The following is a 55,265-nucleotide window of genomic DNA, read 5'->3' as shown; positions in this document are numbered from 1 at the left end:
CGCGGCGGCCTGGTCCTGCTTCTGGGGTTACCCCGTGCCCGCCATCGTCGGCGCCGGATTCGTGATCGCCGGTTTCAGCGGATGGGGACCGGCAGCGATTGCGGCCAGCATCCTTGTCCTGGCGGCATCCATGCTCTTCCTCCGGAACGTGGCGGGATTCCTTGTCACCGCCCTTGCCATTGCCTGTGCGCTGGCCCTCATCCTGCTGGTGCCGGACGCTTTCGTGGGCCATGTCGCCGTCGTCCTGGGCGTGGCCATGCTGGTGGCAGCCGTCAGGGACCTTTTCAAACTGGCAAACGTCCACCTCCGCCGCAGGGACCGGCTGGGGACGTCCGACGCCTACCTCCTGTACCGCGCCACCGCCGTGCCGTCCGCTGTATGGATTGCCCTGTTCGCCGTTCTTGTGGCCGTCTCCTGGTTGGCCGCCTGGCAGCCCATCTCCCTGATCCTTGCCCGGGGCGCCTAGGCTAGTGCCATGAGCCAGGAAACGGACAGCATCCAGCAGGCCGCCAGCGGCACGACGGCGGACCACAGCACCCGCGGCGCGTACGTGACCGGGGGTGCCGAATTCACCCGGGATACCAACTACATCGAGGACCGGATCACCCGGGACGCCAGGCCCGGGGACAACGGAGAGCCGGGCTGGCCGGTGGAAGCGGGGCGTTACCGCCTCATTGCAGCGCGGGCATGCCCCTGGGCCAACAGGACTGTGATCGTCCGGCGCTTGCTGGGCCTGGAGGACGCCATTTCCCTGGGACAGCCTGGCCCCACCCATGACGCACGTTCCTGGACGTTCGACCTCGACCCGGGCGGCGTGGATCCTGTCCTGGGGATCGAACGGCTCCAGGAAGCATATGTCAAGCGTTTCCCGGGATATCCCCGCGGCATCACGGTCCCCGTGATCGTGGACGTCGCGAGTGGAGAGGTGGTCACGAACAATTTCCCACAGATCACCCTCGATTTTTCCACTGAGTGGACCGAATTCCACCGGCCAGGGGCGCCAAGGCTCTACCCGCAAAATTTGCGCGAAGAGATCGACCAGGTCAATAAGAGGGTGTTCACCGAGGTGAACAACGGGGTCTACCGGTGTGGCTTTGCCGGGTCCCAGGAGGCCTACGACTCAGCCTATGAGCGTTTGTGGGCCGCCCTGGACTGGCTGGAGGACCGGTTGTCCCGCCAGCGCTACCTGGTGGGAGACACCATCACGGAAGCAGACGTCCGGCTTTTCACCACGCTGGCGCGCTTCGACGCCGTCTATCACGGCCACTTCAAATGCAACCGCCAGAAGCTCACCGAGATGCCGGCCCTCTGGGCTTACGCAAGGGATCTGTTCCAGACGCCTGGCTTCGGGGACACCACGGACTTCGTGCAGATCAAGCAGCACTATTACATCGTCCATGAAGACATCAACCCCACCGGGATCGTCCCTGCCGGCCCCGACCTTGGCGGCTGGCTCGAAAAGCACGGCCGCGAGGCGCTGGGCGGGCGGCCTTTCGGGGACGGGACTCCCCCGGGCCCCGTCAGGAAGGGTGAGGAAGTGGCAGCAGGACACGGAGCCGGCCACTAGAAGGAAAGCGTTTTCTGGATAGACTGTCCCGGTGCAGACACCCCACGGCTTCGTAGCGCCCGGTTTTGACAACGTCCTGGACCTGTTCGAGTCCTTCCTCGCCGAGAATCCCGGCTACAGCGCCCAAGTGGCTGCCTATCATCACGGGACACGCGTTGTAGACATCACGGGCGGCCCCGACATTAGCCCGGATACCCTCACCGGGGCGTACTCCTGTTCCAAAGGCGTGGCAGCGATGGTCGTGGCCCTGCTGGTACAGGACGGACTCCTTGACCTGGACAACACCGTGGCCAGCTACTGGCCCGAGTTCGCTGCACATGGCAAGGACCGGCTGCTGGTCCGCGAGGCCCTGTCCCACCAGGCGGGGCTGATGGGCCTTGAGGGAGGGTTCGGCCTGGACGAGTTCACCACGCCTGCTGCTGCGGCACGGCTGGCTGCGGCCAAACCCACCTGGCAGCCGGGACGCCAGTTCGGCTACCACGCCCTGACCATCGGGATCCTCATGGAGGAGCTCTGCCGGCGTGCGGCGGGCGAATCGCTGCAAAGCGTCTATGAGCGCCGGATCCGCAAGCCGGAGAACGTCGACTTCTTCCTGGGCCTGCCGGTAGACCTGGAACCGCGCTACCGTAACGTCCTCTACCAGGAACCGGCCGGGCAGCCCTGGCTCGATCCACTCAGTTTGGATGGCCTGAACAGCAACGCTCCGGTCAGCACCATCATGGAGCTCCCCAACATCCGCAGCGTCCGCGCGGCAGGAATGTCAGCAGCCGGCGGCGTAGGATCGGCCGAAGGCCTCGCCAGGCTCTATGCTGCCGCCACCACCGGCGCGGAGGGCGAATCGCCGTTCCTCACTTCCGAAACAATTGACCTGATGGCGGAGGAACAGGTGTGGGGGCTCGATCGGTCCTCAGGGCTGGACAACGCCTTCGCCGTCGTCTTCATGAAGCCGCACCCCTCCCGGAACTTCGGCAGCCACCGCGCTTTCGGCCATGAAGGGGCCAGCGCCGCGTTGGGTTTTGCCGACCCGGCCTACTCCTTGTCCTTCGGCTACATCCCCCGCCGGCAGGAGGACGGACGCACCCCTGGAAAGGCCCACCGGCTCGCTGCAGAGGTACGCCGTTCGGCGGCTGCATTGTCCTAGGAGTACCTCGGCAGCCCACTTTTCGCGTGCTTTTCCCGGCCTGACCAGCGGCTTTGGACGCTCCCGGAATGCGCCATAGTGTGGAACGGATGGGTAATACTCAAGTACGGCAGCAAGTCCGGTGGGCCAGGGGAACCCGTCTTCTGAAGCAGTCGTTGGAAGGACTGTCGGCGGCATTCGCCGCCCAGCGGCTTCAACTGGCGGCGAAGGCCGCCGTTGCGGCCGGACTGGCTTTCGCCATCGCGCCGTTCATGCCGGGAGCCGCCGCCAACTATCCCTACTACGCACCGCTGGGCGCTTTGGTGGCGATGTACCACAACGTTGCCGGCTCCGTAAGGCAGGGCCTGCAGGCCCTGGTCGGGCTCGCCCTGGGCATCGGCATCGCCATCGTCCTGGTCACCATCACCGACCCGTCCCCGCTCGCCGTCGCAGCGCTAATGGGGATTGGTGTGCTGCTGGGTGGACTCCCCCGCATCGGGTCAGGCAGCGATTGGATTCCGACGGCGGCCCTGCTGGTCCTGCTGGTGGGCGGTAGCAATGCGGACGACTTTTCGTTCGGCTACCTGCTCCAGATGGGCGTGGGCGTTTCGGTGGGCATCGCCGTGAACTTCCTGCTTTGGCCGCCGCTGCACTTCAAGGCAGCAGCAGCCAGCCTGGACGATCTCCGGCGTGCCCTCGGCCGGCAACTGACCGATATGGGAACGGCCTTGAAGGAGGAGTGGCCTCCGGAGCATGAAGACTGGTCCCGCCGATCGGACGAACTTGCGGAGGCTGCCCGTTCCGTCCGGCACCTGGTCAACGAAGCGGACGCAAGCCGCCGGGCGAATCCCCGCCGGAAACGCCACCCGCGGGACGTGGACCTTGACTACCGGACCCTTCGTGAGCTTGAACGCGTGACTTTCTACATCCAGGACATGACCGATGTGCTCTCGGACGTGATCTGGGTCAGCGACGTGCCTTACGCGGTGCCGGTGCAGGACAGCGGCCCGCTTGCTGATGCCTTGACGGCGACCGGTGAGCTGCTGCACTCGTACAGCGACAGCGATGAGCCGACGCAGTGCGAGCGGTTCCAGGCAGCGAGGGATGCGGTGGAGGCCAGTATGGCCGCCACCGCATCCCGGAAAACAACGGGCGGCACGGTTCCGGCGTCGGAATCGATCCTGCTGAGCCTCCACCGCATCCTGCGGGCCGTCCGGCCAGCCGACTAAAGCGCGCTGACGGAACCGCTGAAATGGCGTCGGCCGGACCGGGGGTTCCAGGCGACAAAGCCCGAACGCCGCCAGGCCCCCGAATCGGTCTGCTCGCTTCCGATCTCCAGGGCCACCCTGCACGGGAGGAACACCGGCGCGTCGAAATCGACCTCCCAGGTGAAGGAATCGCCGCGGACGGAACCGACGTCGGCGAGCGCCCGTGAGGCCAGGTACATGCCATGGGCGATGGAACGCCGCATACCCAGGGCTTTCGCCGACAGGACGCTGAGGTGGATCGGGTTGAAGTCGCCGGACACGGCGGCGTACGCCCGTCCTGCGTCCACACCCAGTTGCCACAGCGCGGTCGGATCCGGCGCCTTGAAGTCGCCCTTCGGCGGTGCCGCCGAGGGCTTATCGACTCCGGGCAGGAACACCCCCTTGGCCAAATATGTGGAGGTTCCCCGCCAGGAGATGTCCTCTTTTCCTGCGAGGCGCACCTCCGCGACGACGTCCACTTGCGTACCTGCGCGGTGACCCCGGAGGTTCTCCACCCTGGCCGTGATGTCCAAGGCGTCCGTGAACAGGACGGGCGAGCGCTGTTCCACGCTGTTGTGCAGGTGGATCATGCCCAGCAGGGGCAGCGGGAAGTCATCCCTGTTCATCACGCTCATGGCCACCGGGAAGGACAGGGCGTGGATGAACCCGGCGGGCAGGACGTCACTGGCCGTCTCTCCCAGCAGGTGCTGGTAGGCGGTCAGGTTGGCCACATCCACGGTCACGCCACGGACTTCATGGCTCTCCGACGGAAGGGCCGCCTGGTCGTGGGTCCCCAGCAGCCGGCGCCTGGCCGCTTGGGCGGCCGCGTTGACATACAGCTTTGACAGCGACGGCATGTCGCCGAGGATGACCGGCTGCGCGGGCGTCATGCCCCCACCATGTTCTGCCCGCAGACCCGCAACACCTCACCGTTGATGCCCCCGGCGGCGTCACTGGCGAGGAACGCTATGGTTTCGGCGACGTCGGACGGCTTGCCGCCCTGCTGCAGGGAGTTGGCCCGGCGCGCCACTTCCCGCAGGGCGAACGGAATCCGGTCGGTCATTTCGGTCTCGATGAACCCCGGCGCGACGGCGTTAATGGTGCCACCGGCAGTCACCAGCAGTGGTGCCGTTGCGCGGACCATCCCCATCACTCCCCCCTTGGACGCGGCGTAGTTGGTTTGCCCCCGGTTGCCGGCAATGCCGCTGGTGGAGGCAACAGAAACAATACGTGGTGCCGGCCCGAACTGTTCAGATGCGAGCAGTGCCTCGTTGATCCGCAACTGGGCGGAGATGTTGATGTTGATCACCGAACTCCAGCGCCCGTGGTCCATGTTGGCCAGCAGCTTGTCCCGGGTGATGCCTGCGTTATGGACCATGATGTCCAGCCGCCCATGCCGCTGCACGGCATGTTCCAGGATCTTCTGGCCGGCGTCTTCCCGGGTGATATCCAGCTGGAGGGCGGTCCCCTTCACCGCATTGGCCACAGCAGCCAAAGAGTCTCCTGCCGAGGGCAGGTCCACCAGCACCAGCGTTGCGCCGTCGCGGTGCAGCGTGCGGGCAATCTGGGCGCCAATACCCCTGGCGGCCCCGGTTACCACGGCCACCTTGCATGCCAGCGGCCTCTCGACGTCGTCCGGAAGGCTTCCGGCGGCGCTGGATACGGTCAGGAACTGGCCGTCCACATAGGCCGAACGGCCGGAAAGGAAGAACCGCAGCGCAGCCAGAACAGAAGGACTGGCTGCCTCCACTCCCCCGGCGAGGAGGATACCGTTCCCGGTGGCACCGGCACGGAGCTCCTTTGCCAGGGAGCGGAGGAACCCGTCGACGCCCTGCCGGGCAGCGGCCGCCGCCGGCGTGTCTGCCTCCCGGGACGGGCGCGAAACGGTCACCACGCGGGCAGAGGGGCCGAGGTCCCGGAGGGAGCCCGCTGCGGCAAGGACCGGCTTCTCAAGATCCTGGGGATGTGCCACCTCGTCCAAGACCAGAATGATGGCGCCAAGCTTTTCCCGCGGTACGGCATGCCGCCGGACATCGAGGTCCCATGACAAAAGTTCTGCGGCCAGTTTGTCGGCCGCTGCCGATTCACCCAGGACTACAACAGGTCCGGTAACCAGCGGTTGCCCGGGTTCATACCTGCGCAGGACTGCCGGCTGCGGCAGTCCCAGCTTCCTGGCCACATTCTTGCCGAGCCCCTGGTTCACCAGCTGGGCGTACTTGTCCGTCATCAGGTTCCCCCTACAGCGATTCGAGAAGAGCGACGACGCCCTGTCCACCGGCCGCGCAAACAGAGACCAGTCCCCGGGCCGGGCGGCCGTCGACGCTGCCCTTTTCGTGCAGCTGTTTGGCGAGTGAGGCCACAATCCTGCCTCCGGTAGCGGCGAAGGGGTGCCCGGCTGCCAGCGACGATCCGTTGACATTGAGGCGTGCCCGGTCGATCTTGCCGTATGCCCCGTCCAGGCCGAGCCGGGTCCGGCCAAATTCCTCGTCCTCCCAGGCGGCAAGCGTGCTGAGAACAGTGGCGGCGAACGCCTCATGGATCTCGAAGTAGTCGATGTCCGCCAGGGTGAGGTTGTGCCGGGCCAGCAGCCGGGGCACAGCGAAGACCGGCGCCATTAGCAGCCCGTCCTTGCCGTGCACAAAGTCCACCGCAGCGGCCTCGGCGTCCACCACCGCGGCGAGCTTGGGAAGGTCACGGGCGTCGGCCCACTCGTCCGAGGCCAGCAGGACGGTGGAGGCGCCGTCGGTCAGAGGGGTGGAGTTGCCGGCCGTCATGGTCGCATCGGAGCCCAGGCTCCTGCCGAATACCGGCTTCAGGGACGCCAGCTTTTCCCTCGAGGTATCAGCCCGGAGGTTGCCGTCCCGCGTGAGCCCGCGGTATGGCGTGATGAGGTCGTCGAAGAATCCCGAGTCGTATGCCGCGGCAAGGTTCCGGTGGCTGTTCAGGGCCACCTCGTCCTGCGCCTCACGGGAGATCTTCCACTGCGCCGTGGTGAGCGCCTGGTGTTCCCCCATTGAAAGGCCCGTCCGCGGTTCAGCGGTACCCGGCGCCAGCGGGGCCAGGTCCTTGGGCCGAAGGCGGCTGAGGATCTGCAGCCGCTGGGGAAGGGTCTTGGCGCGGTTAAGGTCCAGGATCACTTCCCGGAGCCCCTCGCTCACCACCACCGGCGCATCGGAGGCGGAGTCCACGCCGCCGGCAATTGCCGAGTCGAGCTGTCCCAGCTTGATCTTGTTCGAAAGCCCCACCACGGTTTCCAGTCCCGTGGCGCAGGCCTGCTGCAGGTCATAGGCCGGTGTCTCCGGGGACAGGGCCGAACCCAGGACTGCCTCGCGGGTGAGGTTGAAGTCCCTGGAGTGCTTCAGAACCGCACCGGCCGCCACCTCGCCCAGCCGTTCATCCTGGAGCCCGAACCGTGCGATTAGGCCGTCAAGGGCCGCCGTCAGCATGTCCTGGTTGGAGGACTTGGCGTAGGCGGCACCGGCACGGGCAAACGGAATCCTGTTTCCTCCCACAACCACCGCCCTGCGGAGGGCGGGGGTTGAACCGGCTGCGGGGCCGTTGATGGACTGTCCGTCATTGGACATGGCTGTCTCCTCTGGTCACAAGCAATTACCGATACCCAGCGTACCTGATACGCTGAGTATCGTGAATATTTCAGAACCCTTCCCTGACGCGTCACCTGCCGGGGCAACCGCCGACGGCAGATCGTCACGCTGGCAGACCCACCGGGAGGAGCGGCGGCGCGAACTGATCAAGCAGGCGCGGCGCGCGGTCCACGCGCTGGGCAGCGACGCCTCCATGGAAGACATCGCCGCGGCTGCTGGAACATCCAAGTCGGTTTTCTACCGCTACTTCGGAGACAAGGCCGGCCTGCAGCAGGCCGTGGGTGAGGTAGTCCTCGACCAGATGCAGCGCCGCATCCGGGAGGCTGCCCAGAGCGCACTGACGCCTCGGGAGGGGTTGCTGGCGATGGTGGCGGCCTACTTGCAGATGGCCGACACGAGCCCGAATGTCTATACCTTCGTAACCCGTTCCGCTGCCGCGGAGTCTGCCGACGCTGCCCCGGGAGGGCCGGTGTCCGGCGCCTTGGGACACTTCTTTGACGCCGTGGCGGAGATGATCGCAACGCCCATGCGCTCGCATCTGGGCGACGGCAAGGAATCCGTTATCGGTTACTGGCCCAAGGCAGCCATCGGCCTGGTCCGCAATGCGGGCGAACAGTGGCTGAGCACGCCTGATTCCCCCGCAAAGCCGGGCCAGGAAGCCATGGCACGGCAGATCACCGCCTGGCTGTGCGTTGGCATTGCCCCCGAACTGACCCCTTCAAGCACCACCAAACCGCCTGTCAGCACCAGCAAAGGATATTGACATGACCGAAGTAGTGGACCGCCCCGCCGGCAAGGGCCACAAGCCTGCCACCACGGCCCACCCCGTAACCGACCACGCCCAGCCTGCGGTCAACGTTGACGCGCTGGGCAAGCAGCTCCTCGGCAAGTGGGCGGCCGTCCGCCTGCAGTCAAGGGACCTGGCAGGGCGCCCCGAACTCTACAAGATCGAGGGGCTTCCGTTTACGGAGCACCGCGAACGGGTGTCCGGGCAGCTGCAGTACCTTGTGGATAACAGCGCCGTCCACCGCGCCTTCCCCTCCGCATTGGGCGGCTCGGACGACCACGGCGGCAACATCGCCGGGTTCGAGGAACTTGTCGTGGCCGACCCGTCCCTGCAGATCAAGGCAGGTGTGCAGTGGGGACTCTTTGGTTCGGCCGTCATGCACCTGGGCACGGAAGAACACCACGCCAAATGGCTTCCCGGCATCATGAGCCTGGAAATCCCTGGCTGCTTCGCCATGACCGAAACCGGCCACGGCTCCGATGTGGCCAGCATTGCCACCACCGCCACCTACCACCCGGAAACCGAAGAGTTTGTGGTGCACACTCCCTTCCGCGCCGCATGGAAGGACTACATCGGAAACGCCGCCATCGACGGGCTGGGAGCAGTGGTGTTTGCCCAGCTCATCACCCGGGGGGTCAACCATGGCGTCCACGCTTTCTACGTCGACCTTCGCGATCCCCGGACGAGGGAATTCCTTCCGGGCATAGGCGGTGAGGATGACGGCGTCAAGGGCGGGCTCAACGGCATCGACAACGGCCGGCTGCACTTCACGAACGTCCGCATCCCCCGGGCCAACCTCCTGAACCGCTACGGTGACGTGGCCGCCGACGGCACCTACTCGTCCCCCATCGCGAGCCCGGGCCGCCGTTTCTTCACCATGCTCGGCACCCTGGTCCAGGGGCGGGTTTCCCTGGACGGGGCGGCAGTGGCTGCCTCCAAGGTAGCCCTCAAGGCAGCCGTCCACTACGCCGCCGAGCGCCGCCAGTTCAACGCGTCCAGCCACACGGACGAAGAAGTCCTGCTCGACTACCAGCGCCACCAGCGGCGGCTGTTCACCCGGCTCGCCACCACATACGCCGCCGGTTTCGCCCACGAACAGCTCCTGCAGAAGTTCGACGACGTCTTCTCCGGCGCCACCGACACAGACGCGGACCGCCAGGACCTGGAAACCCTCGCCGCGGCACTGAAACCGCTCAGCACCTGGCACGCCCTGGATACGCTGCAGGAATGCCGGGAAGCCTGCGGCGGCGCCGGCTTCCTGATCGAGAACCGGTTCGCATCGCTCCGGGCGGACCTGGACGTCTATGCCACTTTCGAGGGGGACAACACCGTCCTGCTGCAACTGGTGGCCAAACGCCTACTGGCCGACTACGCGAAGGAATTCCGCAGCGTGGACTTCGGCGTCCTGGCCCGCTACGTGGTGGGCCAGGCCACCGGCGCTGCCATCCACCGCACAGGGCTGCGGCAGGTGGCCCAGTTCATGGCGGACACGGGTTCGGTGCAGAAGGCGGCGATTGCCCTGCGTGACGAGGAAGGCCAGCGCGCCCTCCTCACCGACCGGGTACAGACCATGGTGGCCGAGGCGGCCGCGGCGCTGAAAGGCAGCAACAGGCTCTCGCAGGAACAGGGCGCCGCTCTGTTCAACCGGCATCAGAACGAGCTGATCGACGCAGCGCAGGCCCATGCCGAGCTGCTGCAGTGGGAGGCCTTCACGGAGGCGCTCCGCGACGTCACCGATCCCGGCACGAAAACAGTGCTGACCTGGCTTCGGGACCTCTTCGGACTCAGCCTGATCGAAAAGAACCTGTCGTGGTACCTCATGAACGGCCGCCTCTCCATGCAGCGCGGCCGTACCGTGGGTGAATACATCAACCGGCTGCTGGTGAAGATCCGCCCGCACGCCCTGGACCTGGTTGATGCTTTCGGCTACGGCGACGAGCACGTCCGGGCAGCCATTGCCACCGGCGCCGAGAAGACCCGCCAGGACGAAGCCCGGGCGCACTTCCGGACCCAGCGGGCCAGCGGCAAGGCACCTGTCGACGAAAAGGTGCTGCTGGCCAGGACCGCGGCCGGGCGCCACAGCTGACCCAGGCCCGGCTGCTGACTGAGGACATGACGACGGCGCCGCCTCCCCGCGAGGGAAGCGGCGCCGTCGTCGTTCTGTTGTAAGGAACGGTCAGCGTGCCGCGGGCAGCACCGAGCGGTACACCTCAAGCGTGGTTTCGGTGATGGACTCCCAGGAGAAGTGCTTCTCGGCGCGGAGCCGGCCCGCCTGTCCCATGGCGCGGGCGCGTTCGGGGTCCGACACCACCTCGGTCAGGGCCGCGGCGAACTCGCTGACGAACTTGTCCGGGTCCAGCGGCGTGCCGGTGCCGTCCGTGACCTGCTCCAGGTCCACCAGCAGGCCGGTCTGGCCGTGCTCGACTACTTCGGGGATGCCGCCCGTGGCGCTGGCAACGACGGCGGCGCCGCAGGCCATCGCCTCGAGGTTCACGATGCCCAGCGGCTCGTAGATGGAGGGGCAGGCGAAGGCGGTGGCGTGGCTGAGCACCTGGATCAGTTCATGCCGGGGCAGCATACGTTCGATCAGCACAACGCCGGTCCGCTGGCTCTGCAGGTCCTCGATCAGCCGGGCGGTCTCGGCGGCCAGTTCCGGGGTGTCTGCCGCGCCGAGGCACAGGACCAACTGGACGTCATCGGGCAGCTTCGCTGCGGCCCGGAGGAGGTAGGGCACACCCTTCTGGCGGGTGTTCCTGCCCACAAACACGACGCTCGGCTTGGCGGGGTCGATGCCCAGGGTACGGACGGCGTCGTCGTTTTCGTCCCGGTTCCACAGCTCGACGTCGATGCCGTTGTGCACCACGCGGACCTTGGCCGGATCCACGCTTGGGTAGCTGCGCAGGATGTCCTGGCGCATGCCTTCGGACACCGCGATGATTGCCGCTGCTGCCTCGTAAGCGGTCTTCTCGACCCAGGATGAGAGCGCGTACCCGCCGCCGAGTTGCTCGGCCTTCCACGGACGCAGCGGCTCCAGGCTGTGGGCGCTCAGGACGTGCGGGATGCCGTGGAGCAGCGAGGCCAGGTGGCCTGCCATGTTGGCGTACCAGGTGTGCGAATGGACCAGGTCCGCGCCCTCGACGTCCGGAACGATCCGCAGGTCCACGCCGAGCGTCTGGACGGCGGCATTGGCCGAGCCCAGATCCTCCGGCACGGAGTAGGACGTCACATGGGCGCCATGGTAATCGGCGTCGCGGGGAGCCCCAAAAGCACGAACCTGCAGGTCAACGTGCTTACTAAGCACCCTGCTCAATTCGGCCACATGCACCCCGGCGCCGCCGTAGATCTCCGGCGGGAACTCTTTAGTCACAATGTCTATTCGCACAAGACCCAAGGTAGTCCTTCACGCATAACTGTTCTAGTGTGAAGGAGTCCGGGCATGCCGGACTGTTTGGGGAGATACGAAGGCGTACAGGAGCGACCACTATGCCGTTGAACAAAAAAGTCCTGGCCATTGTCCTCGCAGGCGGCGAGGGAAACAGACTGATGCCACTGACGGCAGACCGCGCGAAACCGGCAGTGCCCTTCGCGGGCAGCTACCGCCTTATCGACTTTGCCCTGTCCAACCTGGTGAATTCCCGCTACCTGCAGATCGTCGTCCTGACCCAGTACAAGTCGCATAGCCTGGACCGACATATCTCCGAGACCTGGCGGATGTCCACGCAGCTGGGCAACTACGTTGCCTCGGTGCCGGCGCAGCAGCGCGTTGGCAAGAGCTGGTTCCTGGGCAGCGCCAACGCCATTTACCAGTCCCTGAACCTCATCCACGACGCCAACCCGGACATTGTGGTGGTGGTCGGCGCCGACCACGTGTACCGCATGGACTTCGCCCAGATGGTGGCGCAGCACGTCAGCAGCGGTGCCAAGGCGACCGTGGCCGCCGTCCGCCAGCCCCTCAACATGGCCAACCAGTTCGGCGTCATCGAGGTGGACCAGAACGATCCCCAGAAGATTGCCGCGTTTGTGGAGAAGCCCGCCTCCACGCCCGGCCTGGCAGCCGATCCCACCCAGTTCCTCGCCTCCATGGGCAACTACGTATTCGACGCCGACGCCCTGGTGGACGCCCTGCACGTGGACGCCGAGCGGCTGGACACCAAGCACGACATGGGCGGGGACATCATCCCCTACTTCGTCAACCAGGGCGAGGCCGGCGTCTACGACTTCACGCTCAACGAGATTCCCGGATCCACCGAGCGGGACCGCACCTACTGGCGTGACGTTGGAACGATCGACTCCTTCTACGACGCGCACATGGACCTGATCTCCCCGCTGCCGGTCTTCAACCTCTACAACTCCGAATGGCCCATCTACACCCGGCAGAGCATCTCCCCGCCGGCCAAGTTCGTCCGCGGCCAGAACAACACCGTGGGCACGGCGCTGGACTCCATCGTCTCCAGCGGCGTGGTCATCTCGGGTGGCGTGGTGGAGGGTTCTGTCCTGTCCAACGACGTCTACGTGGCAACCAGCAGCCGCGTCATCGACTCCGTCCTGATGGACAAGGTGCAGGTGGGTGCGGGCTCCGTCATCAACAGGGCCATCATCGACAAGAACGTCAAGGTTCCCGCCGGGGCAGCCATCGGACTCGACGCCGACCTGGACCGGGCGCGCGGCTACAAGGTCACCGAATCCGGCATCACCGTCCTCGCCAAAGGCCAGAAAGTTCCCGAGCCCGGGGAAGAGGAGAGGCAGCTGGCAGCCAGGAACCTGCACCTCGTCCCCAACGCGGTCAAGGCCGCCGCGGCACAGTACCCGGATGTCCGGGAGTCCGTGGACAAGGTGGCCCAGACCCACGCCGCTGCCGCGGCTGACGCCGGACCCCGGGCCCGGCTCTCCTAGCTGCTAACTGGCTTTTCCACGGTGGGCGGCACCCGTTGGGGTGCCGCCGGCCGCGTTTAAGCTGCCGCTCCGGGCTGTAAAATTAGCTCAATGAGCTCCCCCGACCTGACCCCTGAGGAAATCCAGGCCTGCCTCAAGGTCCTGAACACCATCCACGCCTATGACGAGGAGCACCCGGACTACGTCTCGGTGCGCCGCGCCACCGGGAAGATGTTCAAGGCCGTCAAGCGGCACCGCCGGGTCACCAAGCGGGACCTCATCGCCGAAGCCGACCGCGCCGTCCTCGCCCAGACGGCAACCGCCGCGCCAGACAGGATCGACGACGAAACACGCGGCAACAAGCTCGCTCCCTCCGCCACCGGGAAAGTGGCCGGGCACCTCATCCGGTCCCGGCCGTGCTACATCTGCAAGCAGCACTACACACAGGTGGACGCCTTCTACCACCAGCTGTGCCCGGAGTGCGCTGCCTTCAGCCACAGCAAGCGCGACGCCCGGACTGACCTGACCGGCCGCCGTGCTCTGCTCACCGGAGGCCGGGCAAAGATCGGGATGTACATTGCGCTGCGGCTTCTGCGCGACGGCGCCCACACCACCATCACCACGCGTTTCCCCAAGGATGCCGCCCGCCGCTTCGCTGCCATGGAGGACAGCGGTGACTGGCTGCACCGGCTCCGCATCGTGGGCATCGACCTCCGGGACCCCGCACAGGTTATGGCCCTTACCGACTCCCTCAACGAGGCAGGTCCGCTGGACATCATCATCAACAACGCGGCGCAAACCGTCCGGCGCTCCGGCAATGCCTACAAGCCGCTGGTGGATGCCGAGGACGAGCCCCTCCCCGCCGCGCTGGAGCGGGCCAACGGCGGTCCGGAGCTGCTGACGTTCGGCCACGCGCACGACAAACACCCTTTGGCACTGGCCGGCAGCGTCACGGAGCATCCCGTCCTGGCCGGTGATGCCATCACGTCACTGGCGCTGTCCACGGGCTCGGCTTCACTGGAACGCATTGCGTCCGGGACGGCAATCGACGCCGGCGGACTGGTGCCGGACCTCGCCACGATCAACAGCTGGACCCAGGTGGTGGACGAGGTGGACCCGCTGGAGATGCTGGAAGTGCAGCTCTGCAACGTCACGGCCCCGTTCCTGCTGGTCAGCCGGCTGCGGGAAGCCATGAAACGGTCCACCGCCCGGCGCAAGTACATCGTCAACGTCTCCGCCATGGAGGGGCAGTTCTCGCGCGCCTACAAGGGCCCGGGCCACCCGCACACCAACATGGCCAAAGCCGCGCTGAACATGATGACGCGGACCAGTGCGCAGGAAATGCTGGAGACGGACGGGATCCTGATGACCGCCGTGGATACCGGGTGGATCACCGACGAACGCCCGCACTACACCAAGGTCCGGCTCATGGAGGAAGGCTTCCACGCCCCGCTGGACCTGGTGGACGGCGCCGCCCGGGTCTACGATCCCATCGTCATGGGTGAGGCCGGAGAGGACCAGTACGGCGTGTTCCTGAAGGACTACAAACCCAGCCCCTGGTAGCGGTAAGCTCGCGGCATGAACGCCGAGCCAGCCTCCACTGAACAGCCGGCGTCCGCCGTGCAGAACCTCGAACACCATGAATGCTGGGCCATGCTCCGGACGGTATCCGTCGGCAGGCTCGCTATTGTGGCTGACGGGCGCCCGGACATCTTCCCCATCAACTACGCCGTGGACGGCGGCACGGTGGTGTTCCGAACCGGCGAAGGCACCAAGTTGTCCGGTGCCTCGGGCGACTCTGCCGTTGCGCTTGAGGCCGACGGCGTGGATCCCTCGACGGGCATGGCGTGGAGCGTGGTGGTCAAGGGCACCTCTGCAGTGGTCAGGGGCACCGAGGACGTCCTGGACACCGCCCGGCTGTACCTCTTTCCCTGGCAGGCCGGGCACAAGGACGCCTTCGTCCGGATCACGCCGGACAGCGTGACCGGCCGCCGGTTCAAGGTGACCGAACCCCTGACGTGGTGGACCCAGCACAGCAGCGCTGCAAAGTCCTCGCCGGAATAATCCGGCCAGGGACCCTGAGCCGGGCCCCGGGCGTGGTCAGGCGAGCTGGGTGATCTCCACGCTCACGCTCAGGGCCGAACCGCCGCCGCCGGACAGGATGCCCTTGAGCGGGGAGACGTCGCGGTAGTCCCGTCCCCGTGCCACGGTGACGTGGAAATCGCCGGCGGGCTTGTGGTTGGTGGGGTCCCAGCTCCGCCACTCCCCGTCCCACCACTCCAGCCAGGCGTGTGACTGTCCGGCGACCGTTTCCCCGATGCCGGCGCTGGAGCGTGGGTGGAGGTAGCCGGAGACGTAGCGGGCCGGTATGCCGCAGCTGCGCAGCGCCCCGATCGCAAGGTGGGCCAGGTCCTGGCAGACGCCTTGGCGCTGGCCCCAGGCCTCTTCTGCGTTGGTGGTGACGCCGGTGGAGCCGGACATGTAGGTCATCTCGCCGCGCATCCACGCGAAGATCGCCATGGCGGCCTCGTGGGGGTTCTTGCCGGCAACCACCTGCGGGATGATTCCCAGGACCTCCCCGCCGGGGCCGCTGAGCCGGGACTGCGGCAGCCAGTCGCTGAACGTGTTCAGGGTTTCCGGCGACGCGAGGACGTCCCAGCCCACGATGTCCGCCTCGGACGGGATCTTCTCGGCCCGGTGCACCTCGACGGTGATGTTGGAGACCACCTCCAGGTGCTCATGCGGCATCTGCATGTCGAAGGCGGTGACCCTGGTGCCCCAGTAGTCGCGGTAGGTGCTGACGGCCGCCTGCGACGGCGAAACCTTCACCACCGATTCCAGCACCACCTGCTGGGAGTCCGTCAGCGGCGTCATCCTTGCCTCGTTGTAGGACAGGGTGACGCGCTTGTTGTACTTGTACGCCGTCTTGTGGGCGATGCTCAGCCGGGTCATGAAACTTCTCCCACCCAGGCCAGTTCATCCGCCTGATTGAAGTACTTACGGGAAATGGCGTCCGAAGCCTGGGACACTGCCTTCTGCACGCGCTCCATGTGTTCGGGCAGCTCGGACATGAGGTCGTCAGTGCGGTGGAACTCAAGGAACGTGCGGGCCTGGCCCACGATGCGGCGGGCGTCGTTGATGAAGCCCACCCGCTGTGCGGAGGGATCGAGTTTGGCCAGGCATTCGTCGGCGTCGCGCAGGGCGTAGACGATGGAGCGGGGGAACAGCCGGTCCAGCAGCAGGAACTCGGCCGCGTGCTGGTCGCCGAAGGCCGCCCGGCGGGTCCGGAGGAAGGACTCGTAGGCGCCCGCGCAGCGGAGCATGTTCACCCAGGACATGCCTGCGGACAGTACGTCCCGGGTGGACAGCATGCGGGCGGTCATGTCCGCGCGTTCCAGGGAGCGGCCCAGCACCAGGAACAGCCAGCTCTCGTCATGGCTCACGGTGGTGTCCGCCAGGCCGCTGACCATGGCGGTGCGTTCCAGCGTCCAGTTGCAGAACCGGTAGGTGCCCACCACGTCCTTGCGGTGCTGGCTCAAACCGTAATAAGTGGTGTTGAGGCTTTCCCAAAGGCCGGAGGACACTGTTTCGCGGGCACGCCGTGCGTTCTCGCGGGCAGCCCCGAGGGAGCCGGCGATGGACGTGGCGCTGGTCTTGTCATACGCCAGGGCGTGCAGGAGTTCCGGCAGCCCGAAGTCCTCGTTCTGCGGCCGGGCGCCCATGACGGCCAGGAGTTCCTGGGCCACGCTCTTGCGTTCTTCCATGGGCAGGTGGTTCAGCCGCTCCAGGTGGACGTCCAGGATGCGTGCGGTGCCGTCCGCCCGCTCCACGTAGCGGCCGATCCAGAACAGGGATTCGGCAATTCGGCTAAGCATTCGCGGCTACCTCCTGCGGGCCCGAAAAGGGAAAAGACTTCTGTCGGGTTGCATCCCGGCTCACTGCTGCTGCTCCGACTGGCGGTCGCGCCAGTTGCTTTCCACCGGCCACACGGAAACCCGCTCGCGCACCGAGATGGACGGCCGGGGAACGGTTTCCACCGGCATCTGCGGCGAATCGGCCAGGACCCAAGTGTCCTTGGAGCCGCCGCCCTGGCTGGAATTCACGATCAGCGACCCTTCCTTCAGCGCCACCCGGGTGAGCCCGCCGGGCAGCACCCAGACGTTGTCGCCGTCGTTCACTGCGAAGGGGCGCAGGTCCACGTGGCGGGGACCGAACTTGTCGCCGCTGAGGGTGGGCACGGTGGAGAGCTGGAGCACGGGCTGGGCGATCCAGCCGCGGGGATCGGTGATGATCCGCTGGCGGAGCGCGTCCAGCTCGTCGTTGGAGGCGTCCGGGCCGATCACCAGGCCCTTGCCGCCGGAGCCGTCCACAGGCTTGACCACCAGCTCGGCAAGGTTATCCAGGGTGTACTCCCGGGCCTCCTTCTCCTCGAGGCGGAACGTGTCAACGTTCGCGATGATGGGCTCCTCGCCGAGGTAGTAGCGGATCAGGTCAGGAACGTAACTGTAAACCAGTTTGTCGTCCGCGACGCCGTTGCCCACGGCGTTGGCGATGGTGACCCCGCCGGCGCGGGCGGCGTTGACCAGGCCCGGGCAGCCGAGCATGGAATCGGCGCGGAACTGCAGGGGGTCCAGGAAGTCGTCGTCGATCCGCTTGTAGATGACGTCCACGCGCTGCTCGCCGGCGGTGGTGCGCATGTACACACGGTTTCCGCGGCAGATCAGGTCCCGGCCCTCCACCAGCTCCACGCCCATCAGGCCCGCGAGCAGCGTGTGCTCGAAGTAAGCGCTGTTGAACACGCCGGGGGTCAGGACCAACACGGTGGGGTCGTCGACGCCGGCTGGTGCCGTTTTGCGCAGGGCCGACAGGAGCCGGCGCGGGTACTCCTCCACCGGGCGGATGAGCTGCTGGCCGAACGCCTCCGGCAGGCCCTTGGCCATGGCGCGCCGGTTTTCCAGGACGTAGCTGACGCCCGAGGGGACACGCACGTTGTCCTCCAGGACCCGGAACGTCCCGGCAGCGTCACGCACGACGTCGATGCCGGAGATGTGCACGCGGACGCCGCCCGCTGGTTCGAAGCCGTGGACCTGCCGGTGGAAGTGCGCGCTGGTGGTCACCAGCTGTCGGGGGATCACGCCGTCGGACACCACGGTCATCTTGTCGTACACGTCATTGAGGAAGGCCTCCAGCGCGCGCACGCGCTGCGCGACGCCGCGTTCCAGGACATCCCACTCGGCGGCAGGGATGACCCGCGGCACGATGTCCAGCGGGAAGGGGCGCTCCTCCCCCGCGAAGTCGAAGGTGACACCACGGTCCAGGAAGGTGCGCGCCATCGAGTCGGCGCGGGCACTGACATCAGCCAGGGAGAGCTTGCGGAGTGCGTCTGCCACCTGCCCGTACGAGTCGCGTGCCTGCTGGCCTGGGGCGAACATCTCATCGTAGGCTCCGGTCCGGGCTGCGGCCTCGGAGTACTCCTGGAATAGGTCTGGCATGCCCAATAGCCAACCATCTTTTTGTTTCGAACTCATAAACCGGCCTTCATTTGGCGTGTTGGCCGAGGCCGCCGGTTCGCTGATTCCGCGCCGCATCCGGCACAGTAGGGAGGTGCCTGTCAGCAGAAGCCATCCAGCGCCCGGTGAGGGACAGCCCCGACGCGCTGACCGGCTGCTCCCTGGGCTGGCCACCGCTGCGGTGGCCCTGGTGGCCGCATTCCTGGTCCACGCGGTGGTTCCGGTCCTGCCGGCGATGACCATGGCCGTGGTGCTGGGAGTCCTGGCGGCGAACCTTCCACTGGCGGGTGCGTGGACCGCGGGACGGGCAAGACCGGGCCTTGATTTCGCCGGCAAGCACCTGATGCGCGGCGGGATCGTCCTGCTGGGGCTGAAGGTCAGCGTCATGGATGTCCTAGGGCTGGGCTGGCTTTCCCTGGTCCTGATCACCGGGGTGGTGGCGGCGAGCTTCGGCGGCACCTACCTGATTTCCCGGCTCTTCCGGCTGCCACCGGTGACGGCGCTCCTGGTGGCCACCGGGTTCTCGATCTGCGGCGCCTCAGCCATCGGCGCCATCGCCGCCGTGCGGCGCATCCGGCATGTGGACACTGTCCTTCCGGTGGCCCTGGTGACGCTGTGCGGGACGCTCGCCATCGGCGTCCTGCCCCTGCTGGTGCACCCGCTCCAGCTCACCGCTCCCGTCTTCGGCGCCTGGACCGGCGCGTCCGTGCACGACGTCGGCCAGGTGGTGGCCACGGCGCAAACCGCAGGCACCGCGGCGCTGGGCATCGCCGTCGTCGTCAAGCTCACCCGGGTCCTGCTGCTGGCACCGGTGGCCGCCATGGCCGGCACGCACCAGCGCTTCGCGGCCCGCCCGGACAGCAACGGGACGGACGCCAAGCTGCCGCCGGTGGTGCCGCTGTTCGTGCTCGGCTTCGTGGCGATGGTGGGACTCCGGTCCACCGGCTGGGTGTCCGGAGAGTGGCTGGAAGCGGGGGCGGTGCTGCAGGACGTCCTGCTGGGCGCGGCGCTGTTCGGACTGGGCTCGGCCGTGCGGATCCGGATCCTGCTCCTGACTGGTGGGCGGGCGCTCCTGGCGGCCCTTGCGTCATGGCTGCTGATTGCCGCCCTGGGACTCGCTGCCGCCCTGCTGATTGCCCGCTGATCCGCCCCGGCACCGTGATTAGATAGCTGGGTGTCGAATCAGAATCTGCAGCGCGATGAGGCTGCCGCACGGTCAGCCGTGATCACCACCACCAGCTATGACGTTTCGCTGGACGTGCGGCAGGCGGCGGATCCGGACGTCCCGGGCTACACCAGCCGCAGCGTCATCACCTTCTCCGCCGCGGAGGCCGGCACGTCAACCTTCCTGGACTTCATCGGCGGCGGCGTCCACAGCGTGTTCCTCAACGGCAAGGGCCTGCGGGTGGAGGACGTGGTGGACGGGGCCAGGATCCGGCTGGACAACCTGCAGCTCGAGAACCAGGTCACCGTCACGGGCACCGCCCTGTACAGCCGCTCCGGCGAAGGGATGCACCGCTTCGTGGATCCCGCCGACGGCCAGTGCTACCTGTACACGCAGTACGAACCGGCGGACGCCAGGCGGGTCTTCGCCAACTTCGAGCAGCCCGACCTCAAGGCCACGTTCACGTTCCACGTCATGGCGCCGGCGGACTGGCAGGTGGCATCCAACGGGGTGGAAACGGCACGCACGCTGCTCACCAGTGACCCCGCCACCGCCCGCTGGGACTTCGCCACCACGGAGCCGATGTCCACCTACATCACCACGGTGCTGGCCGGACCCTATTTCAAGGCGGAGGACCGCTGGCAGGCAACGCTCGACGACGGGACCCCCCTGGACGTCCCGCTGGCCCTTTACTGCCGGGCGTCCATGGCGGAATCCTTCGATGCGGACGAGCTGTTCCGGCTGACCAAAAACGGGCTGGACTTCTTCAACCGGCTCTTCGCCTACCCCTACCCGTGGGGCAAGTACGACCAGGCGTTCGTACCGGAGTACAACCTGGGCGCCATGGAGAACCCCGGCCTGGTCACCTTTACCGACAGCTACGTGTTCACGTCCCGCGCCACCGACGCCCAGTACCAGGGACGCGCCAACACCCTTCTGCACGAAATGGCGCACATGTGGTTCGGCGACCTGGTGACCATGCAGTGGTGGGACGACCTCTGGCTCAAGGAATCCTTCGCCGACTACATGGGCACCCTGGGCGTTGACCGGGCCACGGACTGGGACTCCGCCTGGGTGAGCTTTGCGAACAAGCGGAAGGCGTGGGCGTACGTCCAGGACCAGCTGCCCACCACCCACCCCATCGTGGCGGACATCCCCGACCTTGAAGCGGCCAAGCAGAACTTCGACGGCATCACCTACGCCAAGGGCGCCTCGGTGCTCAAACAGCTGGTGGCGTACGTGGGCTTTGACGCCTTCATCGCAGGCTCGCGGGAGTACTTCCGCAAGCACGCCTACTCCAACACCACCCTGGCGGACCTCCTGGCGGCACTCAGTGCCGCCTCCGGCCGGGACCTGAGCGATTGGGCACGGCAGTGGCTCCAGACCTCGGGCATTTCCACCCTCGCCCTGGACATCACGTCGGATGCAACGGACGACGGCGCCATCGGCAGTGCGGCCCTCGTCCAGGAGGCCGCGGACCCCGTCACGGGACGGGACGAGTCCCGGCCGCACCGGCTCCGGGTGGGGCTGTACGATTTCGACGCTTCCGGCGCCCTGGTCCGCACCGGAAGCGTGGAAACCGACGTCAACGGCTCCTCCACACCAGTGCCGGAACTGGCCGGCAGGCCACGGCCCGCGCTGCTGCTCCTCAACGACGACGACCTGACCTACGCCAAAGTCCGGCTTGATTCGGTCTCCCTGGACACCGTCCTGGAGTCACTGGACAGGATCACCGACCCCATGGCGCGGGCCCTGTGCTGGACGGCGCTGTGGAATTCGGCCCGGGACGGGGAAAGCCCGGCCGCACGCTACGTGGACGCGGTGGCAGCGTTCGGCCCCGCGGAAACCGGGATTGGGGTCCTGCTGACCATCCTCGAGAACGCCTGCACCGCCGTCGAACGCTACACGCCCGCTGCCGGACGGGAGGGCGTACGGTCCCCGTTCCTGGCGGCTGTCAATGCTGAGCTGGACCGTGCCGTCCCCGGGTCCGACCACCAGCTGGCATGGGCCAGGACGGTGGGCACGCTCAGCAGGAATGACCCCGCCCTGCTCCCCCGCCTGCGCGGGCTGCTGGATGGCTCGGCACCCGTCGAGGGCCTGGCTGTGGACGCCGAATTGCGCTGGCATATCTGGCACGCACTCGCCGCCAACGGCCAGGCAACCCTTGCCGAACTCGATGCCGAACTGGCGCGGGACACCACCGCTTCCGGGCGTGCCGGCCACGCTACAGCGGTCGTCGCCCGGCCGGACCCTGCCGTCAAAGCCGCCGCATGGCAGGAAGCCGTCCACGGCAACGCACTCTCCAACCAACTGCTCAGCGCCACCATCAGCGGCTTCACCACCGCCCCGGCCGGCCTCCTGGATCCGTACGTGGAACCGTATTTTGAGTGCCTGCGCGGCGTGTGGGACGGGCGGAGCATCGAAATCGCCAGCAGGATCGTCCGCGGCCTGTTCCCCCTGAACCAGGACCTGGCGGAGGGCATGGAACCTGCAGACCACCCGGTGCTCCGCAGGACCGATGAATGGCTGGCTGCGCATGCCGGCGCCCCGCGGGCGCTGCGCCGCATCATCGTGGAGCAGCGCAGCCACCTGCTCCGGGCACTCACCGCACAGGCCGCCGTCGTGGTGCCATCCCGCTGACTAGGGAACCCGGTGGAGCCATTCCTCGGTGCCGAACTTGGTGGCCACGCGCTCGCGGGCCAGGGACAGTTCATTCTCGGTGAGTGCTGAGGTGGTGGCCCCGTAGCGCCCGGTGAACACCTCCGCCATGGCCTCGATGATCGCCGTCCGGGCCAGGCCGGTCTGCCGGCGGAGCGGGTCCACGCGCTTCTTTGCGCTGCGGGTCCCCTTGTCCGAGAGTTTCTCCTTGCCGATCCGGAGTACCTCCACCATCTTGTCCGCATCAATGTCGTAGCTCATGGTGACGTGGTGCAGCATGCCGCCGTTGGCGAGCCGCTTCTGCGCCGCGCCGCCGATCTTCCCCTGGTCCGTGGCGATGTCGTTGAGCGGCACGTAGAAGGCCGTGATGCCCAGCTTCTCCAGCGCTGCCATGACCCAGGCGTCCAGGAAGGGGTAGGAGTCGGCGAAGCTGAGCCCGTCAACGAGCGTCTGCGGCAGGTACAGCGAGTACGTGATGCAGTTGCCGGCCTCCATGAACATCGCTCCCCCGCCGCTGATCCGGCGGACCACCTTGATGCCGTGCTTTGCCACGCCTCCGGGGTCCACCTCGTTCCGGACGGACTGGAAGCTGCCGATGACCACGGACGGCTCCTGCCAGTCCCAGAACCGCAGGGTGGGGTTGCGCCGGCCGGCACCGACTTCCTCGGTGAGGACCTCGTCCAGGGCAACGTTGATCTCGGTGGGCAGGACTGTGGGCCGGATGACGTCCCAGTGGTGGTCGGTCCAGGAGGTGGCCTTGGCCAGCGCCCGGCGCACTGTGACGGCCACGGCGTCGGCGGAGAAGCCGAACAGGGCTGCCTCCGCCGGAAGCGCTGCTGTGACGGCCGCGGCGAGCTCGGCGGCAGGCGTGGTTTCAGGCAGGCCGGTCAGCGCACGGTTAATGGCCAGCAGGGCCTCGTCCGGTTCCAGGAAGAAGTCGCCGCTGATGGAGACGTCCACCAGGCGCCCGTCTGCCACCGACAGGTCCGCCACCACCAGTTTCCCGCCCGGCACCTTGTACTCGCCGTGCAGGTTGTTGCTGGAATCAGGATGCGGAAGGGGGTGCTGGCTCATGTCCTCCATCCTGCCGCAGATGGGCCTCCGGTGTTAAAGCAGGAAGGCCCGCACCGTTGCCGGTGCGGGCCTTCCGAAGAAGCTTGGAGGAAGAATTACTTCTTGCCGCCGAAGCCCTTGAAGCGAGCGTTGAAGCGCTCGACGCGGCCGGCGGAGTCCATGATGCGCTGCTTGCCCGTGTAGAACGGGTGGGACTCGGAGGAGATTTCGACGTCGATGACCGGGTAGGTGTTGCCGTCTTCCCACTCGATGGTCTTCGAGGAAGAAACGGTGGACTTGGTCAGGAACTTCGTGCCGGAAGCCAGGTCGTTGAAAACAACAGCTTCGTACTTCGGGTGGATATCAGACTTCATAATGGGACCTTTGTTCACGCGCTGGATTTTGCCAGCTGCCAGGTATGAATGGGATGGTTCCTGCCGGGGCCGAAACGGAATCGGCAGGACAACCAGCTATCAATCATACCGGACGTCAGTGGTGCTGACGAACCGGCTACGTGCGTGCCCGCAGCTCCCAGAAGGCCACGGCCGACGCCGCAGCGACGTTGAGCGAATCCACCCCGTTCCGCATGGGGATCTTCACGGCGAGGTCGACGGCGGCAAGCGTCTCCGCGCTCATTCCGGCGCCTTCGGTGCCGAGCACCAGGGCGAGCCTGTCCGGGTTCCGCGCCGCCACAACGTCTACGTCCTGGGCATCCGCCGTGAGCTCCAGGGCGGCCACTTCGAAGCCGTGGTCCCTGAGGACCTGGAGGTCCTGCGGCCAGCTGTCCAGCCGGGCCCAGGGAACCTGGAACACCGTCCCCATGCTGACCCTGACACTCCTGCGGTAGAGGGGGTCCCCGCACCGCGGCGAGACCAGGACGGCGTCGATGTCCAGGGCGGCGGCGGACCGGAAGATGGCGCCCACGTTGGTGTGGTCCACGATGTCCTCCAGCACGGCAACCCGCCGGGCGCCTGCGAGGAGTTCAGGCAGCGGGACTGGGGCCGGACGGTGCATGGCGGCCATGGCGCCCCGGTGCAGGTGGAAGCCGGTGATTTCCTCGAGCAGCGCCGCCTTGCCGATGAAGGCCGGGACGCCGGGGTAGGCGTCAAGGACGTCTTGCAGGTCCTCAAGCCACTTCTCGGCCAGGAAAAAAGACCGCGGCTGGTGGCCGGCGGCGAGGGCACGGCGGAGGACGCGGGATGATTCGGCGATGTACATGCCCTCCGCCGGCTCGCGGAGCTTGCGCAGGTGGACGTCGGTGAGCTGCGTGTAGTCGGACACCCGGGGATCGTCCGCGGACTCAAGATAGTGGATTGTCACCGGGCGATTATTTCAGGAGATTCGCGATCAGGAATCCCAGTGCCACCAGGCCCAGGACCAGGATCACGGCGCGCAGCACTGTCGGTGCGAGCCGGCGGCCTATCTTCGCCCCGAGAAGACCGCCAATGCTTGAGCTGACGGCAATCAGCAGCACCACCAGCCAGTTGATCCGGTCGAAGGCAAAGAGCAGGTAGGAGACGGCGGCCACCAGGTTGACGCCCAGCACCAGGATGTTCTTCATGGCGTTGGCGTTCTGCATGGTGCCGGTGAGGAAGACACCCAGGATCCCCACCAGCAGGATTCCCTGCGCCGCCACGAAGTAGCCGCCGTAAACCCCGGCAAGGTAAACCAGCGCCACTAGAAGGACACCGTGCTGTTTGTCCCGCACTGCGTGCTCGGGATTCTCTTCACGGGACCGGACCCAGGCTTGCAGGCGGGGCTGGAACACCACCATCAGGAGTGCCAGGACAATCAGCACAGGGGCGGCGTAGTGGAAGACCTGTTCCGGCAAGTGCAGGAGCAGCCAGGCGCCTGAAACGCCGCCCAGCAGCGACGCCGGCAGGAGCCGCATCAGCTGCCGGCCGCGGCCCTTCAATTCCCGCCGGTATCCGAAGGCTCCCGCGGCGCCGCCGGCCACAAGCCCCATGGCGTTGCTCATGGAAGCGACCACCGGTGTGATGCCCAGTGCGATGAGCACCGGGAACGTCACCAGCGTGCCGGAACCCACCACCGCATTGATGGTGCCGGCCCAGAGGCCGGCAACGGACACAAGGATGCTGCTGAGCAGGTCCAACGTGATGTTTGCCGCTTAGCGGCGCGCGGTGGCGGTGTAACGGCCCGCGCTCTCCATGACATCAAGGTCGAGTCCGAACGTGGTGCTGAGGTGCTCATCGGTGAGCACTTCGGTGATCGGGCCTGCGGCAACCACGCCGCCGTCACGCAGGAGCATGGCATGTGTGAAGCCTGGCGGGACTTCCTCCAGGTGGTGGGTCACCAGGACCATCGCCGGCGCCGCCTCGTCGCTGGCCAGTTCGCCGAGCTTGTGCACCAGCTCCTCGCGGCCGCCGAGGTCCAGACCGGCGGCAGGCTCGTCGAGCAGCAGCAGTTCGGGGTCCGTCATGAGGGCACGGGCGATCTGGACGCGCTTGCGTTCGCCTTCGGACAGGGTGGCAAAGGTCCGGTTCAGCAGCGGGCCCATCCCCCACTCGTTCAGCAAGCGGAAGGCGCGGCGTTCATCGTCCCGCTCGTAGCCTTCCCGCCAGCGCCCGGTGACGCCGTAGGCGGCGGTCACCACAACGTTGAGGACGTTCTCGTGTTCGGGGATCTGGGTGGCGAGGGCTGCCGAGGAAAGGCCGATGCGGGGGCGGAGCTCGAACACATCAACGCGACCCAGGGTCTCGTCCAGGATGCCGGCGGTTCCGCTGCTGGGGTGGAGCCGTGCGGCTGCGATCTGCAGGAGGGTGGTCTTTCCGGCACCGTTGGGGCCCAGGATGACCCAGCGTTCGCCTTCATTGACTTCCCAGTCAATCTTGTCCAGCAGGGTTTTCTTACCTCGGACAACACTGACGGAAGACAATTCCAGAACATCACTCATAGGAGTAGACACTAGGACAAAAAAGAGGCCGACTGATAACCGGTGGCCGGGTGCCGAAACACCGCGTCCACCACCGGGATTGCGCAGTTGCGGGAGTGTGCGCAATGAATGCAAAGGACCCGGCAGCGGCTCGATAAGATTGCAGGCATGACTTCGAACGTGACTGCGGTCAGCTATGGCCAAAATATGACTCCAAACGGGCTGGAGCAGCTGCGTTCCGTTCTGGCCGCGGCCGGCGCCGCAGTGCTGCGGGAAGACTCCCTGGGTGACGAGCGTTACCGCGTGCAGGTGGCGGAACTGGCCCTTCCGGATGCCACCGCCGCCGGCCTCGCCGCCCTCCGCCGGACCGTGGCCGAAGCCGGCATCGAAGGCCAGGACACCGCCCTTGTTCCTGTCGGCCTGCGGTCCGCCCCGCGCAAGCTGCTGATCATGGATGTGGATTCCACCCTGATCCAGCAGGAGGTTATCGAGCTCCTCGCAGCGTATGCCGGCAAATTCGAAGAGGTGGCCGCCGTAACTGAAGCCGCCATGCGGGGCGAACTGGACTTCACCCAAAGCCTGCACGCCCGCGTGGCCGTACTGGCGGGGCTGCCGGCCGACGTTGTCCTTTCCGTCCGGCAGGAAGTGAAACTCAGCGAAGGGGCCGCCGAGCTCGTGGCCGCGTTCAAGGCGGCAGGGCATGTGGTGGCCGTGGTGTCCGGCGGCTTTAACCAGATCCTGCAGCCGATCGCTGAGGAATTGGGCCTGGACTACTGGCAGGCGAACGAGCTGGAAATCGTTGACGGCGTGCTGACCGGCAAAGTGCTGGGTGCCGTGGTGGACCGCGCTGCCAAGGAGAAATACCTGCGCGAATGGGCGGCCGCCGAGGGCATTGCCCTGGAGCACACGGTGGCCGTGGGCGACGGCGCCAACGACCTGGACATGCTGGGGGCGGCCGGCATCGGTGTGGCCTTCAACGCCAAACCCGCCGTCCGGGCGGTGGCGGACGCCGCGGTCAACATGCCGTACCTCGACGCGGTCCGGCACGTCGCCGGCGTCTGAACGTCTTTCAATAACGCAAGAGAAGAAGGAGCCGGTGCGGGTGCACCGGACTCCTTCTTCTTTGGCTCGTTGGGCTACTGCTGCGCGCCCTTGCCGAAGTAATCTGCGCCGCCGGCGTACTCGGTGTGGCCGGATTCGACGTCGGCGGTCGCCATTCCTGCCACCACCTGCGCGAACTCCTCCACGGAGTACAGCTTGCCGGCCTCTGCGCGGCGGGCCTCGATGGCGCCGGGCGTGGAGCGGTCCAGCAGCGTGGCGGTGACGGTGCCCTCGATCATGTCACCGGACACCACCACCAGGGAGATGCCCTTCTCAGCCAGGCTGGGGATGAGCTCGCGCAGGGCGTCCTCGCCGGCACGCTTGCTGCGGGCCACGGGCTCGTAGGCGGGCATGGTGGGGACGCTGTTGATGAAGTGCGCCTGGTGGCTGGTCACGAAGACCACGCGGGAGCCTTCCTTCATCAGCGGCACCGCGGCGTTGAGCATGTTCAGCTGGGCGTCGCGGTTCAGCTTGAGCGCGTAGTCCTCACCCATGCCGGTTTCCATGCCGCCGGAGGCGTTGAGGACCAGGATGTCCAGGGAACCGAAGTTCTCCATCGCCGCGGAAGCCAGGGCCTGGACGCCTTCCTGGGTGGTGAGGTCCGCGCCCACGGCCACGGCGCGCCCGCCGTCGGCCTCGATCCCCTGGACCACCTTGTTGGCGCGGGGCGCCTTCTGGCGGTAGTTCACCACGACGGCGGCGCCCTCGCCGGCGAGGATCTTGGCTACCTCAGCACCGATGCCGCGCGATGATCCGGTGACGATGGCGGTCTTGTTGTCCAGCAGTCCCACAGGGGCTCCTTTTTGTTCGATACGTCTAAATCCATGAAGGCCTGCTGTCCATCATGCCAGCGGCCGGTGCCGATTCCGTTGTCCGGGTCCCACAAAGAAGCCCCGCAGGGCTAGTTTGACGGGAGGGGTCAGTGGCCCATCCCCAGGCCGCCGTCCACCGGTATGACCGCGCCGGAGATGTAGGCGGCCTCGTCGCTGGAGATCCAGCGGACCACGTTGGCTACCTCGGACGCCTCGGCGAACCGGCCCGCCGGGATGCTGGCCAGGTAGTCCTTCTGGGTGGCTTCGGGGAGCTCGGCGGTCATGTCCGTGTTGATGAAGCCGGGGGCCACCACGTTGGCGGTGATGCCACGGGACCCGAGCTCGCGGGTCAGGGAGCGGGCGATGCCCACCAGGCCTGCCTTGGAGGCGGAGTAGTTGATCTGGCCCGGGGCGCCGTAGAGGCCGGAGACGGACGAGATGAGGACAACACGGCCCTTGCGGAGGCGGATCATGCCCTTGGAGGCGCGCTTGATCACACGGAAAGCACCGGTGAGGTTGGTGTCGATGACGGACGTGAAGTCGTCCTCGCTCATGCGCAGCAGCAGCGTGTCCTTGGTGATGCCGGCGTTGGCCACCAGAACCTCAACGGGGCCGTGGGCGGCTTCGACCTCCTTGAAGGCTGCGTCCACGGATGCCTCGTCAGTGACGTCCGCCTTGACGCCCAGGATTCCGTCCGGCAGCTGTGACTCGCTGCGGTAGGTCACGGCAACCTTGTCCCCGTTGGCCAGGAATGCCTCGGCGATGGCCAGGCCGATGCCGCGGTTGCCGCCGGTGATGAGGACGCTGCGGGGGGCGGAAACTGCTTCAGTCATTAAGACACTCCGGAATTCTGCGGCACGCTGCGCCGCGGTAGCAAAGGTGGGATGGGCTGCCTACGATCTTATCGCCAGCTCCGGCGCGGGTTTGGGTGGCACTGCCGATGGTGAGAGAATTGATGCAAGCCTTTGGAGCGTGATAAGCCACCGTGACCCTTGAAAACCATGCGGGACAGACCGCGGCCGGAGAACCCGGGAGGTTCTCCGGTGACTCGGAGGTCCACAGCATTACGGATGCCGCGGGAGCCCATTCCGAGGACATGCGCAGACGCATGATCCAATACGCCCTGGCCATGGGCATCCGCATGGTGTGCCTGATCCTGATCTTCGTGGTGGACGGCTGGTTCAAGATCATCATGGTTGCCGGCGCCGTGTTCCTGCCGTGGATCGCGGTGGTCATCGCGAACGGGAGCGACAAAGCCGAGGCGCACAGCGATTCGCTGCTGGACTCCGCTCCCCTGGCGGAAATAGAGAGCCCGGTGCAGCCCGCCCGCGACGACGGTCCCGGCGGCGAGGTACTGCAGGGCGAGTTGATCAACGACGACGGGACCGAACCCGGGGAGGAGCGGCAGGCATCATGAGCATCTTCGACTTTGCCGCAGGGACCGATCCTGCAGTGGCCGAAACAAGGGCAATCTGCTCCCGCAAAGCGTGCCGGTCCGGCGCCTCCTGGCAGCTCCTGTGGAACAACCCGAAGATCCATACCCCTGAGCGGCGCAAGATCTGGCTGGCCTGCGCAGAGCACCGGGACTGGCTGGAGGACTACCTGCAGACGCGCGGGCTGTGGAAGGAAACCCTCCCGCTCGACGCCGGTTCCCCGGACAGCGCCTGGGAGCAGGAAAGCTGAATGTACCGTTTCCTTTTTTCCAGCAAGTGGCTGGGCTATCTCCTGCTGGCCGCGATCTTTGCCACCGCCTGTGTCTTCCTGGGCCGCTGGCAGATGGACCGCCGGGCGGAGACGCTCGCCGAGATCGACCGCGTGGTGACCAACTACTCCGCCACCCCCATTCCCTTTGACCAGGCACGCGACCAGTTCACCCGCCTGGATCCGGCCAAGGAGTGGACCCAGGTGGAGCTGAAGGGCTCCTATGACGTGGCAGGCCAGCGCATTGTGCGGAACCGGCCGCTGAACGGGCAGCCCGGCTACGAGGTTGTGGTCCCGTTCCGGCTGGAGTCCGGCGAGACCGTCGTGGTGGACCGCGGCTGGCTCCCCATCGGCAACAAGAACCCCGGCAGCCCGGACTCGGTGCCGGCGCCGCCCGCCGGTGAGGTCACCGCCGTCGTGCGTTTGAAACATCCGGAACCTGAACTGCAGCGCGGAGCGCCGGAAGGCCAGCTGGCATCCATCGACCTGGCCGCCTATTCCAGGGAACTCGGCTACCCCCTGCTGACCGGCGCGTACGGTCAGCTCGCGTCCGAGACGCCGCCGGCGGCGGAGATGCCGGCCGCCTTCCCGAAGCCTTCCACCGAGGAGGGCACGCACCTTTCTTACTCGCTGCAGTGGTTCGCCTTCGGCATCCTGATGTTCGTGGGCTTCGGTTACGCCGCGCGGCAGCAGGCGCGCAACGCGGCCATCGACGCCGAGGATGACGCCCTGGATGACGGAACCGTCCATTCCGCCGCGTCCGCCCGCCGTCGTCCCTCCCCGCCGCGGAAGCGGAAGAAGCCGACGTCGGAGGAAGAGGAAGACGCGCTCCTGGACGCGCAGGGGTACTGACCGATGACCGAAAACGGCAGTGCCGGCCCCGTTGCCCTGGTGTGTTCAGTCCTTCCCTCGCCGTCGTGGTTGCGTCCGCGATGCGGCGTGCGTAATTTCCCGCGTGCTGCTCGTTCCTCGCTTTGACGCACGCTACAGAAATCACCCACGCCGCCTCGCTCGTGCCAAACAGCGACCTCAGTGGATGCGCGGATACAGCAGCAGCACATGCCTCCTCGTCGTCCAGTTCACCGCGACGGGATTCTCCAGGAAGCAGGCCGCTCTGAACGGCCCAGCCGACGGAAAACCGGAGAACTGTCCTGAAGGTGCAGGGCGCAACCGGTACATGCTCACTAGCGTCAGCGGCCGGGTGATTTGTGTAGCTTGCGTCAGAGGCGAGGAACGAGCCAGCAAGCGGCAAATCGTCCGGCCGGGGACGCGGACGCAACCAGCCGTCGTCGGAAGAGAACAGTCAGGCCAGCGTGATCAGGTCGAGGTAGTCCTCGTTCCACAGGTCCTCGACGCCGTCCGGCAGCAGCACCACACGCTCGGGATTGAGGGCTTCCACGGCGCCCTCGTCGTGGCTGACCAGGACGACGGCGCCAGTGTAGTTCCGCAGTGCGCCGAGGATTTCGGCGCGGCTGGCGGGGTCAAGGTTGTTGGTGGGTTCGTCGAGGAGGAGGACGTTGGCGCTGGAGGCCACGATGGTGGCCAGGGCCAGGCGCGTCTTCTCACCGCCGGAGAGCACGCCGGCGGGCTTGTCCACGTCGTCCCCGGAGAAGAGGAACGAGCCCAGGATGCCGCGCACCTCGGCGTCCTTCATGTCCGGCGCGGCTGAGCGCATGTTCTCCAGGACCGTCCGGTCGTGGTCCAGGGTTTCGTGTTCCTGGGCGTAGTAGCCCACCTTGAGGCCGTGGCCGGGAACGATGTCGCCCGTGTCCGGCTGGTCCACGCCGGCGAGCATCCGCAGCAGCGTGGTCTTGCCGGCGCCGTTGAGGCCCAGGATGACCACCTTGGAGCCGCGGTCGATGGCGAGGTCCACGTCGGTGAAGATTTCCAGCGATCCGTAGGACTTGCTGAGCCCTTCGGCCGTGAGCGGAGTCTTGCCGCACGGCGAGGGATCCGGGAAGCGGAGCGCTGCCACGCGGTCATGCTCGCGGACTGCCTCCAGGCCGCTGAGGAGCCGCTCGGCACGCTTGGCCATGTTCTGCGCGGCCACCGCCTTGGTGGCCTTGGCACGCATCTTGTTGGCCTGGTCCATCAGGACCTGGGCTTTCTTTTCGGCGTTGGCGCGTTCGCGCTTGCGGGCACGCTCGTCCGTTTCGCGCTGCTGCAGGTAGCGCTTCCAGCCCATGTTGTAGAAGTCGATCTGGGCGCGGTTGGCGTCCAGGTGGTACACCTTGTTGACCGTGGCCTCGAGCAGTTCGACGTCGTGGCTGATGACGATCAGGCCGCCCTGGTGGTTCTTGAGGAAGTCGCGGAGCCAGGAGATGGAGTCGGCATCCAAGTGGTTGGTGGGCTCGTCGAGGAGCATGGTTTCGGCGCCGGAGTAGAGGATGCGGGCCAGTTCCACGCGGCGCCGCTGCCCGCCGGAAAGGGTCTTGAGCGGCTGGTTCAGGATCCGCTCGGGCAGCGCAAGGTTGGAGGAGATGGCCGCCGCTTCGGCTTCAGCGGCGTAGCCGCCGCCGGAAAGGAACTCGGCTTCCAGACGGTCATAGCGTGCCATGGCTTTGCGCTGGACTTCAGCGTCCTCGCTCGCCATGTCGGCCTGTGCCTTTTTGAGCTTCCCGACGACGACGTCCAGGCCACGGGCGGACAGGATGCGGTCCCGCGCGAGCTGCTCCATGTCCGGGGTCCGCGGGTCCTGCGGCAGGTAGCCGATTTCACCGCTGCGGGTGACCTTGCCGGCCGCCGGCAGGCCCTCCCCCGCTAGGACGCGGGTCAGGGTTGTTTTCCCGGCGCCGTTACGGCCCACCAGGCCGATTTTGTCGCCCTTGTCGATGCGGAAGCTCACCTGGTCCATGAGGAGCCGGGCGCCGGCGCGCAGTTCGAGGTCCTGGACGGTAATCACAGCAGGTAAGGCCTTTCACAACAGGGAACGCCCCAGCCTCGGGAGGATCAGGAGGACGCGGGGCAGAATGGCCGGAGAACGGCCCGTACAAGTCTACCGCCCGGTTCAACCCGTTCGGGACCTTGCCTTGGTTGGCTGCCCTTCCGCGTTTGCCGGGCGGTTGGCTCACAGCGTTGCGGCAATGTCCTCCACTGCCTGCGTGAGTGCGGCCATCGACGCCGGGCCGCCGTGCCCCTCCTCCTCGACGATGACCAGCCGGCTTGATGCCCAGCAGCGGTGCAGCCGCCACGCGGTGACGGCGGGGCCGCTGATGTCCCGCCGGCCGTGGATCAGATGCCCGGGGATGCCGTTGAGCCGGTGCGCGCGGGCCATGATCTCCTGGCCGTCCGCCAGGAAGCCGTCATTGGCCCAGTAGTGCGTGACCAGGAGCGCGAACGTCATCCGCTCCCCCTCGTCGTCGAACCGCTGGCCTGGCAGCCAGTGGGGGTCCAGCGAAATGTGGGTCGATTCCCAGCGGTCCCAGAAGGCGGCGGCCAGCCGCGCGTCGTCGCTGTCCCGTCCCGCCAGCCGGCGGGCGTAGGCCTCGACGAGGCGTTCGCCCGGTGCCGCGTGCGCGGCCTCGGCGAAGTCCGCCCACGCTTCGGGAAAGATCCGCCCCACGTCTTCCGTGATCCAGGTGATCTCTTCCCGGCTGGTTGTCGTCACCGCCACCAGGGCGATGCCGAGGACGCGTCCGGGGTGCTCCAGCGCGTAGGCAAGGGCCAGTGTGCTGCCCCAGGATGCGCCGGTGACAATCCACCGCTCTATGCCCAGGTGCTTCCGGACCGCCTCGATGTCCTCGATCAGGGACTGGGTTGTGTTGTCGTGCAGGTGGTCGAGGTCTTCATAGGCCGCCGGAGTGCTGCGGCCGCAGCCGCGCTGGTCCAGTCCTACCGTGCGGAAGCGGCGCGGGTCGTGGCGCTTCCGGTAGCCGCCCTGGCCGAGTGAAGAACCCGGCCCGCCGTGCAGGTACAGGACAGGAATGCCGACAGGATTTCCCGTGGTTTCCCAATAGATCCGGGCGTGGGGCACGTCCACCCAGCCGCTTTCTGTCTGCATGGTTCAGTCCTGTTCCCGTCGTTCCGTCTGCCCCACACTGGGGAGATGAAGCTGTCATTTCGCCCGGCGTGGCCGTCGGGACTTCGTCCCGTCTTCGTTGCCTCGGTACTGGGCGGCGCCGTGCTGGGATCCGCAGGCGCGTGCAGTCCCTCCACCACCAGCGAGCCTCCGTGCTTCCCGCCTTCCTACTCCGTTGCTCCCGACAGTGCGAAGCCGGGAACGACCGTGACAGTCTCCGCACCCGCAGCAAAGTGTAATCCGCGCTATGGAACTGATGCCCGGATTCAGATAATCATCACCGACGCTGAAGGGGTTGAAGTCATCAATACAACAGATCCGATGACCGACGCCGGAGAGTTTTCGTATGTTTTCACGGTTCCTGCAGACATGCCTGTTGGCGAGGCCACAGTGACCGCCATGCCCTACGCGATCGACTGGTGCGATGACTCAGGCAAGAACAACAGGGCGGGCGGGGCTGCAGATCTTTTACGTGCTTCTTGCGCAACGCCTAGGGAAACTCTGACGATCACGCCCTAACTGGGCCATGTCCCGCTTGTCTCGTCTGGACTGCCTTTTATGCTACTCAAATGGGGAAAAACATAATGCGGGAAGGCCCGCTGAAGCTCAGGCCAATCTACGTTGAAATTGGAATTCGGGCCTCAATGGACCGGGTGTGGACGTTAAGCCAGGACCCGGAACTCCATCCCCGTTGGGACCTGCGTTTTTCGCGCATTGTTCCGATTGCCGGCGACGAGCAGGGGCCTGTTCGTTTTCGCTACGAGTTCAGGCTGCCGTTGCACACCATCCGCGGGACCGGGACATCTTTGGGACACCGTTATCGCAAGGATGGACAGGCAACTTCGGTGCTCAAGTTTGATACGTCGGACGCCTTGTCTCCCATCGGCGCAGGATCGGGGTACTGGCGCTACATCCCCACAGATACTGGGGTGCGGTTCATCACCGGCTACAACTACCGGCCGGGAATGGGAATGGTCGGTAGGGCCCTCGACGCCGGGCTGATCCGACCCGCTTTGGGATGGGCCACTGCCCTCAGCTTTGACCGCCTGCGGCTCTGGGCGGAGTCGGAGCTCGATCCCGGCGATGCCCGGAACCGCTGGATCATGGACGGCGCAGCGAGAGCCGGAAGTGTCTTGGGAGCCTGGATGCTGCTCCGAAAAGCCCTTCTCGCCAGGAATGCAGGCTGGGCCGTTATGGGTGCTGCAGCCCTTTTGACGCTCGCCGCTCTCCCGGCGCACCGAACAGTACCTCGAGCGCGACGTTGCCGTCGGGCGGCTCCGGATGCCCGCTCTGGACGTGCCCCATCGGCCCTGAGGGGGCTGCCGGCACCCTCGTCACAGGACATCCCCAGCGAATCAGGAATGAGGGAGGAATGGCTGTGACCTCGATTTTTCAGCTGGCACTGGGCCGGGACTTTCAGAAATTGCACCCTATGTTGCAAAAGCGCTTCGGTGTGGATGTCGACAGCGGATATGCCTGCGTAGGGCGTGGGGTTTTCTCCGAAGTCCGGCGTGGCGCATGGTGGACAATTCCCTTCCTCCGACTGGGTGCCTATCGCAACATCCTCTTTCCCGACCAAGGCCGTGACATCCCCTTCACGATCGAGAACTACCCATATATCGACGGCCTCGGCAGGCCAACGGTTACCTTCGTGAGGACCCTCGAACTGCCCCGGTCCAAGAGACGCCGCTTCGATGCCACCATGATTTACAGCCCCCAGCGTGAATCTATTGTGGATTACCTCGGAACCCACCAGCACTTGGCCACCGACCTCAACCTGGAGGTTACGGCTGACGGCTTCTTGCATCTGCAGTCCACGGCCCAGCGGTTCTACGAAGGCTTCGTGGGCTTCACCTTTCCCGCGGTCCTCACGGCACCGCAGACCTCTACGAAGGCTTCGATGATGAGCGTGGCGTTTACACCATTCAAATGCAGGTGCGGAACCCGGTAGCGGGCTTCCTCTTCGGCTACCAGGGCGAGTTCACCTGCACGTTTCCCAACCTGGCAAATGAAGAGATTCCACGGCACCTGAAGCCGCTCAGGGAAGAAAGCCGCCAATAGAGCTGGCTGACAGCCCGTCCATCAAAGCCGCGGGGCGCAAGTAAGAAGTAAAGCTGAACGGGGCATTCGCAAAAGGTTAGCTAACGTATTGCGCCGACTCCGGCGTGCAGGCGCCTTCCTCTACGTCACCTTAGGCAGGGCTGTAGCCCAGCGGCACCTACAGAGCGTAAATTCGCCGCATGGGGACACAAGAACTCTGGACAGACATCGTCAGGTGGCTCAACATCAACGCACCCGTAACTGCCAGAACCATCCGACCACCGGCACCGGAACCTCTAATTCGTCCACTTGAACCAGCCGCGCCAAACGGGTGGCCCAATGACTTGTCGATCCTGTACCGGCTCTTCGACGGCACGGAACCATCAACAGCCGGGTACATCTTCCCTCGCTACCGGCCGCTGCCCTTAGAAGAAGCCAAGAAGACCCGGCAAATGATGCTGGACATCTGGGCCCAAGTCGGCGCCCAAATGAACGAAGAATTTGAACGGCAGCAAAGCTCCCCGCTGCACCTAAACCTACGGGCGGTCAGCGAAGCCCACAGCAGGGTCCCCACGCCAGAACCCCACAAACCCTACGACCCAGCAAGTGCTGAAGCTGACCAGGCAGGTACCCGCGCCTGGATCTTTATCGCCCCATTCCTGCCCATCGCAGACAACAACGCCGGCGACTACTTGTTCGTCGATCTCAGATCAGGGAGGAAACACGGCTGCGTCAGCGAGTATTTCAAGGACGCGGCCGATTGGCGCCCGGCCATCTGGCCGTCCACTGAAATGCTGCTTCATGAGACGCTCACCAGCCTGCGCACAGGACAGGCAGTCTTTTCCTCGCGGCCCGCGGTGACAGACGGCATTCTGCATTGGGAATTGCAGTGACCGTAGCGCGCGACAGTTTCGTCCATCATTGCCCCAGCAAGAGGCAAGCGGTGTGATCCTGTGCATGATCATCAACTTTGATCTGTGTCGCTGTCGTCCTCTCCGTATCGGAACTCGTGTTGAAGGTCGTTGATCATCTTCCTGGAAAAGAACCAAGCGAGGACTGCGGCAATTCCAGCCAGGCCAGCCCACCACAGACGTTCAACGGTGGGATTCAGCAGGGCGAAGAAGATGAAGAAGACAGCAGCCCCGGTGAACCCGATAGCTTGAGCGGTCCAATAGATGGTGCCGCGTTTCACGACGGGATGAACCCAATCAGACGTCCATCCTTTGAAGCGATGGTTTATATGTCCCTCTGTTCCGGCTTGGTGCTGCCCACGGGCTCCGGTGTCCTTCGCTGGTGTCAGAACCGGTCTTCATCCTGCTTTGACGGTTCAGTTGCCCATGAAGCTGCTCGCGATGAAGCTAGCCCCGACTACTACAAACGTCAGGCCGAAGATCCGGGCGAAGACCGGTCTTGCCATGAAGGATGCGGAGTAGTCGACCCCCATGGGTTTCTCTTCCGCGACTGCTCCGGCCAGTCCTTCCGCAGAATTGTTCACGTTGATGACGAGGCACAGCCCCAGGAGCAGGCCCGCTGTACCGATTCCGCCTGACATCCATCGGGAAGCCTGGGGGATGTGCAGCAGGACCGGGATGATTCCTGCGATGAAAACGGCGATGAAGAGAATGTAGAGCGCCTTCAACGGTTGCGGCAGCCGCGAAATGAACCGGAAAATATTCATCCCTCACCCCTGATACCGAACGCGAAAGTAGTCAAGAAGGCAACGAACCAGACGCAGATCAGCACCTAGCCTGCACCAAAGACACGTGCTAGTTCCGAGGAACGTCCTCGTCTGTATTGCTATGGCCACTCTAGAAAGGCCGCGTGATGACGCGGAAGGATTTTCTCCCTCCTGGACGCTTATTGTCTAAATCTTGAGCTTCTCCACAGCGCCCAGTTGAGGGAACGGGGATGACCGGCTTTCACGCCTGTTCCCGCAACGGCAAGCGCTGGGAAGAAGACCGAGCGACCGTACGGGCACTGGCCGCCATGCTCCGCGACATCCGTTCCGAGGACACACCACCCGGCTCCGGGCCGGCCAGGTAGGGCCGGGCCCGCCTGCTCGGGCGGCCCGGCCTCCATGCCGGTCTAGGTTTCCTGGTCCTTCCGGACCTTGGAGATGGCGCGGTACGCGGTGATGGAAGCGCCGATCGCTGCCAGCGAGAGAACGAAATTCACGATCTTCAGTGGTTCCATGAGGGTTTCCTTATCGTTGAGATGAACCTAGGCTAAGAAGGAGCCCGGTGGCCGCAACGCTTGCGGTCACGACCACCGGATTTCAGTAGCTACACCTTCCTTGCTTTACGCTTACGCTTCCGAGTGCCATCTCGGGAGCGTTTGCTCGTTAAGAGCGCGTTCCGCGTGGAAAGTAGAGCGATGGCAACTGTCGCCAGGCTCACGACCGAGGTCGCGAGCTTGATCAGTTCGTCGATGCTCATGTAGCCACCTCCTTCCTGCCCCGCCGTGCGAGGCCCCCACTGTCGCAGCCGGTCGAGGGTGGGCCGTCAACCCCGAAGAGTGCACGGGCAGGGCCGCGAAATAAGGGAGCGCAGCGACCGCGTGGCCCTGCTCGGGCGCGTGGGTTGACGGGCCGGGCCCCCGGACGGCTACGATCAGTGGCCTTGTACGGAGAACACCCCGGCCACATGTAAGGCAAAAACAAGGCGTTTACAGGCCGGAGCGCAGCGCAGGACCGGTTTCTGGGTGGAGCGCAGCGGAACCCCGGGCTTGAGGGAACGGGTTATGCCCACTGGCGGGCAGGTGGAGCCCTCCGCACAGCTCAAAGCTGGGCGATTTCCAACGACCGTCGCAACAGGATGGATTTTGAAGGTAACAGACTCTGCGTTGGAGCCAGTGAGGCGGCTCAGGGTGCGTCGGCCTAGCCGAGAAGCAGCCGATGTTAACCCATGCAGTTAAGCGGGTATGAACCCGGGTTAACTTCCTGCGCGGTTAAGCTGTCCGGGCCTCAATGAGAAAGCTTGCAACCCTTCGTGCAGTTGTTGTTCCATGTCCAGCTTCACGCAGCCGCATCGCCAAGACGCCGGTGACCACGAGTAGCAGTTCCTCGGCCAGCACCTGGGCGTGGCGCCCGACAACGGGCACGGCGAATCCGGCAAGCCGGGTTTGAAATGAATTGGTGTCTGCCCGGACTGCCTCGAGGATTTCGGCAGGCATATCGGCATATTCAGCAGCAGAACCCAAAAATGCACACCAGCGCGCACCACCGGGGCTCATCATGAACTCGTCCAGTGCGTCGAAGACCGCCAGCAGCTTTCCCCGGGCTGTTGCCTGGCGCTCAACGGCCTGGTCCCATGCAGCAAGCCATGCCTTATGGCGCCTGTTCAAAGCGGCTGCGACCAGCGCTTCCTTACTTGGGTAACCACGGTAAAGCGTGGCCGCCGATACCCCGGCCCTGTCAAGGATTACGTCAACCGGCGTAGCGGCGATTCCGTGGGTGAAGAAGAGCTCCTCCGCGGCATCGAGCAGCTTTTCCTCAGTTTTTGAGCGGATTCCCATAGAAATAGCCTAGGCTATAAAAATGAAACGTGCGTTTTCGTTTGTGCTTGCCGGCGATGGCCTGTTGCTCACCGCGGGCACTAGCTTGATCGCGGCGACCTATGGTCTGATCCGAATGGCTTACGGCCTCTTTCTTCCGGACGTGCAAGCCCAACTTTCCTTCGACGCGGCCGCGGCGGGCCTGATTTCATCCGGCGCATCCCTGTCCTACTGCGTGGGTGCACTAATTGGCTTAGTGGCGGGTGCGGCCCACCCGCGCCGACTGGTCATCGCGGCGGGTCTCTGTGCCGGCATTGGATCCGCGGGCATGGCCGCAGCGATGCAGCCAGTTGTCTTTGCCGCCTTCGCAATCCTCAGTTCCACCGGCGCCGGTCTTGCATCACCTGCCCTCGTGGCCATCATCGGACGCAACGTTCGAAGAAGGGACAACGATCGCGCACAATCAATTGTGAACGCAGGCACCGGTCCCGGACTGATCATCGCCGGGGTGCTGGCGCTGGTACTTCTCCCTAACTGGCGCCTCCCCTGGTTCGTCACAGCCGGCTTCACAATCATCATTGCCGCCCTGGTTCTAAGGCTTGATAGAGCACGCAGCCACCGCTTAATTGACGACAGTAGGCTTCCGCCTAAATCGTGGTTCGGCGCACATGGCCACATCATCGCCGCTGCACTCTTGATGGGTGCCGGCTCGGCTGCCGTATGGACCTTTGGACGAGCCCATCTGGTGGAATCAGGTGCCAGTGAGCCTGTTTCGATAGGAGCGTGGATAGCCCTTGGCATCGGGGGAACAGCAGTAATCGCTACTGCACGATGGATGAGCCATTTCCGGCCACCGGCCGCGTGGGGACTCAGTGCTTCCGTTGTTGCTGGTGCTACTGTGATGCTGGGAATGGCTCCCGGCTTTACCGCCCTGGCACTACTCGCCTGTGTTGCTTTTGGGTGGGGCTATACCGCCGCCACGGGCGCGCTTATCGCCTGGACGCTGGAACGCGACTTCGATCGTGCTGCAACGGGCACATCCCTGCTTTTTGTCGCCCTGGTCTTGGGGCAGGCGCTCGGCGCCACGGCCGCAGGTGCAGTTGCCGCTGCCTGGGGGCAGGCTGCCGCTTTTGTACTGGCAGCCGTAGTATCCGTGCTGGCAGTGGCCGTCCCGTATCGGCCTCAAACCGTGAACACAACGCCCCAACCCGAACAACGAAAGAGGCCGGACTCATATCCTTCTTCAAAGGGGCTCTGACTCCTTGAGGCATCGGACTTTGAGTGACATCGCCAAGGGTGACGAACCAAAGTCAGGAATGTCGGAGGGTCCCCAGCAGTGACTCCCGACCAACTCCTCATCTGTCCACACTGGGGGCCAATTCGGTTACCCACGGCTGAATCAGGGAGCCCGTTGAGGTAGCTCCCCTGGCCGCCGGAGCGGTGGATAATCTCCGACGCAGGACTACTTTGACGGCCGGCTCGACCTTAACGCGCACCTGATCAAGGACGTCATCAGCATCTACGTGGTGCGGGTGTCCGGGGAGTCCATGGAGGGCGCCGGGATCAGCGACGGGGACGAGCTAATCGTGAACCGGGCACTGGAGCCAAATAACGGGTATGTGGTCGTCGCGGTCCTGGACGGGGAGCTGACAATCAAGCGGCTGCGCATCACCACCACGGGCGTGGTGCTGCAAGCGGAGAACCCTGCCTACCCGGACATAGAAGTGCCGGTCCTGTCCGACCTGACTATTTGGGGCGTCGCAACCCGATACCCCACCACGTTTAGGACCGGGCAATGTCTAAGCCGGCGTTGATGCGGCACATGCCGCAGATCGCGCACGTGGACGTGAACTGTTTCTACGCCTCCGCAGAGCGGGCGTTTGACCCTTCCCTGGAAGGCAAGCCGGTGATCGTGCTGTCCAACAATGACGGGTGCGCGGTCACCCGCTCCCCCGAGGCCAAGGCCCTGGGCATCGCGATGGGTGAGCCGTGGTTCAAGCTCGCCCCGCGGGCGAAGGAATGGGGCCTCGTCGCGCTTTCCAGCAACTACGAGCTGTACGGCGATATTAGCTCCCGCGTGATGGAGCTGCTGGGCCGGTACTCGGCCTGGCTGGAGGTCTACAGCATTGACGAGGCCTTCCTCGTCGTCAAAGGGTCCCCTGCTGAGCTTTTGGCGATGGGCCGGTCGATGAAAGCGGCCGTCCGGCGGAACGTCGGCGTGCCGGTCTGCGTCGGGATCGCGCCGACCAAGACGCTGGCGAAGCTGGCCAACAAGTGGGCGAAGAACAACAAGGCCTTTGCGGGGGTGTGCCACTGCGACTCCGTCCCGGCTACCGAGCGGGATGCGTTGCTGGGCCGGCTGTCCGTTGAGGAAGTTTGGGGCATCGCCAGGCGGCTGACCAGGCGGCTGAACGTGATGGGCATCTTCACCATCGCTGATCTGGTCCGGGCCGATCCGGTGGCGATTCGGGACAAATTCAATGTCGTGGTGATGCGTACCGTCCTGGAACTGCAGGGAACCCCCTGTATCCCCATGGAAGAGGAACGGATCGGGCGGGACCAGCTGATCTTCTCCCGCTCGTTCGCCAAACCCATCACCACCGCCGCTGGGATTCGGCAGGTGATGAGTGTGTATGGGCAGCAGGCCTCGGCGTGGCTGGCTAAACACGGGCTGCAGGCCAAGGTCCTGACCGCGTTCGCCGGAACCTCGCACTTCAACCCCAAAGACACCTCGTACCCGTCGGTGTGTGTGCCGTTGCCGATGCCCACCGCTGACCCGGTGATCCTGACCAAAGCCGGCCACGCGCTGCTGCCCCGGATTGTCGAAGGCGTCCGGTACGCCAGGGCGGGAATCATGGTCACCGACCTGCGCCCCAGCGGCAACCAGGCCCCCCTGTCCCTGTTCGAGAACCCTGGACGGGACGCTTGCTGACATATGCTCGGTCCATAGCGCGCCCTGGATCTGCTGCGACCCCAAGCCGGTAGTGAAAGGACTGCAATACTCTGACGATGGCCGTCTACTTTGAGTGCACAACGCGGACCGAGATGCAGCCACCCGACTACTTCGTCGATGAACAGGTCAAGGGCCCGTTTCGCCGGTTCCGGCATGTCCATGAGTTCTACGGGGACTCGGCGGGGACCACGATGGTGGATCGTATCGAGTTCGGAAGCGCCGTTCGGAGTTATAGGACGGTTCGTAGAGAAACTGGTGCTAGCCCGCTATCTCCGGAGACTGATTGAGACTCGAAACCAGCATCTGGCAGGTAACTTGGCTTTTCGATAAACCCGTCTCAAGGTCCGAACCTTTAGCGGTCATCAATTTCTACCTTCGATTCCTCACAGTGGACCTAATCTCGCCGAATGCCCGCTACGCTTTTCGAACAGCGCAGCCTCCATGTAGAGGAACGGAACGATGGGCGGAATTGAAGGTCTTATGGCGGAGTCCAACGAACGTTGGGCTAAGGCCGACAGGAGGGCCCAGGGGTTGGCGGACAACGGCCTGGGGGAAGCCGTGAAGAACTACTACATCCGCTTCGTGCCAGCCGGAGTGGTCATCCTGGCTGGAATCGGCACGGTAGGCGCGGTCTTGGCGTTCCAAGGCTCTTTTGCCGACTGGCCGTCCTACCTACTGTTTGGCGTCATGCTCGCCGGGCTGGGCCTCCTCGTCGGAGGCCTTGTCTACAACTCGAAGAAGGTAGTGCCAGCCGCCGAGTACGGAAAGGTCGACGTGACGCTTTCACTGACGGGCGAGGAACGAAAGCAAATTCGCCGCCAAATAGCGGGCAAGTCAGCAATCATTCCGGAGCAAGTTACGGTAACCCGTGGCGCCGCCGTACAAATGCGAAAGGCCATCGCGACACAATTGCTCCTAATGCCGTTCTATCCCCTGCTCTTCATCCCCCAAGCTGTCCGTCAGGTCCAGCGTGATGAACCATTCGGATGGGTCTTTGCAGCTTTCATCTGCGTCTTGATGGTGGGGATTGTGTTTCTCCTACGCGATTTCCGGCGCGCGGGTGGGTTCCTCGCACGGACAGTGGAACAATCCTTCCCGAGGACGCGATAGGGGAACCATCAGCGGGACTGTCGGCAGACGCTCGCCTAACCGACGCATCCCGACTCCGGTAGGCTGCGGCCGCCCCCGTCTACGATGAGGCGAAACCGACCCCTAGGACGACGAAAAATACTCCAGCGATCATGTGCATGAACCCCATCCCCTTAATCGTTGCCACGTCAGCGAAGGTAAAGCCCTCTGGTTGGATTCCGTGACTTTCCTTGTAGATCCTTGACCAGGTGCTTGCCGTGTCGTTGATGTCACGGAAGACGTACAGCCCGAACAGGAGCGAGAAAATCCCCGCACCACTGACTCCAATAGCCACGGCCCAGTTCATTCGTGTTGCGGCACCGATAACGAAGCCCGTAAAGAACATGGCGTAGAAGCACCAATAGAAGGTCCTTGCTGGTTGAGGCAATTCTGTCAGGAGTCTCTTGAACCCACGAATAGTCTTGATGATGCTCCTTCCTTCGGTTTACTGGCTCCAAGGACAGTTTGGTTCCCCCAATCACACTGATGCCCCAGGGTTCGAACGGTCTGCGGGACGATTGAGGTGTGACCCCTAGGTTGAAGTGATGTCCGCCGCGTCCTGCCCATGATTCGGTCTACTGAGGATCCTCCGGCCGCTGCGGTGAACGCTCGGGCGGCGTTTGTCGGGTTTCTTTTCGCTTTGAAAGCCATTCCTGACGGTACTGATCCGTCATTATTGCCTGATTTCCTCCCCATTCAGCTCCAAAGTATCCGCCGAGAATGATGCAGATCATCAGAAGAGCCGCGCCGGCAGACTGCGGGCCGAGAAGCCAGGTAGAACCGAGAGTCACCCCGGCAATGATCAGTAAAGAGACGAGTATCTTCCGAAGCACTTTCACCGACGCAGCCCTCAATTCCCTTGCGATACCGGGAGTCTACGACCGTAGGCCCGACCCGAGTAGACCCTTAAGAGGCTGCCCCATCCGCCATTCCTTTACGCTCCCGTATTGAACCCGCTACGAGACAGTCTTTGTTGGGTCGATCGACTGGCAGTCCGCAAGGCGGCTTAGGGCAGTGCTCCAACAGATGATGAGGCTGCCTGGGCCAGTTCATCGACCGGTGTTCTTTTCCTCCGCAATCTACAAAGAAGGAATCATAGGGTTTCAAAGGTGCTTTGTTATGACGCTGAAGAAAGCCTCGTAGTCAGCTCGAAGAAACTTGGGGACACGTCGTTTCGATTCAAAAAGGTCGCGCTGCCCATCTCTAAGAGCGTCCTGACGGACCTGGATCATGCCAATCAAGGCCTTGCGCTTTTCGAGGTCGTCCATGGTGACGACGTCTTTATACGCTGCCGCGAGCACATCAGCAGCATCCGGAATGAACAGATAGTCCAGTCCGGTCGGCAGAACTTGCTGACACAGATCAACGCCGAACCTGAAGTCGATGTCGCTAAAGTCCACACCGGAGAAATCATTGCCCTCAATCCTGTTGGCTCGTTCACCGTAGATGGATGCATCGGGACCAGTTCGGCCCCAGATCTGTGTTGAACCCATTCGACCGCTGAATTCACAGCCGATAAGGTCCCCGGCTGACAGCCTGAATCGGCTGCTCTGGATGCGTCGGAACGTGCAGTTAATAAACCGCGCCCTACCAACACCCGTACTGGCCGGAAATTTACTGCCATCAAAGCTGCAGTTGATGTATTCGGACAGAACCTTCCCTTCGCCGAAGCTTAGAGAGCCCAGGCGGAGCCGCTGAAAATTGCAGTTCTCAAATCTTGAGCCATGAGAGCCGAAACTCTTCAGCCCCAAAGCTGAGTAGTCGACGCCCTTGACGTACTCGTGATCGACGAACAGGTCGCCGTCGGGAGGAAGCCCGACATACCCCTTGGAACGAATGTTCACTTCGAAACGGTCCGTGCTCATCACGGAATTTTACGACACGGGCCTGCTGGGCTCCGTTAGCCGGTCCGTCTGGGAACCATCAGCGGGACTGTCGGCAGACGATCCTGTACTGCAGCAACCCGTGCGTTTCCGGGGGCATTAGCAAGGATCAAGTTCCCGTCGCTCGGTACGGACCATCGCGTAGCTAACGGTACGGAGCGTAGTGGAGGTTCTGAGTGCGCCGGGTGCGCACGCCGTCGCTATGCGGTCCGCTGACAACGTCGCCGTCAAGGGTTAGGAGTTGTGTAAAGCGACGTGTGCTGTGAACAACGCCGCCCCGAATGACTAACTGCTCTATCACTTTCCACGCTTCTACGATGCCGTCGGATATGTAATCACCCCCGAAGGTCCACCAGCCCAGGTGGGCACTGTCGATCACGACGAGGTAACCGCTGATGATGTGGACCTTGAGTGGCATTGCCCCGGAACGCCGTGGCCGCACAGTGAGGCTCCGGTCGAACTCAGGCTGATCCGTTGCCACATTCACCTCGCCATCGCTGCCCACCAGTGCTATAAGTCGGGCCGCGAAAACGTCTCCGGCACTGGGAGCCAGCAAGAACCTTTTTTGATAACTCTCAAGCACAGCAATCGCCTCATCGAGATCGGAGTCCCAGTCAAACTCCCACCGTCGAGCGTATACAAACGGATAGGAGCCAGGTGAGATTGCGACTACGAGCCATTGCTCACCGATCGCCGAGAAGTCGCCGACCCGAAAGCTGGGTAGTCGATGTGTATCCGGGGCAATCAGTTCTTCCATAACGGCATTACCGAAGAGTTGCCGTGCCCGGAGCATCAGGCGATTGAATGCTGCAAGGTGGGCATCAGGAATGGGAGGCACACGCCCATTCTTACCCACGCCCTGACTATCTACATCGGAGCGCTCGCGCCGTTCGCGCCACCATGCCCCTCGGCCGGTCCGCTTGGGAACCTTCAACGGAACACTCTCCATTGTGAGGGTGGCGTAGCTTCACCTTCTGCAGCACTCCTGTGGAGCCCAGCCGGAGTCTATATTGATGGCATGGAGTCCCACGGAGCCAAGCGGAAAAAGGGTCGTTTGAGCAAATGGGCCACCATGCCCGAGGGCTGGATGGGCGCCGAGTCTCAACAGCTTTCACCGTTGACGCTCCTGCTGGTTCTCATAGGCCCAGGCTTCCTCGCATTCGGCTTTGTTCAGACCTTTTTCGGAACCTGGGCAGGTCTCGTTGCTTTTCTAAGCTTGGAACTGGCTGTGCTTGCGATGGTCCGGCGTGATTACGCCCGAAAGAAAGCGGAAGAAGCCCCCCAGGCTGACACTCCAAGCAAGGGGCCCCGTGATCGGGAAGGTCCTCATGATTAGCGGGCAACTAGGCTTAGCACTCATGTTGATAGGCCTAGCTCTGACTTTCCCCATAACTATCTTCGAGTCGCGCTACCCGCGTCAGAAAGCGAAGTCGTGGGGTTCGCGGCGGATCGCGCTAATGACCTTGGGCTTCACAGGGGTCTTGCTGTCGTTATTTGCAAGCGCAGCAATGTTTTTGACCGCCAGATCCGGGGGATACGACCCCTGATCGATATGCCGGCCGGCTCCGAGGCCGTCCCGATGCTGGCCCTGACCTGGCGAGCCGGCATGTCGCCGCGTGGTATGAACATTTACTTGGCCGCCGCAGCCGGCCAGAAACGGGCATCATGATGATGTTAGATGCGTTGACGAAGAGTCGAACTGGCAACCCTCTGCGAAACAGTCTCAAGCCCTTACCGCCCGTGGGGTGAGGATCAAGCCATCGATGACGCACGGGCGAAATGATTTCTCGTTACCCTGGGCTGGTGGTTGGTCCAGAGTGGCGTTCCGGTGACGGCGATTAATCTCTTTCACTGTCATAGCGGCCTGAACAAGCCAACCGATCCCAACGATCACCGCTAAGACGGCCGGCCATCCTGACCAGCCGAACAAACCTATTGCGAGCCAGACAATTCCGAATACAACCCAAACGTTTTTCAGCCACTTAAGATCGGCGGTTGAGCGCTTCGGAAAGCGCATTGAAGCCTTTATCCTGGCGACCAACGTCTCCCACATAGGACTTCCTTCAGTCCATCCACCTTTACACACATTGTGTTCGTGAGCATACGGTGCCTAGAGAGCAACGGAAAGATCCACCAGATCGCAACTGACAGCACCCTTTTCCAGGATGCTGTCAGAGAACCTGGACCGGACAGATGCGCCGGCGGGGGCGGGCACCATGACGCTGATGAAATTCAGCGCATCAGGTACGTGGACCACCTAATTCTCGAACCGCCACCGCGACGCTGAAGTTTTTAGCGGTGATCCAGCGAATCGGTTTCAGTAGCAGTGTGGCCTCTTTCGGCTTGCCTAGCGGCAAGGATGCCATCTCGGGTCGCCGCCCGGATAACTCCATGGAGAACGTAAAAAAATATGGCCGCAAATACGACCGCCAGAATGATGTCCATCGTTACCCCCAATGGTTTAGCTGTCCAGAATGAACTTTGCCAGCCTACTTCAGCCGTACAGCTCGCGATCTCGTTAGCGTCGCAAGTGGAAGCTCTAGGCGTACCGACCGTGGAACCTCCAGCTTAGATTGCCGCGGTAAAGGCGATCCCCATGCCGATGAGAATCACAACTCCCCCAAAAACGGCCATACCGATACTCCAAAACCTCCGGACCACCTCAGATGTTTTGTCCGTCTTGAACCCACGAAGGCTATCCATCAGCGACATGGCGAACCAGTTGCGCCCTAGAATGATCAATCCGCCAGCGATAAGACACATGGCGGCAATCACGTAGCTCTCTAAGTGTGGGCTCATTCTCCAGGCAACCTGCCACCGGACAGCCCATAAATTAGAAGCCCAGCACCAAGAATCAAGACGACTCCCGCAAACACACGCTTATAGCGGACCTGGCCTCGCATGTACCGTCCTACGTCCTTGTCCGGGTGCTTCCGAACGTAGCCTCTAGCAAGCGAGCCTTCGATCAGGCGGCCAAGCAGCAATATTGCAACGCCTCCAATGATCAAGAAAAGTCCGAGCAGCGCTGTCTCCGACACTTGGCGCCTCCTGGGCTTGTACCAATTTACTGGTCACACATTGAACCCATATGCCTTGGGAAGTGCTCCAGACGTTGTGATAATCCCGCAAGGAAAGCGTCCCGTAAGCCGGTCCTGCCTCGGATCACTAGCGATATAAGACAGCCGCTGGACCAACGGGCAGGGCCGTGCAGACGGCTTTGGACATTCGCGCAGACGACTCCTGAAACTGACACGAGTTTTCCGCAGCGTCATGAGCAAAAGCCCTGCAAATATCCCGCCGAAAAAACTGCCCGCTGAAGGTGGCCCAAGCGCTACAGTTCGCGCCATGACAGCACTACATATCGGCTACGCCCGCGTATCAACCGCCGAACAGGAACTCACCGCGCAAATCAACGCTCTCCGCGCCCTTGGCGTCGAGGACGAGCAAATCTTCGTCGATCACGGATACACCGGCACCAACAGGGCCCGCCCCGGACTGCGGGAAGCCCTGGCGGCATGCAGGAAAGGAGACACCTTCGTCATTACCAAGTTTGACCGGCTCGCCCGCTCCCTTCCTGATGCACGCGACATCGTGGAGGAACTCACCCGGCGCCAGGTAAAGCTGAGCATTGGCGGCAGCATCCACGACCCCAATGACCCTGTTGGCCGGCTGCTCTTCAACATGCTGGCCATGGTGGCCGAATTCGAATCGGACCTGATCAGGGCCCGAATCAGGGAAGGAATGCAGATCGCCAAAGCCAAGGGGCGCCTGCGGGGCAGGAAGCGCAAGCTCTCCCCCGCCAGGAAAAGCTCCTTGTCGACACTTACCGGCGCGGCCAGCACACGACGGCTGAAATCGCGGCACTGTTCAATGTCGCCCGGTCCACCGTGTACCGCACTATCCAGCGCACGCCAGTAGAACCTGAACCGCCGGAAATCAGACGTATCAGGCGGTTCCCGGCTCCCAGCCAGGAGACGGGGGCCAAGAGAAAGGGCACGACGAAACCGTCAATGGCCTAACCCTGCGTTGGCAGCACCAGCATGTAGCCCGCCGGCAGGTCGGAACTCCAGCGCCGCGGCTCGCGGATCACGAACTGCGTGGCCAGCTGTTCGGGCGTGAGCAGGCTGTTCGGGACCGGCGAAGGACCCCACCGCTCGCTGCCGTGCGGGTACAGCGGATCGAGGACGCGGACACCGGTGACCGTGAACTCCGGGAACACTGCCGGGTCGCCCACCGCTTCAAACCCGCTCATGACCCACGCGTGCCGGCCGCTCCACATCACAAGCCCCACCGGGCGGCCGGTTTCCGCGATGGCCCGGGCAGCCGTCCGCAGCGCGTCCTGATACCCAGGCACACTCACCACTGAATACGGCCCCATGCCCACCTCGGTCAACACCTGCGCCCATCCCCGCGGGTTCGCCCCGTTGAATGAGTTGGACGACCGCGCCCGTGCCATCTCCCACAGCTCCCCCTGGTGGGCGGAAGCGCTCCAGGTGCCGCCGCCAGTGTCATCCATCAGGTTGTGCGCCATCTGGATGCTCGCCGCAACGCACCAGTCAAAGGTGTACTGCGGCACGAAGTCCCCCTCCTGGTACAGGTTGAGGACAAACGGCTGCGGCACCGGGACCGGTGCGGGAGCCTGCGTGGGCGCAGGAGCCGGGGCAGCTGGCGGCGCCGCGGCGGGTTCCGGCGTGGCCGGAGGAGCAGAGGAAGCCGGTGCCGTTTGCGGCGCGGAATTTTCGTTAAGGCCGACGGCGGGCGCACAGCCAGCGAGGACGGTCACCAGGGCAACCAGCCAGGCAATCAGACGGTATCGGGCACCAGTCATGGTCGAACCAGTCTAGCGCGGCAGGGCCCCTCCAGACCTCAGAACGCGTAGCGGATCCGGCAGTACGGCGCGATCCTCTCAATCAGCGCCGTCAGCTGCCGGACGTACCCGGCCTTGGCTCCGGAACGGTACCGCACGTTGCTGAAGCCGTTGGAGGAGACCTTGGACTCCTGCAGGTCCGGACGCCACAGCACCTTCTCGGCCTGCGGATGCCACCCCAGGTTGACCTCATGGAGCCCCTCGTTGTGCGTCAGGAAAATGACTTCCGCCGCAAGCTGCGCCTTCGCGGCATCCGTCAGTGTGGCGTCGAGTTGGCGCAGCAGCTCCTCCCAGTCGCTGAGCCAGGTGTCTGTGACGATAACGGGAGAGAAATTCACGTGCACCTCGTAGCCGGCGTCCACAAAGTCGTTGATCGCGGCCATGCGTTCGGCCACCGGCGAGGTCCGGACGTCCACCGACTTGGCCAGATCCGCCGGCATCAGGGAAAAGCGGACCCGCGTGTGTCCGCCGTGGTCCCAGCCAAGCATCGCCGGGTTCACGTACTTGGTGGCAAAGGACAGTTTGGCGGTGGGCAGGTCCCGGAACAGCGAGACGAGGTCCTCCACGTTGTCGCTGATCAGCGCGTCCACGGAACAGTCGCTGTTCTCCCCGATGTCGTACACCCAGAGCTCGGGATCGCACTGATTTGGCTCCAGTTTGATGCCCTGACGGAGGACATGCCGCTCAAGCGCGCCCGCGATCTGGTCGATGTTGGCGAACACGGTGACGGGGTTGCTGTACCCCTTGTGCCGGGGCACGTAGCAGTAGGCGCAGGCCATGGCGCAGCCGTTCGCGGTGGAGGGTGCGATGAAATCGGCGGACCGGCCGTTCGGCTTCACGGTCAGCGCCTTCTTGACGCCCAGCACCAGCGCCTCGGTTTTGATCCGGGACCAGCGCGGGACGTTTGTTTCATCGCCGTGAAGTTCCGGAATGTTCCAGTGGTTTTCCACCGGCACGACGTCGGCTTCCGGCCAGCGCGCGACGATCTCCTTGCCGCGGGGCAGCTCCAGCGCCGCGGGCTGGGCAAAGATGCGCCGGATCTGCAGCAGCCGGTTGAAGTCCATGACTCCATTGTCCCAAGGCGTCTCGTGCCACCCGGGCCGTTAAGCCCAGGGCATCACGTCTCACGGGACGAGCCGGACGTCCTCCCCGCGGAAGCCAACGCGGAAGCCATGGTCACGCACCGCCACGTCCCGGAGTACGAGTCCCTGCGGCAGCCCTTCTACCTCATGCTCGATGGTCACGAGCCTGCGAACGACGGCGGCAGTGGCGTCCGAGAGAAAGCCAGGCCCGCCGAAGTCGATCGAACGCGGCTCGACAACAAGCTTCCCAGCCTCCACTTCAACAGTGCCGGTGGCTGTGACGCGCAGTTCCCGGCCGAACGCCTCAACGGTGCGGACCACCCTGGCCTCGCCGCCACCGGCTGCCCCGACCACTGCCCGGTTTCCGAGTTCGCCGGCGACGACGTCGAACGGCACGGTGGCCTCAACGGCAAGGCGTGCAGCAGTCAGCCCGTCCGGGCCCGAGACAACGTCCTGTCCGGTGGCCCGGACGTCGCGGAGCAGTGAGCCTCCCGCAGCAACCGACCCCGCATCAAGCACCACGTCGGAAAGCCACACCTCACCGTCAGGCAGCTCTTCGGGAGGGGCCGTGCCTGCCGGGCTTTCAGTGCCAGGGACCGGTGACGGCCCCTGCCCAGGCCTTCCGGCCGGGTCACTGACAGCCCACCAGAAAACCGCGGCTGCGATACCCAGGACAACCAGCATCCCGGCCGCACCGATCAGCCACTCCCTTATCCGCGTCCACCCCATGAAGCCATTGTGGCAGTTGGACAAGTCCCTCAGCCTCCGCTCCCCCGTTTAGTAGGGCACCTACAAAATGGCCCCGGTTCCGTCCCGGTAGCGTCGGCAGTACATTAGATTCCGCTTGTACAACCCCGACAGGACCCCCAATGAGCAACACCAAAACCACCGCCACAAACACCCAACAGGCAGGCCGCCGCCGCTGGAACGCCACGGACCTCGGCCTGATCGCCGTCTTCGCCGCCCTGGTGGCTGCCTCGGCGCTGGTCCCCGGCCTTGCCGTCAACGGCTTCGGCGTCCCCATCACCTTCCAGACGCTCGCCGTCATGCTGACTGGCCTGGTGCTCGGCCCCGGACGGGGCTTCGCCGCCGTCGGGCTCTATGTCTTCCTGGGCCTCGCGGGCCTGCCCATCTTCAGCCAGGGACGCAGCGGCCTGGGCATCCTCGCCGGCCCGTCCGCCGGTTACATCATTGCCTTCCCCATCGCCGCAGGACTTGTGGGATGGCTGGCCACGGTGGTCATCCGCCGGACCATCAAGGCCCGTGCCCTGTGGCTGTTCCTCTCCGCAACGGTCACCAGCGTGGTGGTAGTGCACTCGCTGGGCATCGCCGGCATCGTGCTGAACACCAAGGCAACCTGGGGCCAGGCCTTCCTGGGCGACGTTGTGTTCTACCCAGGCGACATCATCAAGAACGTCCTGGCTGCGCTCATCGCCGTCGCCCTGCACCGTGCCTTCCCGGACATCCTGGTCCGCCGGGTCAAGCGGACCGTCCCGCAGCCCGCACAAGCCTAGGACCCTGCCCATGCCCAACGTGACCTTTGACCAGGCAGCCGTAACCGTTCCGGTGGACCACCTCCCGGAACCCAAGGTCCTCCTGGACGGCGTGAACCTGCAACTGACGGAGCAACGGGTGGGCGTCATCGGTGCCAACGGTTCCGGAAAGTCCACCCTCCTGCGCCTGGTCAACGGGCTCGTCCAGCCCAGTTCCGGCCACGTGCTGGTGGACGGAGCGGACACGGTCCGCTCCGTCCGGGCCGTGCGCCGCACCGTCGGGTTCGTCTTCACCGATCCGCTCTCCCAGCTGGTCATGCCCACCGGCCGGGAGGACGTGGAGCTGTCCCTGCGCCGGTCCGTGAAGAACGGCGCTGAACGGCGCAGGCTGGCGGAAAACGCCCTGAACCGGCTGGGCCTGCTGCACCTGGCGGACCAAAGCATCTACGAACTGTCCGGCGGCGAGCGGCAGCTGATGGCCCTCGCCGCCGTCCTCGCCGTCGAGCCCGCCGTGCTGGTCCTGGACGAACCGTCCACCCTGCTGGACCTGCGCAACCGGGAACTGCTGCGCCGGACCCTGGCCGGCCTGGACCAGCAGGTCATCATGTCCACCCATGACCTGGACATGGCCCTGGACATGGACCGCGTCCTGGTCATCGACCAGGGCAAGGTAGTGTTCGACGGCGCCGCCGCCCCCGCCGTGGCCGCCTACCGGGCGCTCTGCCTGGCAAGCCTGGACACGCAGGAAGCGCAGCCGTGAGGGGACACGGCTTCCTGCTCGCCAATTACGTCCCGGGGCACTCCCTGGTTCACCGGGCGCCGCTGGTCTTGAAGTTCCTCCTGGTGTTCGCCTGCGGCCTGGCATCGTTCGTGACAGTGGACTGGCGGATGTCGCTGGCGATGCTCGGCGCACTCTGCGGCCTCTTCCTGCTGACCGGTGCGGGCCTGAAGCGGCTGTGGGCTGCCGTCCGCCCGCTCGTTGCAGTACTGCTGGTCATCGGCCTGTTCCAGTGGTGGCAGCTGGGCGCCCCGACGGCGGGCAGGATCGTCCTGAACATCCTTGTCTGCGTGGTGGCCGCATCCTTGCTGACCGCCACCACCCCCGTCCACAAACTCCTGGACGGCGTGGTCAAGGCGGCAGGCCCCTTCAAAAGGTTCGGGGCCGATCCGGAACGCTTCGCCCTGACCATCGGGATCATGCTGCGGAGCATCCCCTACATTGCCGGGACCTTCGCCGACGTCCAGGATTCCGCCCGGGCCCGGGGCTTGGAACGGAATCCGCGCGCCCTGGTCCTGCCGGTGTTCATCACCTCGGTGGCGTTCGCGCGCCAGACGGGTGAGGCCCTCGCCGCCCGCGGACTGGGCGAAGCCGACGACGAGACCGACGACTGAGGCGTCCGCGCAGGTATCCGGGGCCTAGCCGTCCTGGAGCTGCCGGTACTCCAGCAGGGCGGCCGTGCCCATCCCGCCGGCGCTGCTGATCATGGCCAAGGCCAGGCTGGCCGGAGCCCCCGCCCGGCGGGCCTGCGCCAGGAGGCGTGTCACCAGGACGGCGCCGGATGCCCCGTACGCATGGCCCAAGGCCAGCGCACCGCCGTCGGTGTTTGCCCGTTCCGGCGCGATGCCCAGCTGGTCCAGGCAGGCGAGGGTCTGGGATGCAAACGCCTCGTTGAATTCCACGAAGTCAAGCTCATCGGCACTCCGGCCGGCCCCGGCCAGGGCGTCGCGGGCCGCTGCGGCCGCTCCCACGCCCAGGATTTCGGGATGTACGCCGGCGGTGCCGGTGCCGAGCACCACGAGGCCGTCGGCTGCCCCCATTGTCCGTGCCCGTTCAAGGGACGTGATCACGACGGCGGACGCGGCGTCGGCGTCGAAGCAGGAGTTTCCGGCGGTGACGGTTCCGCCGTCGACAAAGACGGCCGGGAACCTCGCCATCACCGCGGGAGTCAGGCCGCGGCGGGGGCCATCGTCTGCGGACACAGTCCCGGAGCCCGTCTCCAGGGCGACCAGTTCGCCGTCGAAATGCCCTGCATCCGCGGCAGAAAGCGCGCGGCGGTGGCTTGCCAGCGCGAAGGTGTCCTGGCGCTCCCGGCTGATCCCGAACCGTTGGGCCACTGTCTCGGCAGCCGGACCCATGTCCGGATCGCCGAAATCCGCCGGCACAAACTGGGCACGTCGGTAGAAGTCGGCGCCGCCGTCGTCCGTCCGGTGGGCACGC

At 64.9% G+C, this 55,265-nt stretch carries 55 protein-coding genes and 3 pseudogenes (2 of these 58 only partly in view); 29 read left to right on the top strand and 29 right to left on the bottom strand.

What is annotated here, in order from left to right; genetic code table 11:
- The 4 genes from AC5RU7_RS11520 to AC5RU7_RS11505 form a co-directional block, all read left to right on the top strand.
- Window positions 1-466: the 3' portion of a M50 family metallopeptidase gene (locus AC5RU7_RS11520; protein ID WP_494052329.1), read on the top strand. The gene continues 263 nt to the left of window position 1, outside the view; only the last 466 of its 729 coding nucleotides appear in the window; the start codon falls outside the window, past its left edge; it ends in the stop codon at window positions 464-466.
- A 9-nt stretch (window positions 467-475) separates the two neighbouring features.
- Window positions 476-1,567, top strand: a complete 1,092-nt coding sequence (locus AC5RU7_RS11515) for a glutathione S-transferase family protein (RefSeq protein WP_494052328.1) — start codon at window positions 476-478, stop codon at window positions 1,565-1,567.
- 31 nt (window positions 1,568-1,598) lie between these two features.
- Window positions 1,599-2,708, top strand: a complete 1,110-nt coding sequence (locus tag AC5RU7_RS11510; protein WP_494052327.1) for a serine hydrolase domain-containing protein — start codon at window positions 1,599-1,601, stop codon at window positions 2,706-2,708.
- Window positions 2,709-2,863: 155 nt separating this feature from the next.
- Complete coding sequence (locus tag AC5RU7_RS11505) at window positions 2,864-3,916, top strand: FUSC family protein (RefSeq protein WP_494052326.1); 1,053 nt, start codon at window positions 2,864-2,866, stop codon at window positions 3,914-3,916.
- On the opposite strand, the gene AC5RU7_RS11500 is transcribed toward AC5RU7_RS11505, so the two are convergent.
- The 3 genes from AC5RU7_RS11500 to AC5RU7_RS11490 are packed head-to-tail and all read right to left on the bottom strand — an operon-like array spanning window position 3,913 to window position 7,518.
- Window positions 3,913-4,824, bottom strand: a complete 912-nt coding sequence (locus AC5RU7_RS11500; protein ID WP_494052325.1) for a MaoC/PaaZ C-terminal domain-containing protein — start codon at window positions 4,822-4,824, stop codon at window positions 3,913-3,915. The two genes, AC5RU7_RS11505 and AC5RU7_RS11500, sit on opposite strands and share 4 nt — an antisense overlap.
- Window positions 4,821-6,161, bottom strand: coding sequence for a 3-oxoacyl-ACP reductase (locus tag AC5RU7_RS11495; RefSeq protein WP_494052324.1), 1,341 nt, complete (start codon window positions 6,159-6,161; stop codon window positions 4,821-4,823). Before AC5RU7_RS11495 ends, AC5RU7_RS11500 begins: the two co-directional genes overlap by 4 nt.
- A 10-nt stretch (window positions 6,162-6,171) precedes the next feature.
- The gene (locus tag AC5RU7_RS11490) at window positions 6,172-7,518 is read right to left on the bottom strand and encodes an acetyl-CoA C-acetyltransferase (protein ID WP_494052323.1); all 1,347 of its coding nucleotides are present in this window, start codon (window positions 7,516-7,518) and stop codon (window positions 6,172-6,174) included.
- Here AC5RU7_RS11490 and AC5RU7_RS11485 point away from each other — a divergent pair.
- Both AC5RU7_RS11485 and AC5RU7_RS11480 read left to right on the top strand, forming a co-directional pair.
- Window positions 7,517-8,302, top strand: coding sequence for a TetR family transcriptional regulator (locus AC5RU7_RS11485; protein ID WP_494052322.1), 786 nt, complete (start codon window positions 7,517-7,519; stop codon window positions 8,300-8,302). The genes AC5RU7_RS11490 and AC5RU7_RS11485 overlap by 2 nt on opposite strands.
- 1 nt (window position 8,303) lies before the next feature.
- Window positions 8,304-10,412, top strand: a complete 2,109-nt coding sequence (locus AC5RU7_RS11480; protein ID WP_494052321.1) for an acyl-CoA dehydrogenase family protein — start codon at window positions 8,304-8,306, stop codon at window positions 10,410-10,412.
- A gap of 90 nt (window positions 10,413-10,502) precedes the next feature.
- Here AC5RU7_RS11480 and glgA read toward each other — a convergent pair whose 3' ends face one another.
- Window positions 10,503-11,708: a glycogen synthase gene (gene glgA, locus AC5RU7_RS11475; protein WP_494052320.1), complete on the bottom strand. Its 1,206-nt coding sequence runs from the start codon at window positions 11,706-11,708 to the stop codon at window positions 10,503-10,505.
- Window positions 11,709-11,809: 101 nt separating this feature from the next.
- Here glgA and glgC point away from each other — a divergent pair, with 101 nt between their 5' ends.
- The 3 genes from glgC (at window position 11,810) to AC5RU7_RS11460 (ending at window position 15,262) form a co-directional block, all read left to right on the top strand.
- On the top strand, window positions 11,810-13,219 hold the full coding sequence (gene glgC / locus AC5RU7_RS11470; RefSeq protein WP_494009148.1) for a glucose-1-phosphate adenylyltransferase: 1,410 nt from the start codon (window positions 11,810-11,812) through the stop codon (window positions 13,217-13,219).
- 90 nt (window positions 13,220-13,309) lie between these two features.
- Complete coding sequence (locus tag AC5RU7_RS11465) at window positions 13,310-14,761, top strand: SDR family NAD(P)-dependent oxidoreductase (protein ID WP_494052319.1); 1,452 nt, start codon at window positions 13,310-13,312, stop codon at window positions 14,759-14,761.
- A 15-nt stretch (window positions 14,762-14,776) separates the two neighbouring features.
- Window positions 14,777-15,262, top strand: coding sequence for a pyridoxamine 5'-phosphate oxidase family protein (locus AC5RU7_RS11460; RefSeq protein ID WP_494052318.1), 486 nt, complete (start codon window positions 14,777-14,779; stop codon window positions 15,260-15,262).
- Between the two features lie 36 nt (window positions 15,263-15,298).
- On the opposite strand, the gene AC5RU7_RS11455 is transcribed toward AC5RU7_RS11460, so the two are convergent.
- Genes AC5RU7_RS11455 through AC5RU7_RS11445 form a run of 3 tightly spaced genes read right to left on the bottom strand, consistent with a single transcriptional unit; the run spans window position 15,299 to window position 18,690 of the window.
- On the bottom strand, window positions 15,299-16,150 hold the full coding sequence (locus AC5RU7_RS11455) for a transglutaminase family protein (protein ID WP_494009145.1): 852 nt from the start codon (window positions 16,148-16,150) through the stop codon (window positions 15,299-15,301).
- Window positions 16,147-17,073, bottom strand: coding sequence for an alpha-E domain-containing protein (locus AC5RU7_RS11450; protein ID WP_009358288.1), 927 nt, complete (start codon window positions 17,071-17,073; stop codon window positions 16,147-16,149). The genes AC5RU7_RS11455 and AC5RU7_RS11450 overlap by 4 nt, the downstream gene beginning before the upstream one ends.
- 60 nt (window positions 17,074-17,133) lie before the next feature.
- Window positions 17,134-18,690 carry a circularly permuted type 2 ATP-grasp protein gene (locus AC5RU7_RS11445; protein ID WP_494052317.1) on the bottom strand — a complete coding sequence of 519 codons (1,557 nt, stop codon included), beginning with the start codon at window positions 18,688-18,690 and terminating at the stop codon, window positions 17,134-17,136.
- 112 nt (window positions 18,691-18,802) lie between these two features.
- Here AC5RU7_RS11445 and AC5RU7_RS11440 point away from each other — a divergent pair, with 112 nt between their 5' ends.
- Complete coding sequence (locus AC5RU7_RS11440) at window positions 18,803-19,852, top strand: YeiH family protein (RefSeq protein ID WP_494009143.1); 1,050 nt, start codon at window positions 18,803-18,805, stop codon at window positions 19,850-19,852.
- A 30-nt stretch (window positions 19,853-19,882) separates the two neighbouring features.
- Complete coding sequence (gene pepN, locus AC5RU7_RS11435) at window positions 19,883-22,513, top strand: aminopeptidase N (protein ID WP_494052316.1); 2,631 nt, start codon at window positions 19,883-19,885, stop codon at window positions 22,511-22,513.
- Here pepN and lplAB read toward each other — a convergent pair whose 3' ends face one another.
- From lplAB to AC5RU7_RS11410, 5 genes are all read right to left on the bottom strand, one after another.
- Window positions 22,514-23,605, bottom strand: coding sequence for a lipoate-protein ligase LplAB (lplAB, locus tag AC5RU7_RS11430; protein WP_494052315.1), 1,092 nt, complete (start codon window positions 23,603-23,605; stop codon window positions 22,514-22,516).
- Between the two features lie 95 nt (window positions 23,606-23,700).
- Window positions 23,701-23,958 carry a type B 50S ribosomal protein L31 gene (locus AC5RU7_RS11425; RefSeq protein WP_066275740.1) on the bottom strand — a complete coding sequence of 86 codons (258 nt, stop codon included), beginning with the start codon at window positions 23,956-23,958 and terminating at the stop codon, window positions 23,701-23,703.
- 136 nt (window positions 23,959-24,094) lie between these two features.
- Window positions 24,095-24,904 carry a TrmH family RNA methyltransferase gene (locus tag AC5RU7_RS11420; RefSeq protein ID WP_494052314.1) on the bottom strand — a complete coding sequence of 270 codons (810 nt, stop codon included), beginning with the start codon at window positions 24,902-24,904 and terminating at the stop codon, window positions 24,095-24,097.
- A gap of 7 nt (window positions 24,905-24,911) precedes the next feature.
- On the bottom strand, window positions 24,912-25,697 hold the full coding sequence (locus tag AC5RU7_RS11415) for a sulfite exporter TauE/SafE family protein (RefSeq protein WP_494052313.1): 786 nt from the start codon (window positions 25,695-25,697) through the stop codon (window positions 24,912-24,914).
- Between the two features lie 15 nt (window positions 25,698-25,712).
- The gene (locus AC5RU7_RS11410) at window positions 25,713-26,498 is read right to left on the bottom strand and encodes an ABC transporter ATP-binding protein (RefSeq protein WP_494052312.1); all 786 of its coding nucleotides are present in this window, start codon (window positions 26,496-26,498) and stop codon (window positions 25,713-25,715) included.
- A 147-nt stretch (window positions 26,499-26,645) separates the two neighbouring features.
- Between AC5RU7_RS11410 and serB the strand changes: the two genes are divergently transcribed.
- The gene (gene serB / locus AC5RU7_RS11405) at window positions 26,646-27,539 is read left to right on the top strand and encodes a phosphoserine phosphatase SerB (protein WP_494052311.1); all 894 of its coding nucleotides are present in this window, start codon (window positions 26,646-26,648) and stop codon (window positions 27,537-27,539) included.
- A gap of 74 nt (window positions 27,540-27,613) precedes the next feature.
- Here serB and AC5RU7_RS11400 read toward each other — a convergent pair whose 3' ends face one another.
- Both AC5RU7_RS11400 and AC5RU7_RS11395 read right to left on the bottom strand, forming a co-directional pair.
- A complete protein-coding gene (locus tag AC5RU7_RS11400; protein ID WP_494009122.1) occupies window positions 27,614-28,369 on the bottom strand; it encodes an SDR family oxidoreductase in 756 nt (251 codons plus the stop codon).
- Between the two features lie 128 nt (window positions 28,370-28,497).
- Window positions 28,498-29,223 (bottom strand): beta-ketoacyl-ACP reductase, encoded by a 726-nt coding sequence (locus tag AC5RU7_RS11395; protein ID WP_009358277.1) that lies wholly within the window; start codon window positions 29,221-29,223, stop codon window positions 28,498-28,500.
- 152 nt (window positions 29,224-29,375) lie between these two features.
- Here AC5RU7_RS11395 and AC5RU7_RS11390 point away from each other — a divergent pair, with 152 nt between their 5' ends.
- The 3 genes from AC5RU7_RS11390 to AC5RU7_RS11380 are packed head-to-tail and all read left to right on the top strand — an operon-like array spanning window position 29,376 to window position 30,943.
- Window positions 29,376-29,807, top strand: a complete 432-nt coding sequence (locus tag AC5RU7_RS11390) for a DUF3099 domain-containing protein (RefSeq protein ID WP_494052310.1) — start codon at window positions 29,376-29,378, stop codon at window positions 29,805-29,807.
- Window positions 29,804-30,073 (top strand): hypothetical protein, encoded by a 270-nt coding sequence (locus AC5RU7_RS11385; RefSeq protein WP_494009119.1) that lies wholly within the window; start codon window positions 29,804-29,806, stop codon window positions 30,071-30,073. Before AC5RU7_RS11390 ends, AC5RU7_RS11385 begins: the two co-directional genes overlap by 4 nt.
- Window positions 30,074-30,943 (top strand): SURF1 family cytochrome oxidase biogenesis protein, encoded by an 870-nt coding sequence (locus tag AC5RU7_RS11380; RefSeq protein WP_494052309.1) that lies wholly within the window; start codon window positions 30,074-30,076, stop codon window positions 30,941-30,943.
- Between the two features lie 451 nt (window positions 30,944-31,394).
- Here the strand turns inward: AC5RU7_RS11380 and AC5RU7_RS11375 are convergent, their stop codons facing one another.
- Both AC5RU7_RS11375 and AC5RU7_RS11370 read right to left on the bottom strand, forming a co-directional pair.
- Entirely contained in the window at window positions 31,395-32,993 is a 1,599-nt protein-coding gene (locus tag AC5RU7_RS11375) for an ABC-F family ATP-binding cassette domain-containing protein (protein ID WP_009358272.1), read from the bottom strand.
- A gap of 165 nt (window positions 32,994-33,158) precedes the next feature.
- Entirely contained in the window at window positions 33,159-34,091 is a 933-nt protein-coding gene (locus tag AC5RU7_RS11370; RefSeq protein WP_494052308.1) for an alpha/beta fold hydrolase, read from the bottom strand.
- A gap of 225 nt (window positions 34,092-34,316) precedes the next feature.
- Between AC5RU7_RS11370 and AC5RU7_RS11365 the strand changes: the two genes are divergently transcribed.
- The 4 genes and pseudogenes from AC5RU7_RS11365 to AC5RU7_RS11350 all read left to right on the top strand — a co-directional run bounded on the left by AC5RU7_RS11365 (window position 34,317) and on the right by AC5RU7_RS11350 (window position 37,042).
- Window positions 34,317-34,628 (top strand): hypothetical protein, encoded by a 312-nt coding sequence (locus AC5RU7_RS11365; RefSeq protein ID WP_494052307.1) that lies wholly within the window; start codon window positions 34,317-34,319, stop codon window positions 34,626-34,628.
- Between the two features lie 50 nt (window positions 34,629-34,678).
- Complete coding sequence (locus AC5RU7_RS11360; protein ID WP_494052306.1) at window positions 34,679-35,491, top strand: SRPBCC family protein; 813 nt, start codon at window positions 34,679-34,681, stop codon at window positions 35,489-35,491.
- A pseudogene (locus tag AC5RU7_RS11355) lies at window positions 35,482-36,170 on the top strand (DUF4166 domain-containing protein). Before AC5RU7_RS11360 ends, AC5RU7_RS11355 begins: the two are co-directional and overlap by 10 nt.
- Before the next feature lie 179 nt (window positions 36,171-36,349).
- The gene (locus AC5RU7_RS11350; protein WP_494052305.1) at window positions 36,350-37,042 is read left to right on the top strand and encodes an SMI1/KNR4 family protein; all 693 of its coding nucleotides are present in this window, start codon (window positions 36,350-36,352) and stop codon (window positions 37,040-37,042) included.
- A gap of 71 nt (window positions 37,043-37,113) precedes the next feature.
- Here the strand turns inward: AC5RU7_RS11350 and AC5RU7_RS11345 are convergent, their stop codons facing one another.
- On the bottom strand, window positions 37,114-37,341 hold the full coding sequence (locus AC5RU7_RS11345) for a hypothetical protein (RefSeq protein ID WP_494052304.1): 228 nt from the start codon (window positions 37,339-37,341) through the stop codon (window positions 37,114-37,116).
- Between the two features lie 135 nt (window positions 37,342-37,476).
- Window positions 37,477-37,827 (bottom strand): hypothetical protein, encoded by a 351-nt coding sequence (locus AC5RU7_RS11340; protein WP_494052303.1) that lies wholly within the window; start codon window positions 37,825-37,827, stop codon window positions 37,477-37,479.
- Window positions 37,828-38,057: 230 nt separating this feature from the next.
- On the opposite strand from AC5RU7_RS11340, the gene AC5RU7_RS11335 reads away from it, so the two are divergent.
- Entirely contained in the window at window positions 38,058-38,192 is a 135-nt protein-coding gene (locus tag AC5RU7_RS11335) for a hypothetical protein (protein WP_494052302.1), read from the top strand.
- Window positions 38,193-38,431: 239 nt separating this feature from the next.
- Here AC5RU7_RS11335 and AC5RU7_RS11330 read toward each other — a convergent pair whose 3' ends face one another.
- Entirely contained in the window at window positions 38,432-38,584 is a 153-nt protein-coding gene (locus AC5RU7_RS11330) for a hypothetical protein (protein WP_494052301.1), read from the bottom strand.
- 511 nt (window positions 38,585-39,095) lie between these two features.
- Complete coding sequence (locus AC5RU7_RS11325; protein ID WP_494052300.1) at window positions 39,096-39,662, bottom strand: TetR/AcrR family transcriptional regulator; 567 nt, start codon at window positions 39,660-39,662, stop codon at window positions 39,096-39,098.
- A gap of 22 nt (window positions 39,663-39,684) precedes the next feature.
- Here AC5RU7_RS11325 and AC5RU7_RS11320 point away from each other — a divergent pair, with 22 nt between their 5' ends.
- The 4 genes and pseudogenes from AC5RU7_RS11320 to AC5RU7_RS11305 all read left to right on the top strand — a co-directional run bounded on the left by AC5RU7_RS11320 (window position 39,685) and on the right by AC5RU7_RS11305 (window position 43,704).
- A complete protein-coding gene (locus tag AC5RU7_RS11320; protein WP_494052299.1) occupies window positions 39,685-40,899 on the top strand; it encodes an MFS transporter in 1,215 nt (404 codons plus the stop codon).
- 190 nt (window positions 40,900-41,089) lie between these two features.
- Window positions 41,090-41,455: pseudogene (locus tag AC5RU7_RS11315) on the top strand (LexA family protein); the annotation flags it as partial.
- Window positions 41,437-42,573: a Y-family DNA polymerase gene (locus AC5RU7_RS11310; RefSeq protein WP_494052298.1), complete on the top strand. Its 1,137-nt coding sequence runs from the start codon at window positions 41,437-41,439 to the stop codon at window positions 42,571-42,573. The pseudogene AC5RU7_RS11315 and the gene AC5RU7_RS11310, both read left to right, overlap by 19 nt.
- A gap of 480 nt (window positions 42,574-43,053) precedes the next feature.
- Window positions 43,054-43,704, top strand: coding sequence for a hypothetical protein (locus AC5RU7_RS11305; protein WP_494052297.1), 651 nt, complete (start codon window positions 43,054-43,056; stop codon window positions 43,702-43,704).
- Between the two features lie 79 nt (window positions 43,705-43,783).
- Here the strand turns inward: AC5RU7_RS11305 and AC5RU7_RS11300 are convergent, their stop codons facing one another.
- The 3 genes from AC5RU7_RS11300 to AC5RU7_RS11290 all read right to left on the bottom strand — a co-directional run bounded on the left by AC5RU7_RS11300 (window position 43,784) and on the right by AC5RU7_RS11290 (window position 46,443).
- A complete protein-coding gene (locus AC5RU7_RS11300; protein ID WP_494052296.1) occupies window positions 43,784-44,017 on the bottom strand; it encodes a hypothetical protein in 234 nt (77 codons plus the stop codon).
- Window positions 44,018-44,825: 808 nt separating this feature from the next.
- Window positions 44,826-45,587 (bottom strand): hypothetical protein, encoded by a 762-nt coding sequence (locus AC5RU7_RS11295; protein ID WP_494052295.1) that lies wholly within the window; start codon window positions 45,585-45,587, stop codon window positions 44,826-44,828.
- Between the two features lie 163 nt (window positions 45,588-45,750).
- Window positions 45,751-46,443 (bottom strand): hypothetical protein, encoded by a 693-nt coding sequence (locus AC5RU7_RS11290; RefSeq protein WP_494052294.1) that lies wholly within the window; start codon window positions 46,441-46,443, stop codon window positions 45,751-45,753.
- A 180-nt stretch (window positions 46,444-46,623) separates the two neighbouring features.
- Between AC5RU7_RS11290 and AC5RU7_RS11285 the strand changes: the two genes are divergently transcribed.
- Complete coding sequence (locus AC5RU7_RS11285) at window positions 46,624-46,941, top strand: hypothetical protein (RefSeq protein WP_494052293.1); 318 nt, start codon at window positions 46,624-46,626, stop codon at window positions 46,939-46,941.
- A gap of 387 nt (window positions 46,942-47,328) precedes the next feature.
- Here AC5RU7_RS11285 and AC5RU7_RS11280 read toward each other — a convergent pair whose 3' ends face one another.
- Together AC5RU7_RS11280 and AC5RU7_RS11275 are read right to left on the bottom strand one after the other, a co-directional pair.
- Window positions 47,329-47,658: a hypothetical protein gene (locus AC5RU7_RS11280; RefSeq protein WP_494052292.1), complete on the bottom strand. Its 330-nt coding sequence runs from the start codon at window positions 47,656-47,658 to the stop codon at window positions 47,329-47,331.
- 515 nt (window positions 47,659-48,173) lie between these two features.
- Window positions 48,174-48,404 carry a hypothetical protein gene (locus tag AC5RU7_RS11275; RefSeq protein ID WP_494052291.1) on the bottom strand — a complete coding sequence of 77 codons (231 nt, stop codon included), beginning with the start codon at window positions 48,402-48,404 and terminating at the stop codon, window positions 48,174-48,176.
- Between the two features lie 546 nt (window positions 48,405-48,950).
- On the opposite strand from AC5RU7_RS11275, the pseudogene AC5RU7_RS11270 reads away from it, so the two are divergent.
- Window positions 48,951-49,516, top strand: a pseudogene (locus AC5RU7_RS11270) (recombinase family protein); the annotation flags it as partial.
- 104 nt (window positions 49,517-49,620) lie between these two features.
- Here the strand turns inward: AC5RU7_RS11270 and AC5RU7_RS11265 are convergent.
- Genes AC5RU7_RS11265 through AC5RU7_RS11255 form a run of 3 tightly spaced genes read right to left on the bottom strand, consistent with a single transcriptional unit; the run spans window position 49,621 to window position 52,283 of the window.
- The gene (locus AC5RU7_RS11265) at window positions 49,621-50,433 is read right to left on the bottom strand and encodes a hypothetical protein (RefSeq protein ID WP_494052290.1); all 813 of its coding nucleotides are present in this window, start codon (window positions 50,431-50,433) and stop codon (window positions 49,621-49,623) included.
- Window positions 50,434-50,471: 38 nt separating this feature from the next.
- Window positions 50,472-51,536, bottom strand: a complete 1,065-nt coding sequence (locus AC5RU7_RS11260) for a spore photoproduct lyase family protein (RefSeq protein ID WP_494052289.1) — start codon at window positions 51,534-51,536, stop codon at window positions 50,472-50,474.
- Window positions 51,537-51,596: 60 nt separating this feature from the next.
- Window positions 51,597-52,283, bottom strand: a complete 687-nt coding sequence (locus AC5RU7_RS11255) for an LmeA family phospholipid-binding protein (RefSeq protein ID WP_494052288.1) — start codon at window positions 52,281-52,283, stop codon at window positions 51,597-51,599.
- Window positions 52,284-52,423: 140 nt separating this feature from the next.
- Between AC5RU7_RS11255 and AC5RU7_RS11250 the strand changes: the two genes are divergently transcribed.
- From AC5RU7_RS11250 to AC5RU7_RS11240, 3 genes are read left to right on the top strand one after another with little or no spacing between them, the layout of a single operon-like run.
- Window positions 52,424-53,068, top strand: coding sequence for a biotin transporter BioY (locus AC5RU7_RS11250; protein WP_494052287.1), 645 nt, complete (start codon window positions 52,424-52,426; stop codon window positions 53,066-53,068).
- A 10-nt stretch (window positions 53,069-53,078) separates the two neighbouring features.
- The gene (locus tag AC5RU7_RS11245) at window positions 53,079-53,807 is read left to right on the top strand and encodes an energy-coupling factor ABC transporter ATP-binding protein (protein ID WP_494052286.1); all 729 of its coding nucleotides are present in this window, start codon (window positions 53,079-53,081) and stop codon (window positions 53,805-53,807) included.
- Entirely contained in the window at window positions 53,804-54,439 is a 636-nt protein-coding gene (locus AC5RU7_RS11240) for an energy-coupling factor transporter transmembrane component T family protein (protein WP_494052285.1), read from the top strand. The genes AC5RU7_RS11245 and AC5RU7_RS11240 overlap by 4 nt, the downstream gene beginning before the upstream one ends.
- 24 nt (window positions 54,440-54,463) lie before the next feature.
- On the opposite strand, the gene AC5RU7_RS11235 is transcribed toward AC5RU7_RS11240, so the two are convergent.
- Window positions 54,464-55,265, bottom strand: the 3' portion of a protein-coding gene (locus AC5RU7_RS11235) for a thiolase family protein (RefSeq protein WP_494052284.1). The gene runs 386 nt beyond the window's last position; the window shows 802 of its 1,188 coding nt (coding positions 387-1,188); its start codon lies off the right edge, out of view; the stop codon is at window positions 54,464-54,466.

Source organism: Arthrobacter sp. K410C, assembly GCF_059090105.1.
The sequence above is the reverse complement of the archived record's forward strand: the minus strand, read 5'-3'. Positions and strand labels throughout refer to the sequence as shown.

Excerpts from the sequence above, each read along its gene's own strand:
- AC5RU7_RS11450 (WP_009358288.1), bottom strand. The coding sequence starts at position 17,073 with ATGCTTAGCCGAATTGCCGAATCCCTGTTCTGGATCGGCCGCTACGTG.
- AC5RU7_RS11395 (WP_009358277.1), bottom strand. The coding sequence starts at position 29,223 with ATGACTGAAGCAGTTTCCGCCCCCCGCAGCGTCCTCATCACCGGCGGC.
- AC5RU7_RS11380 (WP_494052309.1), top strand. The coding sequence starts at position 30,074 with ATGTACCGTTTCCTTTTTTCCAGCAAGTGGCTGGGCTATCTCCTGCTG.
- AC5RU7_RS11305 (WP_494052297.1), top strand. The coding sequence starts at position 43,054 with ATGGGCGGAATTGAAGGTCTTATGGCGGAGTCCAACGAACGTTGGGCT.
- AC5RU7_RS11455 (WP_494009145.1), bottom strand. The coding sequence starts at position 16,150 with ATGACCCGGCTGAGCATCGCCCACAAGACGGCGTACAAGTACAACAAG.
- AC5RU7_RS11515 (WP_494052328.1), top strand. The coding sequence starts at position 476 with ATGAGCCAGGAAACGGACAGCATCCAGCAGGCCGCCAGCGGCACGACG.
- AC5RU7_RS11460 (WP_494052318.1), top strand. The coding sequence starts at position 14,777 with ATGAACGCCGAGCCAGCCTCCACTGAACAGCCGGCGTCCGCCGTGCAG.
- AC5RU7_RS11350 (WP_494052305.1), top strand. The coding sequence starts at position 36,350 with ATGGGGACACAAGAACTCTGGACAGACATCGTCAGGTGGCTCAACATC.
- AC5RU7_RS11335 (WP_494052302.1), top strand. The coding sequence starts at position 38,058 with ATGACCGGCTTTCACGCCTGTTCCCGCAACGGCAAGCGCTGGGAAGAA.
- AC5RU7_RS11255 (WP_494052288.1), bottom strand. The coding sequence starts at position 52,283 with ATGGGGTGGACGCGGATAAGGGAGTGGCTGATCGGTGCGGCCGGGATG.
- glgC (WP_494009148.1), top strand. The coding sequence starts at position 11,810 with ATGCCGTTGAACAAAAAAGTCCTGGCCATTGTCCTCGCAGGCGGCGAG.
- AC5RU7_RS11275 (WP_494052291.1), bottom strand. The coding sequence starts at position 48,404 with ATGAGCCCACACTTAGAGAGCTACGTGATTGCCGCCATGTGTCTTATC.
- AC5RU7_RS11445 (WP_494052317.1), bottom strand. The coding sequence starts at position 18,690 with ATGCCAGACCTATTCCAGGAGTACTCCGAGGCCGCAGCCCGGACCGGA.
- AC5RU7_RS11330 (WP_494052301.1), bottom strand. The coding sequence starts at position 38,584 with ATGAGCATCGACGAACTGATCAAGCTCGCGACCTCGGTCGTGAGCCTG.
- AC5RU7_RS11360 (WP_494052306.1), top strand. The coding sequence starts at position 34,679 with ATGGGGAAAAACATAATGCGGGAAGGCCCGCTGAAGCTCAGGCCAATC.
- AC5RU7_RS11285 (WP_494052293.1), top strand. The coding sequence starts at position 46,624 with ATGGAGTCCCACGGAGCCAAGCGGAAAAAGGGTCGTTTGAGCAAATGG.
- AC5RU7_RS11495 (WP_494052324.1), bottom strand. The coding sequence starts at position 6,161 with ATGACGGACAAGTACGCCCAGCTGGTGAACCAGGGGCTCGGCAAGAAT.
- AC5RU7_RS11280 (WP_494052292.1), bottom strand. The coding sequence starts at position 47,658 with ATGTGGGAGACGTTGGTCGCCAGGATAAAGGCTTCAATGCGCTTTCCG.
- AC5RU7_RS11265 (WP_494052290.1), bottom strand. The coding sequence starts at position 50,433 with ATGACTGGTGCCCGATACCGTCTGATTGCCTGGCTGGTTGCCCTGGTG.
- AC5RU7_RS11245 (WP_494052286.1), top strand. The coding sequence starts at position 53,079 with ATGCCCAACGTGACCTTTGACCAGGCAGCCGTAACCGTTCCGGTGGAC.
- AC5RU7_RS11325 (WP_494052300.1), bottom strand. The coding sequence starts at position 39,662 with ATGGGAATCCGCTCAAAAACTGAGGAAAAGCTGCTCGATGCCGCGGAG.
- AC5RU7_RS11340 (WP_494052303.1), bottom strand. The coding sequence starts at position 37,827 with ATGAATATTTTCCGGTTCATTTCGCGGCTGCCGCAACCGTTGAAGGCG.
- AC5RU7_RS11295 (WP_494052295.1), bottom strand. The coding sequence starts at position 45,587 with ATGAGCACGGACCGTTTCGAAGTGAACATTCGTTCCAAGGGGTATGTC.
- AC5RU7_RS11485 (WP_494052322.1), top strand. The coding sequence starts at position 7,517 with ATGGCTGTCTCCTCTGGTCACAAGCAATTACCGATACCCAGCGTACCT.
- AC5RU7_RS11320 (WP_494052299.1), top strand. The coding sequence starts at position 39,685 with ATGAAACGTGCGTTTTCGTTTGTGCTTGCCGGCGATGGCCTGTTGCTC.
- lplAB (WP_494052315.1), bottom strand. The coding sequence starts at position 23,605 with ATGAGCCAGCACCCCCTTCCGCATCCTGATTCCAGCAACAACCTGCAC.
- AC5RU7_RS11250 (WP_494052287.1), top strand. The coding sequence starts at position 52,424 with ATGAGCAACACCAAAACCACCGCCACAAACACCCAACAGGCAGGCCGC.
- AC5RU7_RS11260 (WP_494052289.1), bottom strand. The coding sequence starts at position 51,536 with ATGGACTTCAACCGGCTGCTGCAGATCCGGCGCATCTTTGCCCAGCCC.
- AC5RU7_RS11465 (WP_494052319.1), top strand. The coding sequence starts at position 13,310 with ATGAGCTCCCCCGACCTGACCCCTGAGGAAATCCAGGCCTGCCTCAAG.
- AC5RU7_RS11490 (WP_494052323.1), bottom strand. The coding sequence starts at position 7,518 with ATGTCCAATGACGGACAGTCCATCAACGGCCCCGCAGCCGGTTCAACC.
- AC5RU7_RS11480 (WP_494052321.1), top strand. The coding sequence starts at position 8,304 with ATGACCGAAGTAGTGGACCGCCCCGCCGGCAAGGGCCACAAGCCTGCC.
- serB (WP_494052311.1), top strand. The coding sequence starts at position 26,646 with ATGACTTCGAACGTGACTGCGGTCAGCTATGGCCAAAATATGACTCCA.
- AC5RU7_RS11500 (WP_494052325.1), bottom strand. The coding sequence starts at position 4,824 with ATGACGCCCGCGCAGCCGGTCATCCTCGGCGACATGCCGTCGCTGTCA.
- AC5RU7_RS11385 (WP_494009119.1), top strand. The coding sequence starts at position 29,804 with ATGAGCATCTTCGACTTTGCCGCAGGGACCGATCCTGCAGTGGCCGAA.
- AC5RU7_RS11310 (WP_494052298.1), top strand. The coding sequence starts at position 41,437 with ATGTCTAAGCCGGCGTTGATGCGGCACATGCCGCAGATCGCGCACGTG.
- AC5RU7_RS11410 (WP_494052312.1), bottom strand. The coding sequence starts at position 26,498 with ATGAGTGATGTTCTGGAATTGTCTTCCGTCAGTGTTGTCCGAGGTAAG.
- AC5RU7_RS11425 (WP_066275740.1), bottom strand. The coding sequence starts at position 23,958 with ATGAAGTCTGATATCCACCCGAAGTACGAAGCTGTTGTTTTCAACGAC.
- AC5RU7_RS11370 (WP_494052308.1), bottom strand. The coding sequence starts at position 34,091 with ATGCAGACAGAAAGCGGCTGGGTGGACGTGCCCCACGCCCGGATCTAT.